At 59.7% G+C, this 42,219-nt stretch carries 39 protein-coding genes and 1 pseudogene; 20 read left to right on the plus strand and 20 right to left on the minus strand.

What is annotated here, in order from left to right; all coding sequences use genetic code 11:
- Positions 1-386 precede the first annotated feature (386 nt).
- Positions 387-728, plus strand: coding sequence for a hypothetical protein (locus ACPF7Z_RS17490; protein WP_425194524.1), 342 nt, complete (start codon positions 387-389; stop codon positions 726-728).
- Positions 729-759: 31 nt separating this feature from the next.
- Here ACPF7Z_RS17490 and ACPF7Z_RS17495 read toward each other — a convergent pair whose 3' ends face one another.
- On the minus strand, positions 760-1,053 hold the full coding sequence (locus tag ACPF7Z_RS17495; RefSeq protein ID WP_425194525.1) for a cupin domain-containing protein: 294 nt from the start codon (positions 1,051-1,053) through the stop codon (positions 760-762).
- A 154-nt stretch (positions 1,054-1,207) separates the two neighbouring features.
- Between ACPF7Z_RS17495 and ACPF7Z_RS17500 the strand changes: the two genes are divergently transcribed.
- From ACPF7Z_RS17500 to ACPF7Z_RS17510, 3 genes are all read left to right on the plus strand, one after another.
- Positions 1,208-2,602: a bifunctional enoyl-CoA hydratase/phosphate acetyltransferase gene (locus ACPF7Z_RS17500; RefSeq protein ID WP_425194526.1), complete on the plus strand. Its 1,395-nt coding sequence runs from the start codon at positions 1,208-1,210 to the stop codon at positions 2,600-2,602.
- A gap of 168 nt (positions 2,603-2,770) precedes the next feature.
- The gene (locus ACPF7Z_RS17505) at positions 2,771-3,859 is read left to right on the plus strand and encodes an efflux RND transporter periplasmic adaptor subunit (RefSeq protein WP_425194527.1); all 1,089 of its coding nucleotides are present in this window, start codon (positions 2,771-2,773) and stop codon (positions 3,857-3,859) included.
- The gene (locus tag ACPF7Z_RS17510; RefSeq protein ID WP_425194528.1) at positions 3,859-7,056 is read left to right on the plus strand and encodes an efflux RND transporter permease subunit; all 3,198 of its coding nucleotides are present in this window, start codon (positions 3,859-3,861) and stop codon (positions 7,054-7,056) included. The genes ACPF7Z_RS17505 and ACPF7Z_RS17510 overlap by 1 nt, the downstream gene beginning before the upstream one ends.
- Positions 7,057-7,078: 22 nt before the next feature.
- Here the strand turns inward: ACPF7Z_RS17510 and ACPF7Z_RS17515 are convergent, their stop codons facing one another.
- Positions 7,079-8,731 carry a phosphoethanolamine transferase gene (locus ACPF7Z_RS17515; RefSeq protein WP_425194529.1) on the minus strand — a complete coding sequence of 551 codons (1,653 nt, stop codon included), beginning with the start codon at positions 8,729-8,731 and terminating at the stop codon, positions 7,079-7,081.
- Positions 8,728-9,411: a phosphatase PAP2 family protein gene (locus ACPF7Z_RS17520; RefSeq protein ID WP_425194530.1), complete on the minus strand. Its 684-nt coding sequence runs from the start codon at positions 9,409-9,411 to the stop codon at positions 8,728-8,730. The genes ACPF7Z_RS17515 and ACPF7Z_RS17520 overlap by 4 nt, the downstream gene beginning before the upstream one ends.
- A gap of 303 nt (positions 9,412-9,714) precedes the next feature.
- Here ACPF7Z_RS17520 and ACPF7Z_RS17525 point away from each other — a divergent pair, with 303 nt between their 5' ends.
- The 4 genes from ACPF7Z_RS17525 (at position 9,715) to ACPF7Z_RS17540 (ending at position 12,406) form a co-directional block, all read left to right on the plus strand.
- Positions 9,715-10,794, plus strand: a complete 1,080-nt coding sequence (locus ACPF7Z_RS17525) for a metallophosphoesterase family protein (RefSeq protein ID WP_425194531.1) — start codon at positions 9,715-9,717, stop codon at positions 10,792-10,794.
- Between the two features lie 9 nt (positions 10,795-10,803).
- On the plus strand, positions 10,804-11,499 hold the full coding sequence (locus tag ACPF7Z_RS17530; protein WP_425194562.1) for a VIT1/CCC1 transporter family protein: 696 nt from the start codon (positions 10,804-10,806) through the stop codon (positions 11,497-11,499).
- Between the two features lie 242 nt (positions 11,500-11,741).
- Entirely contained in the window at positions 11,742-11,912 is a 171-nt protein-coding gene (locus tag ACPF7Z_RS17535; RefSeq protein ID WP_425194532.1) for a DUF1428 family protein, read from the plus strand.
- A gap of 77 nt (positions 11,913-11,989) precedes the next feature.
- Positions 11,990-12,406, plus strand: coding sequence for a DoxX family membrane protein (locus ACPF7Z_RS17540; RefSeq protein WP_425194533.1), 417 nt, complete (start codon positions 11,990-11,992; stop codon positions 12,404-12,406).
- A gap of 52 nt (positions 12,407-12,458) precedes the next feature.
- Here the strand turns inward: ACPF7Z_RS17540 and ACPF7Z_RS17545 are convergent, their stop codons facing one another.
- Both ACPF7Z_RS17545 and ACPF7Z_RS17550 read right to left on the minus strand, forming a co-directional pair.
- Positions 12,459-12,845: a winged helix-turn-helix transcriptional regulator gene (locus ACPF7Z_RS17545; RefSeq protein ID WP_425194534.1), complete on the minus strand. Its 387-nt coding sequence runs from the start codon at positions 12,843-12,845 to the stop codon at positions 12,459-12,461.
- A 183-nt stretch (positions 12,846-13,028) separates the two neighbouring features.
- Entirely contained in the window at positions 13,029-13,610 is a 582-nt protein-coding gene (locus ACPF7Z_RS17550) for a TetR/AcrR family transcriptional regulator (RefSeq protein WP_425194535.1), read from the minus strand.
- 137 nt (positions 13,611-13,747) lie between these two features.
- Here ACPF7Z_RS17550 and ACPF7Z_RS17555 point away from each other — a divergent pair, with 137 nt between their 5' ends.
- The 7 genes and pseudogenes from ACPF7Z_RS17555 to ACPF7Z_RS17585 all read left to right on the plus strand — a co-directional run bounded on the left by ACPF7Z_RS17555 (position 13,748) and on the right by ACPF7Z_RS17585 (position 21,147).
- Positions 13,748-14,191: an antibiotic biosynthesis monooxygenase gene (locus ACPF7Z_RS17555; protein WP_425194536.1), complete on the plus strand. Its 444-nt coding sequence runs from the start codon at positions 13,748-13,750 to the stop codon at positions 14,189-14,191.
- The gene (locus ACPF7Z_RS17560; protein WP_425194537.1) at positions 14,188-16,053 is read left to right on the plus strand and encodes an amidohydrolase; all 1,866 of its coding nucleotides are present in this window, start codon (positions 14,188-14,190) and stop codon (positions 16,051-16,053) included. Before ACPF7Z_RS17555 ends, ACPF7Z_RS17560 begins: the two co-directional genes overlap by 4 nt.
- A 26-nt stretch (positions 16,054-16,079) precedes the next feature.
- Positions 16,080-16,325: pseudogene (locus ACPF7Z_RS17565) on the plus strand (pirin family protein); the annotation flags it as partial.
- 92 nt (positions 16,326-16,417) lie between these two features.
- Positions 16,418-17,377 carry a DUF5996 family protein gene (locus ACPF7Z_RS17570; protein ID WP_425194538.1) on the plus strand — a complete coding sequence of 320 codons (960 nt, stop codon included), beginning with the start codon at positions 16,418-16,420 and terminating at the stop codon, positions 17,375-17,377.
- A 92-nt stretch (positions 17,378-17,469) separates the two neighbouring features.
- A complete protein-coding gene (locus tag ACPF7Z_RS17575; protein ID WP_425194539.1) occupies positions 17,470-18,432 on the plus strand; it encodes a pirin family protein in 963 nt (320 codons plus the stop codon).
- A 54-nt stretch (positions 18,433-18,486) separates the two neighbouring features.
- The gene (locus tag ACPF7Z_RS17580; RefSeq protein ID WP_425194540.1) at positions 18,487-20,268 is read left to right on the plus strand and encodes a monovalent cation:proton antiporter-2 (CPA2) family protein; all 1,782 of its coding nucleotides are present in this window, start codon (positions 18,487-18,489) and stop codon (positions 20,266-20,268) included.
- Positions 20,269-20,394: 126 nt separating this feature from the next.
- The gene (locus ACPF7Z_RS17585; protein ID WP_425194541.1) at positions 20,395-21,147 is read left to right on the plus strand and encodes an MBL fold metallo-hydrolase; all 753 of its coding nucleotides are present in this window, start codon (positions 20,395-20,397) and stop codon (positions 21,145-21,147) included.
- A 186-nt stretch (positions 21,148-21,333) separates the two neighbouring features.
- Here ACPF7Z_RS17585 and ACPF7Z_RS17590 read toward each other — a convergent pair whose 3' ends face one another.
- On the minus strand, positions 21,334-22,950 hold the full coding sequence (locus ACPF7Z_RS17590) for a BCCT family transporter (protein ID WP_425194542.1): 1,617 nt from the start codon (positions 22,948-22,950) through the stop codon (positions 21,334-21,336).
- Between the two features lie 172 nt (positions 22,951-23,122).
- On the opposite strand from ACPF7Z_RS17590, the gene ACPF7Z_RS17595 reads away from it, so the two are divergent.
- Positions 23,123-23,488 (plus strand): hypothetical protein, encoded by a 366-nt coding sequence (locus ACPF7Z_RS17595; protein WP_425194543.1) that lies wholly within the window; start codon positions 23,123-23,125, stop codon positions 23,486-23,488.
- A gap of 68 nt (positions 23,489-23,556) precedes the next feature.
- Here ACPF7Z_RS17595 and ACPF7Z_RS17600 read toward each other — a convergent pair whose 3' ends face one another.
- From ACPF7Z_RS17600 to ACPF7Z_RS17655, 12 genes are all read right to left on the minus strand, one after another.
- The gene (locus tag ACPF7Z_RS17600) at positions 23,557-24,405 is read right to left on the minus strand and encodes an EamA family transporter (protein WP_425194544.1); all 849 of its coding nucleotides are present in this window, start codon (positions 24,403-24,405) and stop codon (positions 23,557-23,559) included.
- A gap of 64 nt (positions 24,406-24,469) precedes the next feature.
- Positions 24,470-24,946, minus strand: coding sequence for a peroxiredoxin (locus ACPF7Z_RS17605; protein ID WP_425194545.1), 477 nt, complete (start codon positions 24,944-24,946; stop codon positions 24,470-24,472).
- A 110-nt stretch (positions 24,947-25,056) separates the two neighbouring features.
- A complete protein-coding gene (locus ACPF7Z_RS17610; RefSeq protein ID WP_425194546.1) occupies positions 25,057-25,485 on the minus strand; it encodes a GFA family protein in 429 nt (142 codons plus the stop codon).
- Positions 25,486-25,584: 99 nt separating this feature from the next.
- Entirely contained in the window at positions 25,585-27,447 is a 1,863-nt protein-coding gene (locus ACPF7Z_RS17615; RefSeq protein WP_425194547.1) for an ABC transporter ATP-binding protein, read from the minus strand.
- A 73-nt stretch (positions 27,448-27,520) separates the two neighbouring features.
- Positions 27,521-30,748 carry a complex I subunit 5 family protein gene (locus ACPF7Z_RS17620; RefSeq protein ID WP_425194548.1) on the minus strand — a complete coding sequence of 1,076 codons (3,228 nt, stop codon included), beginning with the start codon at positions 30,746-30,748 and terminating at the stop codon, positions 27,521-27,523.
- Between the two features lie 15 nt (positions 30,749-30,763).
- Positions 30,764-32,236, minus strand: coding sequence for a complex I subunit 5 family protein (locus ACPF7Z_RS17625; RefSeq protein ID WP_425194549.1), 1,473 nt, complete (start codon positions 32,234-32,236; stop codon positions 30,764-30,766).
- The gene (locus tag ACPF7Z_RS17630; RefSeq protein WP_425194550.1) at positions 32,233-32,541 is read right to left on the minus strand and encodes a sodium:proton antiporter; all 309 of its coding nucleotides are present in this window, start codon (positions 32,539-32,541) and stop codon (positions 32,233-32,235) included. The genes ACPF7Z_RS17625 and ACPF7Z_RS17630 overlap by 4 nt, the downstream gene beginning before the upstream one ends.
- Positions 32,538-33,251 (minus strand): hydrogen gas-evolving membrane-bound hydrogenase subunit E, encoded by a 714-nt coding sequence (gene mbhE / locus ACPF7Z_RS17635; protein ID WP_425194551.1) that lies wholly within the window; start codon positions 33,249-33,251, stop codon positions 32,538-32,540. Before mbhE ends, ACPF7Z_RS17630 begins: the two co-directional genes overlap by 4 nt.
- Complete coding sequence (locus ACPF7Z_RS17640; protein WP_425194552.1) at positions 33,251-33,544, minus strand: Na(+)/H(+) antiporter subunit B; 294 nt, start codon at positions 33,542-33,544, stop codon at positions 33,251-33,253. The genes mbhE and ACPF7Z_RS17640 overlap by 1 nt, the downstream gene beginning before the upstream one ends.
- Positions 33,528-33,851: a cation:proton antiporter gene (locus tag ACPF7Z_RS17645; RefSeq protein WP_425194553.1), complete on the minus strand. Its 324-nt coding sequence runs from the start codon at positions 33,849-33,851 to the stop codon at positions 33,528-33,530. The genes ACPF7Z_RS17640 and ACPF7Z_RS17645 overlap by 17 nt, the downstream gene beginning before the upstream one ends.
- Positions 33,848-34,108 carry a monovalent cation/H+ antiporter complex subunit F gene (locus tag ACPF7Z_RS17650; protein WP_425194554.1) on the minus strand — a complete coding sequence of 87 codons (261 nt, stop codon included), beginning with the start codon at positions 34,106-34,108 and terminating at the stop codon, positions 33,848-33,850. The genes ACPF7Z_RS17645 and ACPF7Z_RS17650 overlap by 4 nt, the downstream gene beginning before the upstream one ends.
- Positions 34,105-34,632, minus strand: a complete 528-nt coding sequence (locus tag ACPF7Z_RS17655; protein ID WP_425194555.1) for a Na+/H+ antiporter subunit E — start codon at positions 34,630-34,632, stop codon at positions 34,105-34,107. The genes ACPF7Z_RS17650 and ACPF7Z_RS17655 overlap by 4 nt, the downstream gene beginning before the upstream one ends.
- Before the next feature lie 212 nt (positions 34,633-34,844).
- On the opposite strand from ACPF7Z_RS17655, the gene ACPF7Z_RS17660 reads away from it, so the two are divergent.
- Positions 34,845-35,129 (plus strand): helix-turn-helix transcriptional regulator, encoded by a 285-nt coding sequence (locus tag ACPF7Z_RS17660; RefSeq protein ID WP_425194556.1) that lies wholly within the window; start codon positions 34,845-34,847, stop codon positions 35,127-35,129.
- Positions 35,130-35,201: 72 nt separating this feature from the next.
- Here the strand turns inward: ACPF7Z_RS17660 and ACPF7Z_RS17665 are convergent, their stop codons facing one another.
- Positions 35,202-36,644, minus strand: coding sequence for a peptidoglycan DD-metalloendopeptidase family protein (locus ACPF7Z_RS17665; protein WP_425194557.1), 1,443 nt, complete (start codon positions 36,642-36,644; stop codon positions 35,202-35,204).
- A gap of 1,020 nt (positions 36,645-37,664) precedes the next feature.
- On the opposite strand from ACPF7Z_RS17665, the gene ACPF7Z_RS17670 reads away from it, so the two are divergent.
- A complete protein-coding gene (locus ACPF7Z_RS17670) occupies positions 37,665-39,371 on the plus strand; it encodes a DEAD/DEAH box helicase (protein ID WP_425194558.1) in 1,707 nt (568 codons plus the stop codon).
- A gap of 107 nt (positions 39,372-39,478) precedes the next feature.
- Positions 39,479-40,519, plus strand: a complete 1,041-nt coding sequence (locus ACPF7Z_RS17675) for a DMT family transporter (protein ID WP_425194559.1) — start codon at positions 39,479-39,481, stop codon at positions 40,517-40,519.
- Here ACPF7Z_RS17675 and argE read toward each other — a convergent pair.
- Complete coding sequence (gene argE / locus ACPF7Z_RS17680; protein WP_425194560.1) at positions 40,482-41,639, minus strand: acetylornithine deacetylase; 1,158 nt, start codon at positions 41,637-41,639, stop codon at positions 40,482-40,484. The two genes, ACPF7Z_RS17675 and argE, sit on opposite strands and share 38 nt — an antisense overlap.
- A gap of 60 nt (positions 41,640-41,699) precedes the next feature.
- Here argE and ACPF7Z_RS17685 point away from each other — a divergent pair, with 60 nt between their 5' ends.
- Positions 41,700-42,176: a virulence RhuM family protein gene (locus tag ACPF7Z_RS17685; RefSeq protein WP_425194561.1), complete on the plus strand. Its 477-nt coding sequence runs from the start codon at positions 41,700-41,702 to the stop codon at positions 42,174-42,176.
- The last annotated feature ends 43 nt before the right edge of the window (positions 42,177-42,219 follow it).

Consider the following 42,219-nt stretch of genomic DNA (forward strand, 5'->3'; position numbering starts at 1 on the left):
GGCGGTGGGCATGGTACATTTTGTCATGGCGGCTGATGCGGTTGATTCTGGTGTAGGAGCTTGAATTATAACCGATTTTCAGCCGCTTTTTTCATGCCCGATGCAATATCCGGGCTAGGCTTCTGGACCATGCGTGTCATTTTTTTGGTAGGTGCCGCAGTACAAATACCATTAGCCGCTAGCGCAATTTTCCTATCTAACTCCCTTTTGACAATCATTGAGAGGTAGGAAGCTAACAATGATGTCGGGGTATTCGTTACAGTAGTTCTTGTCCATTTGGCTATATCGTTTCGCTCCGCTGTCTTGAGACGTTGCTGCAGACAGAACGGTATCGTCGGCTGGATTGCGAAATGGTTTGCGGAATCTGGGAAGCAGCGACAGTGATCGTGAGTAAAATTGAGTATACTCAGACATTTGAAAACCAGCTTCATGATCATTTCAATTATCTGACCCGCCACATTGGGCAGGAAGCCGCCAAAGACATGCTCGAGGCCTTTCTCGATGATTTCGAGTCTCGGGTGTCCAGTCATCTCGAAAGAGTTCCTCTGTGTGAGGAAGCCGCTGATCTTGGTTTGACCCGTTATCATGACTATGTGAATGCCCAACTTCAGCTACGAGCGATATATCGGCTGGAAGAAGCAGATCGCCGTATTCTGGGCATGCTGTTCTTGGGTACCCGTCAAAGCCTGCGTCAGGCACTCATCCAATACTGCCTGCGCAGGGAGTAATTCTTTCGCTTCAAGCTTCGAGTCGTCAGAGTTACGCTTTCAGCTCGATCTCCACAAAGGCAAATGCCTCTTCTCCCCCATTGATGACGTTGTGTTCGGTGCCCGCCGAACGGGTGTAAGACACGCCCGCGGACAGGATCGCTTCCTTGGGACCTTCCGAGGTTTCGAGGTTCAGGACGCCATCCGCCAGGGGCACCACGACATAGTCGTATTCATGCCTATGCCAGCCGGTTTCTCCGCCGGGTGGGAAGTCCCAGCGCGTCACGATCACGTGGTCGTTGTCCAGTTGTACCGTGGGGGTGGCGCTGGGTCGTTGGGTTGTCATGTCGTGCTCCTTGTATTCCTGAATTACGAAACGCTTCAGTGTCGCACAAGACGTTATCGCTTTTTGTTAGGCTGGTCTAAAGGGGTAGCCTCGAGGACATGACCGTTCATCGGGCTTGCCGATAGGATTTCGGCGGAAACGACAGGGAGCCAGCATGCACCATATCGAGAACACCACCTTCGACGAGATCGAGATCGGTCAGTCGGCACAGCTCGTACGCACGCTCAGGCGCGAGGATATCGAGCTCTTCGCGATCATGTCCGGGGACGTCAATCCCGCTCACCTGGACGAGGAATTCGCGCAATCCGGTCGTTTTCAACGGGTGATCGGGCAAGGCATGTGGGGCGGCGCGCTGATCTCTGCAGTACTCGGCACGGAGTTACCTGGTCCCGGCACCCTCTATCTCAATCAGTCCTTGAGCTTTCGTCGTCCGGTCGGGATTGGAGATACCTTGACGGTGCGCGTTACCGTGCGCGAGAAACATCCCGAGAAAAAGCGGGTGATCCTGGATTGCGAATGTGTCAATCAGGCCGGCGAAACAGTGATCCTGGGCGAGGCGGAGGTGATTGCGCCGACCAAGAAGGTACGCAGGCCTAAAGTGTCATTACCACGAGTGTATTTACACGAGCCAGGGGCCCGCTACAAGGCGCTCATTGATGCAACAAAGGATCTCGAGCCGGTGCGGACGGCTATCGTGCATCCTTGTGATGCATTATCACTGTCCGGTGCACTCGAGGCGTCAAGCCAGGGATTGATCATCCCGATACTCGTTGGACCCCGTGCCAAGATCGAAGCGGCTGCTGTAGAGGCCGAGTGTGATCTTGACGGGATCGAGATCGTTGACACGCCGCACAGCCACGCCGCCGCAGAAATGGCGGTCAGCCTGGTTCGGCAGGCCAAAGTCGAGGCCTTGATGAAGGGCAAGCTGCATACCGATGAGTTGTTGGCAGCGGTCGTCAACAGCGCTCATGGTATCAGGACCGAGCGGCGCCTGAGTCATGTCTATGCACTTGATGTGCCTCATTATCCCAAACCGCTATTCATCACCGATGCGGCGATCAACATCTATCCGACCCTCGACGACAAGCGCGATATCGTGCAGAACGCTATCAATCTTGCCCATGCGCTGGGTATTGACCTGCCCAAGGTGGCGCTGTTATCGGCAGTAGAGACGGTGACGCCCAAGATCAATTCGACGGTCGAGGCGGCGGCACTGTGCAAGATGGCGGATCGCGGTCAGATCAGTGGCGGTATTATCGATGGTCCGCTTGCCTTCGACAATGCGGTCTCTCCAGAGGCGGTCAAGACCAAGGGCCTCAGTTCGCCGGTGGCAGGGGATGCGGACATCCTCGTTGCGCCGGATCTCGAGGCAGGCAATATGATCGCCAAACAGCTCATCTATCTTGCGGGTGCGGATGCGGCGGGGGTTGTGCTGGGCGCCCGGGTGCCCATCATGTTGACCAGCCGCGCCGACAATACCCTTAGCCGGCTTGCCTCTGCGGCCATCGTTCAGCTTTTCGTGCGGCGTTCCTCGCATGCGATGGGCTAGAACCGCCTTTCGTTGAGTTTGATGCTCTGGGTCCGGATGACCAACCGGCTCCAACTCGTGGGCGAAACCGATCCTGATAACTCGGGTCTCAGGTTCACCGGCTATTATAACGACAGCTGCACAGCGCCGCTGTGACAACCCCTATGAGCCGGTTTTCAGGGAGACGACGTGAACCATCCCAATCAATGGCGTTGTTGGGTATTGGCCGTCGCGCTGAGCGCATCCGCGACATCTGGTGCTGTGCAGGAAGGTCCGGGTGTGCAGCTGGCGGAGGTCGAGCGGTCGGAGGTGTTCGAAGAAGTCACCCTGAATGGCACCGTCACCGCCTTGCGGAGCTCGCAGCTGTCAGCCTCGGTCGAAGGCCTGGTCGATGTGGTCAACGCTCAGCCCGGTGATCGGGTGGCCCGAGGCGATGTGCTGGTAGAACTGGACGATGAACTCGCCGGTTTTACGCTGGATTCTGCCCGGGCCGAGCGGCAGGAAGCCGCAGCCCGGCTTGCGGAGGCCCGGCGCCGGTTGAATGAAGCGCGTTCAGTCGGGCCTGGCAGGAACATCGCCGCCACCGAAGTGAGTGCGCGGGAGAGTGAGGTGGCGGCCGCAGATGCCGCGTTGCTTCGCTTGCAGGCAGAGCAGCAGCGCCAGGCGGGCGTAGTGCGTCGCCACCGCATCACGGCGCCCTACGAGGGCGTCATCCAGGCGCGCCATATCGACCTGGGCGAATGGGTGACACCGGGTGATCCGCTGATGGAACTGGTGGACCTCAGCAATCTGCGTCTTGATTTCCCGGTGCCGCAGAGCCTTTACAGCCTGATCGCCGAGTCGGGCAAGGTCCAGGTCAGTGTCGAGGAGGTCGGCAGCAGCGATAGCGTATCGGTCGATATCGATGTGCTGGTGCCGATCAGTGACTCGCAAGCGCGCACCTTCCTGTTGCGCGCCATCAAGCCGGATCGGCTCGAGGTATTGCCGGGCATGGCGCTGACGGCGCTTCTGCGAGTCCCTAGCGGCCGCGAGGGCCTCTCCGTACCGAGAGATGCCATCAACCGTTATCCGGATGGCCGGGTGACGGTCTGGATCGCCGAGCCCATTGATGACGAGCAATACCGGGTCGAGGAAAAACGCATCAGGCTGGGTAGTGCCTACCGGGACCGAGTGGTGGTGACGGAAGGTCTGGAAGCCGGCCTCTGGGTGGTCTCCAAGGGCAATGAGGCGTTGAACCAGGGCATGACGGTTCACGTTGCCAGTCAGGGAGAGCGTTGATGCTCGCCGCCATCATTCGACACGGCACCTTGGTCGCCGTGGTGACCCTGATCATTGCCATCCTGGGCGCGGCAGCGGCGCTGCGCATTCCCGTGCAGATGATCCCCGATCTCGAAGTACGCACCATCACGGTGGAAACCCAGTGGCCCGGCGCGACCCCCCAGGATATCGAAAAGGAAATCCTGGTGGAGCAGGAGCGCTATCTGCGCAATGTGCCCAATCTGAATCGAATGTCCGCCACTGCCATCAGCGGCTCCTCGGAAATCGAGCTGGAATTTCCCTTCGGCGTCGACATTACCGAGACCCTGATTCAGGTGAACAATGCCCTCAGCCAGGTCTCGGATTACCCGCGCAACGTCGATGAACCCCGCATCGTCGCGGCCTCTTTTTCATCCAATGCTTTCATGTACTTTCGGGTGTCGACACTGGAGGGCAACCCCCGGGAGCTCGACATCGACCGGATGAAGGATTTTGTCGAGGATCAGGTACGCCCCAGAATGGAGAGCGTCCCCGGAGTGTCGGAAGTCTCCGTCGGTGGCGGCGCCGATCGTCAGCTACAGATCATCGTGGACGAGCGCCGACTGGCTCAGCGTGGCGTGAGTCTTATAGACCTGCGGGACGCCATCTTGCAGCGCAACCAGGACATTTCCGGCGGCGAAGTGGATTCCGGCAAGCGCCGCTATCTGCTGCGCACCGTCGGCCGCTTCGACGACATCGAGGCGTTGCAGCAACTGGTGGTGACCCGTCGCGGCGACAGTGTCACGCGTCTTGGCGAAGTGGCCAGGATCGAGCAGGACCACGCCCGTATCCGCGAGGTATCCATCGTCGACGGCCAGCGAGTGCTGGGTCTCCAGGTGCGTCGTGAAAGCGGCTCCAACGTCATCGATATCAAGCGGGCGATGATGGAGGAAGTGGCGCTGATCAACGAAGAACTGCTCGAGCCCGCGGGGTTGGTGCTGGCGCTGAATTCGGATGACGCCCGCTATGTGGAAGCGTCCATTGCCAATGTCTGGACCAACCTGGGCATCGGGGCGGTGTTCGCGACCCTGGTGATGTACCTGTTCCTGCGCTCCTCCCGGGCCACCTTGGTGGGCGTGATAGGCATCCCCCTGTGTACCATCGCGGCCTTCCTGGGCCTGCTGATGACCGGCCGTACCATCAACGTCATCTCCCTGGCGGGCATCGCCTTCGCCATCGGCATGACGGTGGACAACAGCATCGTGGTGCTGGAGAACATCGAACGTCAGCGACGACGCGGCCTGGATCGCTTCGAGTCGGCACTGAAAGGGGTGCAGGAAGTCTGGCCTGCGGTGCTCGCCTCGACGATGACCACGGTGCTGGTGTTCTTGCCGATCCTGTTCATCGAGGAAGAAGCCGGGCAGCTCTACTCCGATGTGGCCATCGCCATTTCCGCGGCGATCATGGCGTCCATGCTGGTGGCGGTGACCCTGATTCCAACCCTCAGCGCCAGACTCGATTTTGGTTCCGACGAGACCTGCAGCGGCGGGCAGGAAGCATCCAGTGGTTGGGTGAAGGCCTTGTCGAACAAGATTCGCTGGCTGATCGAACGGCCTCTGCGTCGAAGTGCAACCCTGCTGATCACCCTGGTGCTCAGCACCCTGATCATCCTGCTGTTGACGCCACCCGCGGAATATCTTCCGGAGGGTGAAGAGCCCAAGACCTTCGCCAGCATGAACGCGCCGCCGGGATACAATCTCGATGAAATGGTGCGGATTTCCCGATTGGTGGAGGCCCATTTTCTCCCCCATGTGCAAGCCGATGGCTCCGCCTATGAAGCTGGTGAAACCGACATCCCGCCAATGGCCTACTTCAACATGCAGGTAGAGCCCAGCGGCATCCGGGTGATCTCCGAAACGCTGGATCCGACCCACATCGAAGCCCTGATGGATGCGCTCACCGCTTACTACGAGCGTTTCCCCGGCATGCGGGCGTTTGCCGCCAAGGGTTCTATCATTTCCAGCAATGACGGGGGTACGCGCAGCATCAACCTGGACATCTCCGGTGCGGATCTGGCCACTATCTATCAGGCGGCGGAGGCCGCTTATCGCCGGGCCGAGGAAATTTTCGACGATCCGCGCATCCAGACCGAGCCAAGCTCCCTGACCTTGGCGCAACCCCTGATACAGGTGCGGCCCGACTGGGACCGGATCGCGGAGCTGGGGCTGGATACCGAAGCGGTCGGCTTTACGGTGTCGTCCTTGACGGAGGGTGCCTACGTGGACGACTTCTTCCGTGACGACGACAAGATCGACATCTATCTCTACGGCAGCGCAGGCGGAGAGCCTGATCTGGCAAGGCTCTCGGGCATGCTGCTGCACACGCCCCAGGGTGCCACCCTGCCGCTTTCAAGCATCGCGGCCATCGAGGAAACGGTGGACACCAGCACGGTCAGGCGAATCGATGGCCGCCGGACGGTGACACTGAATATCATTCCGCCAGCAGACGTGGCGCTGGAAGCTGGGGTCGAGCGGGTCAGGAGCGAATTGGTGATGGCGCTCAGGGACAGCGGCGCGCTGCCATCGGTGATCAATGTCACGATTTCCGGTGCCAGCGACCAGCTCAATGCCACTCGCGACGCCTTGACCGGCAACTTCCTGATTGCGTTGTCGATCGTGTACCTGCTGCTGGTCGCGATCTTTGCCCACTGGGGGTACCCGCTGTTGATCATGACCGCGATTCCATTGGGCATCGCCGGGGGCATTGTCGGGCTTGCGGCCATGAATCTGGTAGGCGGTCTGCTGCCGCTCATCGGATTGCAGCCACTGCGGCAGCCGTTCGACATGATCACCATGCTCGGGTTTCTGATCCTGCTGGGAACGGTGGTCAACAACCCGATTCTGGTCGTTGATCAGGCCCGCCGAAACCTGAGGGAGAAGGGGGTTGGTGCCATCGACGCAGTCAGTCGCGCTGTTGAAACTCGCCTGCGACCGATTGCGATGACCACCCTGACGACCCTTTGCGGCCTCTCGCCGCTGGTGTTTCTGCCCGGTGAAGGCACCGAACTGTATCGCGGCGTGGGCGCGATCGTCTTGTTCGGCCTGGTCGGCGCTGCCGTCGTGACACTGACGTTCCTGCCGGCCCTGACGGTGTTCGTGCTGTCGATAGGCGAGGGTATGGGCGAGAGGAAAGCAGCGATCAAGGCGGAGGAGGGCTCGAGTGGAAACCGAACCGGGTAGATGCCTTCCTTCGCGGATTGCGTTATCGGCATGATCGGCTGATATCCAGCGCCGGGTTATAAACCGTCGTCGCAACATCCAGCATCCCCAGCGCGGTGTGGAACAGATTGGCCTGACTGTGGGGGCGGTCGGCATCCGCCTTCAGGCACGCGGGGTCGATCCCTGTGCGGCGTTGGATCTCGTCGGATAGCCACCAGATCATGGGCACCTGGGTCTGCTCGTCCGGGGCGATGATGTAGGGCAGGCCATGCAGATACACCCCGTTTTCACCCAGCGACTCGCCGTGATCGGAAAGATAGATCAGCGAGGCGGCGAAGCGTTGCTGCTGGCCGAGGAAGTCGATCATGTCGCTGAGCACCTGGTCGTTGTAAAGGATGGCATTGTCGTAGCTGTTGACGATCGCCTGCTGGTCGCATTGGCTCAAGTCGGCGCTGTCGCAGGTCGGCGTGAACTGACGAAACGCGTCGGGATAGCGCTGATAGTAACTAGGGCCGTGGTTGCCCAGCTCATGCAGCACGATCACCGTATCCCCCGTGCTCTGCTCGACGCGTTGTTTCAATTCTTCCGCCAAGGCCCCATCGAAGCAGCGCCCGCTGTCGCACAAGGCGGGATAATCCTTGGCGGCGATCGAAGTGGAGGCGACGCCGTCGCAGACCCCCTTGCACCCGGATTGGTTGTCCACCCAGGTCACGTCGATGCCGGCGTGCTTCAAGACATCGAGCAGGGATTCGTGACGCTTGATGTAGGACGCGTCGTAATCTTCATGTCCCAGCGGCGAGAACATGCAGGGTACCGAGACGGCAGTGCTGGTACCGCAGGAGGCAACGTCCGAGTAGTTGATCACATCGCGCCGGGCCAGCTCGGGGGTCGTCTGGCGTGAATACCCGTTCAGGCCCCAGTTGGCTGCACGCACGGTTTCGCCGACCACGATGACCAGCAAGGCGGGCTGCTGGCCTGGATGCTCGTTGATCGAGGCGTCGTTTTCGAGCGGCAGCCGCTCTTGTGACGCTACCTGATCGCTGGCGGCCAGTACGCGCTCCATCGATACGATGTAATTTCCTGGCGTCACCAGATAGCGCAGCTCGGGTTGGTTACGCATCAATGGCGACAGATGCTGGTAGGTCAGGAATACCGAGGCGACCAGCACGGTGGTGCTGAGCGAAAGGTAGCTCGTGCGACGCAGTAGGGCGCGCCGCCAGGAAACCGCCGGAATATGGACTCGGTAGAGCAACAGAATCGGCAGCACCGCGAAGGCTGCCATATGCAGGAGGAATCCACCGGTCAGCAGCTCGCCGGCTTCCTGGGCATCCGTCTGCAATACGTTGGTCAGCATGGTGGTGTCGAAATAGGTGCCATAGTGACTGGTGAAGTAACTCACCGCGGCGGCCACCAGGATCAGCAGCGCCAGTAACGGCTTGACCGTCCAACGGCTCACGAACAGCAGGAAGACCACATACTGCAGGCTGGTCAGCACCACCGCGTAACCCGTGGCCAGCACCCAGGTACCAGGTGCCATCAGATCATGTCCGCTGAGCGCGCCTTTCCAGAAGGGAAAGTTGTAGAGCAGGGTGAAGGCCAGCACCGTCACCAGAGTGAGGCGCTCCGGCTCCATCCGGGGCCGATAATGCCATACGCCAGACAGGATGCCCTTGAGTCGGGAAAACCGGAATGTCATGGGGAGTTGCTCGCAGTGGGACTTGGTACAGCTGGGGAGTCAGATCGAGTGTCGGCACGAGTTGGCGACCGTAGTAGGAGGTGGGCCAGCAGCAGGCTGATCGTCCAGCAGATCATCAGCGTCCAGATATCATGGGAAAGGAAGTGGGCACCGCGTAGTTGCTGGCCGACACCGAATGCCACGCCCATCGCCAGTCCGATGGCCAGCCCCAACCAACGCCACCGGGGCAGCATAGCGCCGAAGAAGAAATACAAGGCGAGCCAGGCGTACCCGGCACTGGCATGACCGGCGGGGAAGCAGGCGGTATCCGGTAAATTTGCAGGGCGGCTCTCGAACAAACCGATGAAGGGTAAGTCGCCGCCGTAACGGGCGAGATCCCACGGGCAGTCCATGCTCACCAGCTGCTTGAGTGTCGAAATACTCAACGTCGAGAGCAGTACGCTGAGTACCAGATAAGCCAATGGGCGACGCCATGTGCGCAGCGAGGGCCATGCCGTGCTGATGATGAGTCCTGCGATTGCAATGGCTCCCATCGTCTGACTCTCGACACGACCACCGTCATGCAGTATCGCCTCGGTGATGAGATGATGCTTCAGCGTCCAGGCGCTGCCTTCCCATCGATAAAGCCAATCGGCGACGGCGAAATCCACGTTGTGCAAATGAAAGATAAACAGCAGCATAAAGAAGCTGATCCAGGCCAGAATTAGCAGCTGGCAGAGCCGTTTAATGCTCAAATTAAGGCCGCTCCATTTCCATTAATTTCGATTAATTAAGGCTAAAATAAAAAGCAATTTAATTTCAGTTAATGAGGCATTATGACGATCAATACTTAACGAATACTTAAGCTGTGAGGGGTGTCGAAAGAAAAATAGAGAGGCGTTTTAAAGCTGGTTTTCCGATATTTTCTTAAGGGCAGTTTAAGAAACGAAGGAGATAGTGAAGCACCGGTCGCTTCTTATTCATGTCCATAGGGAGGGTAGAGCGTGACCAAGTGCTCGAGTAGGCGTTTCAAGATCGTCGGCGGGGTGACGGCTATCCTGGTCTTGGCGGGGCTTATCACGATCCAGGCCACCCATGGCCAGATATTTTCCATGGTGGCGTCGTGGCTCGCCGTCGAATCACGCCAGATCGGAGCAGCCTCTGCCGATTCCGGCGATCAGGTCGTTACGGCGAGAAACGACGCAGGGGATAAGGATTCCGTGCTGCTGGCTGCCGGAGATATCGCGCGGTGTCAGCCTCAAGAGGGCTTTGATAAAACCATAAGGAATCTCGAGTATACGTTTGGCAATGCCGCCGCCGAACCCTTGAAGGACGCTGGTGCTAACCAGACCGCAGAACTAGTCGATGACTATCCCGGCGTACCGGTCCTGGCCCTCGGCGATCTTGCCTATCCTGACGGTGCACCCGCTGATTTCAGGCTCTGTTACGACACCTATTGGGGGCACTTCAAGGATCGCACCTATCCCACGCCCGGCAATCATGAATATCATTCTCTCAACGCCTACGCCTACTACGATTATTGGGGCGTCCAGGCAGGGCCTGAGCGACGCGGCTACTATGCAAAGCGCATGAACGACTGGCTCCTGCTGTCCCTCAACAGCGAAGTATCGGCCGATGAGGACTCCGATCAGGCACGCTGGCTTGAGGCGCAATTGACCAATTCTGACGCTTCCTGTGTGCTTGCTTTCTTTCATAAACCAGCCTTCTCTACAAAAGAACGCGACGACAGTGAAGATGCCCGTCGGCTGTTCGATCTTCTCTATCGTCAGCGGGCAACGCTGGTGTTGAACGGCCACAACCATTTTTATGAACGAACCCGACCACTCGATGCGCAGGGTCAGGTCGATCCAGACGATGGCATCGTGACCTTTGTAGTCGGCACCGGGGGTACGCCTACTGATGATTCAAGAGAACCGGCGGCGTTTTCTGAGCGCCTGATCGGTGATACCTACGGTATGCTGAAGCTCACACTGTCCGAGAATGAATACAACTGGCAGTTTCTGTCTGCGCAAACGGGCAATGCGCTCGATAGCGGTAAAGGGGCTTGTAATCCGCGTCTGTGAGGAGTCGATATATTGAGAACTCACCACGAAGGACACTTTTCACAAAGAAGCGGCTGGCTACGTGCAGCGGTTTTGGGGGCTAATGATGGCATCGTCTCCACGGCGAGCTTGGTCATGGGGGTTGCCGCCTCGGGTGCCACGCAGGGAAACGTGCTGATAGCGGGTGTTGCGGGACTGGTGGCGGGTGCCATGTCGATGGCAGCAGGCGAGTATGTCTCGGTCAGCTCGCAAGCCGATACGGAGAAGGCCGATCTGCATCGTGAGCGGCTCGAGCTCAAAGCCCATCCCGAGTTCGAGCGCCGCGAGCTGGCGGGCATCTACGTCAAACGAGGGTTGGACGCCTCCCTTGCCGACCAGGTGGCCGAACAACTCATGGAAAACGATCCGCTGGCGGCGCACGCCCGGGACGAACTGGGTCTTTCAGAGGTGTATGCCGCGCGGCCCCTTCAAGCGGCATTAGCGTCGGCCGCCGCCTTTGCGGTGGGGGCCGCCCTGCCTCTATTGACGGCGCTGATCATGGCACCGCGATTCCTCATGGTCGCCACCGCGGGAAGCTCGCTGGTGTTTCTGGCCCTCTTGGGGAGCCTGGCGGCACGCGCAGGGGGTGCCAGCATCCTGGTCGGCGCCACTCGCGTGACCTTCTGGGGAGCACTCGCCATGGCGCTCACCGCTGGGGTGGGAAAGCTGTTCGGGGCCGTGGTATGAACAGCCTTGGCTGGAAGACTGGCATGCGTTGAGAGATAGACCGCCTTGACGGCGCTATCCATCATCGCGTCAGCATCATCGACATGAAGATGGGTGAAGTCGGTACTGGGGCCGGCGGGGTCGAGCACGCAGCGAACAGCTGCTCGGCCTCCGCCAAACGCCCACTCTACGTCAGCGATCGAACGCGCGGTTTGAAACGCACAGTCGCGACGATGTCGGTCAATACTGGAAGGAGACCCAACATGGGCAAGTACGTTGGTGGCTTCGTGGTCCCCGTTCCGAAGGACAATCTTGACGCCTATCGGCAGATGGTGGAGGAGGCGCGAGGCGCCTACCAGCGTGCCCTGAGCCTGACTCAGCAACAATGGGAGCAGCAGTTCCTCGAACGGCGGCTAGCCGAGCTGGGCAAATAACTCCAGGAATAGTGAAAGGGTGTGGCGCTGTGGGCGACCAATAATCACTGGTGTCCAACTGCTCCGTGGAGGCGCTCATGAAAGATGAACTGACGATCCAGACCGTGTCACGCGCATTACTGGTACTGCGCATCACCCTCGGGGTGTTCCTGTTGCAATGGGGCGTCGAGAAATTCGTCGTGCCTCAGAACACGACGGCCATCTGGGGGTACTTCTATGGCCTGAATGTATCGGAGCCGCTCGGCTATCTGTTCGGTGCGGTCGAGATAGCCATCGCGATCTGCCTGTTTATCGGGCGCTTCAAGACGATTGCCTACGGCGCGGCGCTCGGGCTGCATGCCGTCAGCGTGATCGTCTCTTGGCGACTGTTGCTCGACCCCTGGGGCAACTCGACGAACCATCTGTTCATCGCCGGGGTACCGGTATTGGGTGCCTTCATCGCCCTGTTCCTGTTGCGGCATTGGGATCATGGGTTGGCAGGCAAGGGAGTGTGAAAGACCTGGGCATGTGTCTTGAGGGCGCCGAACTCAACCCTTGATTCAGGCATCAATAGCGCCTGGGCCTGTCCGCTGCGCCATACCATTGCTCGGCCAGGGGCTCGAAGTGCATGAGTTCCTTGTGCAGTTCCATGCCATCCTCGGTCAGGCCATAGGTGACCTTCGGCGGCACGCTCTTCTTCTGGTCGCGCCAGATCAGGCCGTCGCCTTCCATACGCCGTAGCCGCTCGGTCAATACCTTCGCCGAGACGCCATCGAGAAGGTCTCGCAGCCCGACGAAACGCTGCGGCCCCGTTTCCCCCAGGACCCAAAGAATATGCACGGTCCACTCGCCCCAGAGCAGGCGCAGTAACTTGTCGGCCGGGCAGTTCGCGGGTAGCCCCTGTTTCGCCTGAGCCCCAGGCGCTTGGCGGCCACTGTGGGGGTCGTCTCGCATGTCTCTTCACTCTCTTGTGAATGCGGCGTCAGTCACCATTAGGTAACTACGTTTCGCTCAGGCTATGTTCGTCCTACGACGCTTGGTTTGCGAATCAGGCGGTGAATAGCGCCCTCGCCGATGGGTTGTATTACCGACAATGCCTTGGCCACTAGGGAGGGCCTGGTCTTGCGCAGAAGTCTGTCAGGTTGCCAAATGCGCCATCCGATCGGCAGCGTCCAGCAAGCTTTCCCGCGACGATCCCGTGCGTGCGCTTGCCGAGATACCTCGCATCAGCAGGATGGCGATATCTGCTTTACGCTCTGCGTCGGTCACTCCGAGCGCTCGCAATCGATCGGCGATCGCCGACCTGACCCGGACAACATTCTCCCGGATCAGGTTAGAAGCCCGAGTGTCGCTGGTCATCAACTCACCGTCGAGCACCATGCAGCCAGATCGGCCGGGGTATTCGGTATAGGCGGTTGCCGCACCGCGCAGCAGCTTACGCAACAATTCCTCGGCAGAGCCGGCGCGAGACAGGGCCTCGCCGACGAAGGTGCCACTACATTCGACGTAGTTCGCCAAAGCACGTTCAAAAAGGCCCAGCTTGCTACCGTAGGCCGCATAGAGGCTGGTCGCGGTGATACCGATCGTGCTGCTCAGCTCCGCGACGCCGACATCGTCATAGCCACGCGCATGGAAAAGAGCCATCGCCTTGGCAATGCCCTCGTTCACCGAAAATTTGCGTGGACGGCCAGCAGTTTTAACTTTATTTGTATCGCTCACTACAAAATCCATTGACTCAGATTGAGGATATATGTATCAATCACTACATAACCTGTTTGGCCGCTGATTGCAATCGTGCTGGGCGCCATTGGCGAACCATCAGGCGATACCATCAAATTCATATTGAGGTCATTGCCATGCTTAATTTCGCTGCTGTTCGTCGTACGACTCTTGTCGGTTTGATCGCCGCCACGATGACCATTCCGGTTTTCTCGCAGGAGGTGAATAGTACGGCTGCCCCCGTCCTGCGAGCTGATCCGGATTATCTCACCATGATCAATGTCTTTACCCCCACCTCGGGAACGCAAGACGAGGTCGCCACCGCCATTCAAAAAGGGCTCGAAGACTCGGTGAGTCATTTGCCTGGCTTTATCAATGCCACCGTTCACAAGAGTCACGACAACGAGTATGTCGTGGTTTACGCCCAATGGAAGGATCAAGCCTCGGTCGATGCCGCCGTAGAAGCCATACAGGGCGGCGGCGCGCCCGCGATGATGCAGGCTTTTACCATCGCGAATCCGGACTTCCATCCCTATGACGTGCTCTCTGTACACGTCGCAAAAGAGGAGAGGAGGCCATGAGCTACACGCTGCCCCCTAGGGTCTACTCGCGCCCGCATGCTCGAACGAGCCGATGTGTTGCGATATTTGTCACGGCCATCGCCTCGCTTGCCGTGAGTGGGCCAAGTCTCGCCCAGTCCGGCGAGATAGAGGCTGAGGTCGACCTCATCCTGCACAACGGCGATCTGGTTACCCTCGATCCGCTGCGGCCCCGCGCCGAAGCGGTCGCGATCGATGAGGGCATCATCGTCGCCACCGGGAATAGCGATACCATTCTCGCGCAGCGGGGTGAAGACACTCGGGTCATCGACCTTGCTGGGCGGATGGTGATCCCCGGCCTCAACGACAGTCATTCCCACGTGGTACGGGGTGGCCGCTTCTATAATACGGAGCTGCGCTGGGACGGTGTGTCCAATCTCGCACGAGCGGTCGAGATGGTCGCGGAACAGGCCGCGCACACCCCGGATGGCCAATGGGTGCGCGTCATCGGCGGTTGGTCGCCTTTCCAGTTCGAGGAGCGGCGCATGCCGACCCCGGCGGAGCTGACCCAAGCGGCACCCAACACGCCGGTCTTCGTGCTCTTCCTCTATAGTCGGGGGTTTCTCAATCGGGCGGGTGTCGAGGCGCTGGGTATTACCGCGGAGAGCGAGGCTCCGGCGGGTGGGCGCTACGAGATCACCGCCGATGGGGGCGCCATCCTGCACGCCGAGCCTAACCCGACCATACTCTATCAGACCATCGGCGCCTTGCCCGGCCTGTCGGAAGCCGATCAGGTCAACTCCACCCGGCAATTCTATCGCGAGCTCAATCGCTTTGGTGTCACCAGTGCCGTCGACGCCGGCGGTGGCGGGCATCTGTTCCCGACGGACTATGTCGGCTCGCAGCGCCTGGCCGATGAGGGCGCCATGCCGCTGCGCGTCTCGAACTATCTGTTCCCGCAACGCCCGGGTGAGGAACTCGAGGACTTCAAGACCTGGACCGAGAACTGGGCGGTCAATGTCAATCTGGCCGAGACGCTGGCGCACGGCTTCGTCGTCGAGGGTGGCGGCGAATTCCTCGTCTGGGCGGCCGGCGACTTCGAGAACTTCACGGCGGAGATGCCGGATATCACCACCCGCGAGGGCTGGCGCCAGGAGCTGATGGCGGTCACTCGGCACCTGTTGCGGGCGCGCTGGCCGATCCGCATTCATGCCACCTACGATGAATCCGTCGGCCACATCCTGGACGTGTTCGAGGCGGCCCATGCGGCCGAGCGCGAGGCCGGTCGACCGGGATTCGCCGGCGTGCGCTGGGCCATCGAGCACGCCGAAACGGTGAGCGTCGAGAACCTACGCCGGATTGCGGCCCTCGGTGGCGGAGTCGCCATCCAGGCGCGTATGGCCTATGCCGGGGAGTATTTCATCGAGCGCTATGGCCAGGACCTCGCCGCTCGGGCGCCACCGATCCGCGACATGATCGAGCTTGGCATTCCAGTTGGCGCGGGCACCGATGCGACGCGTGTGGCCAGCTATAATCCTTGGATAGCGCTGCACTGGCTGGTGACCGGCAAGACCGTAGGTGGCACCGAAACCCGTGCTGAACGCCACCGGTTGAGTCGTGAGGAAGCGCTGTCGCTCTACACGGTCGGCAGCGCCTGGTTTTCCGGCGAAGAGGCGCTCAAGGGACGGCTTGCACCGGGTCAGTTCGCGGATCTGGCGGTGCTGAGCGCGGATTACCTCGCCGTGCCGGAAGAGGAGATCACCGAGATCGAGAGCGTGCTCACCGTTACTGGCGGCAATATCGTGCACGGTGCGGGGCCCTTCGCCGACCTGGCGCCGGAGCTACCTAAGGTGAGCCCCGAGTGGTCACCGGTTTCTCGTTTCGGCGGCTACGCCAATGAATGACCACCGACAAAGGCGGGGGCACTACCATGATCATCGTCCGAGACCGCTACACCCGGGGCAAGACGCAAATCGGCTGGCTGGATAGCCAACATACCTTCTCCTTCGGTGACTACCACGACCCGAATCACATGGGCTTTGGCGCCTTGCGCGTCATCAATGACGACCGTGTCACGCCTGGCGCGGGGTTCCCTGGCCACAGTCATGCGGACATGGAGATCATCACCTATGTGCTCGAGGGGGCTCTCGAGCATCGCGACAGCATGGGCGACGGCGCGGCGATCATGAAGGAACCCAGGATCGAACTCGACACGGACCTGCACGGCGAGGTGCTGCTCTTCGATCTGGCCTGACGGAGAACATGGTGATGATACAAGCGAACGCGTCCACCGCCTGGCCGGACATTCCCTACACCGCCTGGCGCGAGAGCTGTACTGCGCTGCATCTGTGGTCGCAGATCGTCGGCAAGTACCGGCTGGCGCATACGCCGTGGGTCAATCACTCCTGGCACGCCACGCTCTACGTGACGCCGCGTGGCCTGACGACCGGGCCGGTGCCGGATGGCGCGCGCACCATCACGCTGACCTTCGACTTTTGCGACCATTGCCTGCTTGCCGAGGCGGAGGGCGGGGAGCACCGCCGTTTTGCCTTGGAGGCGATGAGCACCGCGCAATTCCTGGAGCGTACCGCCCAAGTGGTCACGGCATTGGGTGGCCATTTCGACATCGATGGCCGCCCCAACGAGGTGGTCGACCCCGTACCCTTTGCCAAGGATACCGACGTTCGGCCCTATGACGCCGAAGCGGTGCAGGGCTTTCATCAGGCGCTGACCGGTATCGAGCGCGTCTTTGCGCATTTTCGTACCGCTTTCCTCGGCAAGGTCAGCCCGGTGCATCTGTTCTGGGGCTCCTTCGATCTGGCCGTCACGCGCTTTTCCGGTCGCCGGGCATCCCTGCATCCGGGCGGCTTTCCCAATCTGCCGGATGCGGTGACCCGCGAAGCCTATAGCCATGAAGTCTCCTCGGCCGGCTTCTGGCCCGGCGGTGGCGGTATCGACGAGGCGATGTTCTATGCTTACGCCTATCCTGTGCCAGAGGACTTCAAGAATCAGTCGGTCCTGCCGGCGGCTGCGCGTTTCGATGACACCCTGGGTGAATTCCTGCTGCCGTATGCGGCGGTGCGCAGCGCGGCCGATCCACAAGCCGATCTGATGCAGTTCCTGCAATCGACCTATGCGGCGGCGGCCGACACGGGCGGCTGGGATCGAGGGGCGCTCGAATGTGATCTCGGCGTGCCCCGTGTACCGCGGGCGGTTCGGCCGAACTAGCCAGAGACGTTGTGAAAGATGTCATGATAGCCGAGCGGCCTCGCACTCCGATGCCGCATCAATGATGTGTCGCCTGTCAGGGGGAAATAGCCATGAGCTGGACGCCGTGTCCCGATCCCATTCCCGGCGATCGCGCCTCGACCGAGGCCATCGAGATGCTCATCGTGCCGCGGGCGGTGGATCTCGGCGAGATGGAGGTGCGGCGCGCGCTGCCGTCGCTGAAGCGACAGATGGTCGGCCCGTTCATCTTCTTCGATCAGATGGGCCCCGCCCAATTCGGGGCCGATCAGGGCATCGAGGTCCGCCCGCACCCGCATATCAACCTCGCCACCGTCACCTATCTTCTCGAGGGCGAGATCCTGCACCGCGACTCGCTGGGCACCGAGCAGACCATCGCCCCCGGCGCGGTGAACTGGATGCGTGCCGGGCGCGGTATCGTGCATTCCGAACGCACCTCAACAGATCGGCGTCGGACCGGGCAACACCTCTTCGGCCTGCAGACCTGGATGGCGTTGCCGGTGGATCAGGAGGAGGGTGAGCCCGACTTCATTCACCATGGCGCTGACGCGCTGCCCGTGGTCGAGGCGGACGGCATGCGGACCCGGCTGATCGCGGGGAGTGCCTTCGGTGTGCAATCGCCGCTGATCACTGCCTCCGAGACGCTGTATGCCGAACTGCAGCTCGATGCCGGCGCTCGGGTGCAGATCGAGCCGACCCACGAGGAGCGCGCCCTCTACACGATACGCGGCGAAATCGAGGTGGCGGGCACTGCCTTCAAGCCGGCACAACTGGTCATATTGCGGCCCGGCGATGCCATCACGGTCATTGCCAAGACGGATGCATTGTTCATGCTCTTCGGCGGTGAACCCATGGGTGGACCGCGTTACATCTGGTGGAACTTCGTCTCCTCGCGGCCCGAGCGAATCGAACAGGCGAAGGAGGAGTGGGCGAAAGGGCGCTTCGACACGGTGCCGGGTGATGAGGAGGAGTTCATCCCGCTGCCCGAGAACAAGGGCCGGCCCAAACGCGCCGAGGGTGGGGTTCACTATCCATGATCACGTAATAGTTAATGGATAGCTAAACAATAGTCGAGTCCCGAGGAGCCGCACTTGCCGAGTTTCGATCCCACCGCCCTGGAGCTGCGTTTCTGGGAAGCCCTCGGGCTGATTGTGCTGGCTTGTATCTTCGTGCCGCTGTTCCGCCGGTTTGGACTGGGATCGATCATCGGTTATCTGGTAGCCGGTATCGCGGCGTCTCTTGTGTTGCCGCTTAGTGTCTCCGAGCATCCCGAGGAGCTACTGCATTTCGCTGAATTCGGCATTGTGCTGTTTTTGTTCGTGATCGGTCTCGAGTTCAGGCCGGCGCGACTGTGGGAAATGCGTGGCACGATCTTCGGTCGAGGACTCGCCAAGGTTCTCGCCTGCGGTGTGGTGTTGGCCATCGCACCGCTTTTGTTTGGGCTGAGCTGGCAGGCCAGTCTGATCATCGGCCTTGGCCTGGCGCTCTCGTCGACGGCCTTGGTGGTTCAAGTGCTTGATGAGAAGGGTGAGCGGGGGAGCCAGTATGGCCAGGCCTCGTTCTCGGTTCTGCTGTTTGAGGATCTGGCGATTGTTCCTCTATTGCTGCTGGTGCAGCTGCTTTCCCCTACTGGCGAAGAGATGAGTCTTGGCCATAACCTTCTGGCTGTCGGTATCGGAATTCTGGCCATCGGGTTACTGATCGCGGTTGGTCGTTTTGCACTCGAGCCCATGTTCCGCATACTGGCCCGCACCCGAATGCCTGAGATCATGACGGCTAGCGCATTGGGAGTGGTCATCGCCGCGGCGCTGCTCATGGATCTAGCCGGCATGTCCTACGCCATGGGGGCGTTCATCGCCGGCGTCATGCTGGCGGAGTCGCCCTATCGACATGAGGTCGAGGCCGATATCGAGCCGTTTCGCGGCCTGTTCCTGGGGCTGTTCTTTATCGCGGTCGGCCTGTCTCTTGATCTAACTAGTGTGATCGATAATTGGTTGCTGATTCTTGTCGCGGTGGCACTGTTCATGACCCTGAAGGGGGTTACGATCTATGGCGTCTCGCGGTTATTTCGATCAAGCCAGGAGACCTCGGCACGCACGGCGCTGGCGCTCGCCCAACACGGCGAATTCGGCTTCGTGCTGTTCTCGGCGGCGGCATCCGCCGCGCTGTTCGATGCCGAAACGGCCTCGATCCTGGTCGCCATCGTTACCCTGTCGATGGCGGTTTCGTCACTGCTTGACCGTGTCGATAGATGGCTCTTCAAAGCGCCCAAGTCCCAGTCCATTGATGAGGATTTCAGCGATGCGGGCGGCAGTGTGCTGATCGTTGGGTTTGGCCGCTTCGGTCAGATCGTTGCTCAACCGCTATTGGCGGAGCGCCTCTCCGTCACCATCATCGACAACGATGCCGAACGTGTACACGAGGCGAGTCGCTTCGGCTCTCGCGTGCACTTCGGCGACGGCACGCGACGCGATGTGCTCCAGGCGGCCGGTGCGATGGAGGCTCGGCTGGTCATCGTGTGCGTCGACGAACCGGATACGTGCGACCAAATCGTTGAGCTGGTGCAGCGGGATTTCAATCACCTGAACATACTGGCTCGCGCCTACGATCGCATTCACGCGATCAAGCTCATCAATATGGACGTGAAGAGTGCGGTGCGGGAAACGATTGATGCCGCCTTTTGCGTCGGTACCCACGCACTCACCGCGCTCGGCTATTGTGAAACCGACGCCATGGAAATCGTCGAACGCGTGCGTTCTCGTGATCAGGCGTTGCTGGAAAGTCAGACGATCACAGCGCGCGGTGCTCCCGATCGCCAGGCCGCACTCGAACGTATCTTGCCCGAACCTTTGACAAAGGCGCGGCGGCGATAGTGGTGCTTGCCATAAAATAGCATGCGACTTCCGGATTTCTCCAACGATTGCTGTCTACACTGCAGAGATGAGCAAGGCTTCTTGTCGTATGCAAGCCATGACAATACCCAGCCATCGGTGAGTGCAATGAAGATGATCCTTCCTGTTCTTTCGGCAGTGCTTTTGAGTCTCTCCAGCGCCACGTTGCAGGCGCAAACTAATGACAGCGCAGCCATTCAGACCGCTCAGGGCCCCGTGTCACTGTTTCCCATCGAGCATGGCAGCCTGGTACTGCAGTGGAACGACCAGACGATCTATGTCGACCCAACCGGGACTGCAGAACCCTATCAGCGTATCGGCACTGCGGACCTGATCCTGATTACGCACCCGCACGGCGATCACTTGAGTACCGAGACGCTGGACGCGATCGACACCTCGGGTGCCACCGTGATCATGCCCCAGTCGGTGGCCGACGAGATCGGTAATTCCTACGGCGAGGCCCAGCGCGTCCTGGCCAACGGCGACGCTGTCGAGCTCGAGGGCATGCGAATTCATGCCATGCCCATGTACAACCTGCCCGAAGATGACGATCCTCGTCACCCCAGGGGGTTCGGCAATGGCTACCTGCTCACCCTGGGCGACAAGCGGGTGTATATTTCCGGTGATACCGAGAGCATCGACGAGATGCGCGCACTCGAGAATATCGACATGGCGTTCGTGTGTATGAATCTGCCCTACACGATGGATGTCGAGCAGGCCGCGGATGCAGTGCTGGATTTCGCCCCGGCAGTGGTCTACCCGTACCATTACCGTGGCCAGGATGTGCAGCATTTCAAGACACTGGTGAACGAGCAGAATCCCGACATCGATGTGCGCCTGAGGGAATGGTATCCAGAGTGATTTGATGATCAGAGTGCAGGGCAGGCGCCACACGAATCCGGGCAAGAGGATCAGGGCTATTGCCGATATGTGCTGCAACGAACACTCCTGCGGCACCGTGCATGAGTCAACACCGACCCTGTTGGCTGTTTGCTGATGCCGGCCGTGAAAATACCCAGCGTTCATTCACGCAGCGCTTGTACTTTCCTAGGAATGCGAATTCCTTTCCAAGGATTCCCGTGGTGGTTGGGAAGGGTAAGGATACTTGTGCTTCCTTCTTCCCGATTCCGTCAATGCGCTCTCTTGGGAAAGTCCTCGTGCTAGCCCCCAGCACATGAAAAGAAGCACGAAGGAGAAAGGCAGGCCCGAGGCCACCGCTGCGGTCTGCAATGGGGTCAGTGCGCTCGCCGCGTCGCCGGCGGCGGTCCAGCCCGCCGCCAGCAACACGGCGGCTACCACACCTTCCAGCACGGCCCAGAACAGACGCTGTTGCCAAACCGGATGTGGGTCGCCGCCATTGGTGAGCATGTCCACCACCAACGAGCCGGAATCCGAGGAGGTGGCGAAGAATAGCGTGACCACCAGGATGGCCAGCAGCGATCCCAGGGTTCCCAGGATCGGCAGCACCGGCAGTTGCTCCATCAGGATGAACATGGCGTCGGTAGTGCCGGCGTTGGCCAAGGGGTTGTTGGGATCGTCGAGGATCGCTTTGATGGCGCTGCCGCCGAAGATCGCGAACCAGGCGATGGAAGCGCCCACCGGCGCCAGCAGCGTGCCACCGACGAACTGGCGAATGGTGCGGCCGCGAGAGACCCGGGCGATGAACATGCCCACGAACGGGGACCAGGAAATCCACCAGCCCCAGTAGAACAGGGTCCAACTGGCCAGCCAGTCGGAGCCGGCTTCGGAAAAGGAGTACATTTGGAAGCTGCGTTCCGGCAGGTGCTGCAGATAGTAGCCGGTGCTGCTGACCATGAACTCTAGAATGAAGATGGTGGGGCCGACGACGAAGACGAAGGCCGCCAGCGTTATCGCCAGGAAGAGGTTGATGACCGACAGGCGGCGAATGCCGGCATCGATACCCAGCATCACCGAGGTGACTGCCACGGCGGTGATCAATCCAATGATGATGACCTGCGGGATGGCGCCGACGCTCACGCCGAACAGCTCGTTGAGGCCAGTGTTGATCTGGGTGGCACCGAAGCCCAGAGAGGTCGCAAGGCCGAATAGGGTACCGAATGCCGCAAGAATATCGATAGTGTTGCCGATAGGGCCATAAATATGCTTGCCGATCAGCGGATAGAGCGCCGATGCGGGCCGCATGGGCAGGTCCTTGCGAAAGCAGAAATATCCCAGGGACATGCCCATTACGATATACACGGCCCAGGGATGCAGGCCCCAGTGGAACAGGGTGATGCCCATGGCGCGCAGCGCCGCCTGACTGTCGCCGCCTTCGCCTACCGGTGGGGAATTGAAGTGAAAGATCGGTTCGGCGACACCGAAGAACACTAGTCCGATGCCCATCCCGGCGGTGAACAGCATCGCGAACCAGGACAGGGTACTCCAGTCCGGACGGCTATCGTCGGGCCCCAGGCGAATTTTGCCCCAGCTGCTGAACATTACCACCACGACGAAGATCAGGAACAGCGTCGTGACCAGCATGTACCACCAGCCGAAATCCTGAGTGATCCAGCCATTGACCATCTTCGCGATGGCGTCGAGCTGAGAGGGCAATGTCACGCCCCAGATTACGAATGCCAGAATGATCAGTGCCGAAATGATGAAAACAGGGGGATTGGTATGTTGTTTTAAATAGTCTCGCATGGACTGTCTCCCTACCGAACGAGGATCCCTGCTTCGTACCCACTCGATAGGTGATCTCGTGATGGGTGCCGCGAATGAGCGCGCTGGATGACGTATCTTCAGGCATAGTGCAAGCTGTCAAGATTGTCTAGTCCGCACGGCATGACCAGCCGAGTATAAGGAAGATGTTCGCATGACGAGACGTTTACGCCGCGGGGTGGTGTTGCCCGTGCTGACCCTGGCTTTTGTCAGCATGGCGTTCGCGCAGGACGAGTGTACCCCGGTCGATTTCGAGCCAGAAGCGAACTCCACCGTCATCGCTGATATGCTCCTGCCGGAGCAAACACTTTGTTATCAGCTGATTACCGACGCTGACCAGCAGGTCTCGTTGCAGGTGCTTGAAGATGACAATATCAGCGCCTTGCTCCAGGATCCGATGGATCCGCAGACGTTTCCGCGTGTTCCCTCGGATCAACACGCTTACCAGATACTGGTGAAACAAATAAAACCTACGGTAACGCCTCAGTATTTCCGGGTTGCGATCAATGTGGAGCCCTGAAATGGTGTGAAGGAGGCTGAATCAATATCAGTGAAAGTCAGAGAAACGAAGAAATCTGCTCACGAACTCTAATACTTATAAAAGCGCAGCAATACCACGCCCAGGAGCGTTGTCATGGTCGAAAAGACCTTGCCCAGATCAAGGCGCTCCTTCAGAAAGAACACGCCGATCAGCAGCGCGAAGACGATGCTCGTCTCGCGCAGCGCGGTGACCAGTGCAATCGGGGCCTGGGTAAATGCCCAGGTCACAAGTGCGTAGGCTATAAATGCTGCGCTGCCACCGATCACGAACGTTTTTCGACCCTTCCCGGCAATATCACGCAAAGCGGTGGGCGACGTGAACATCAGGTAGAGCGTCATCACGACGCCGTTTCCAATTGCCAACCAGCAATAATAACCCAGCGATGTGCCCGCGTGTCGCGCACCCATTCCATCCACCAGTGAATAGGATGCGATGAACCCTCCCGTGACCAGAGCCAGCAGGGCCGCATGGCCATTGCGCAGACCGTCTGCACGACGAACCAGCGAGAGGCTTAAAATTCCCGCACCGATCACGACGATCGCCATGAGTTCAACCGGGGTCAGATAAACCCCTAGAACGATCACGGAAAACAGCGCAACGATCAGGGGTGCGGAGCCCCGCGCGATAGGGTAGACCTGCGTGAGGTCGCCCAATCGATAGGATTGCAGCAGGAACAGCTGATAGCCCATATGCAGGACGAGCCCTGCGACCAAGAAAGGAATACTCTCCGGCGCGGGTAGCGGCACGAACGGCATGATCACCAAAGCAAGAGGCACATTGCCAAGTATGACGGCGCCCATGCTCACCCGCACGTCAGCGCCCCCTTTTACCAGTGCATTCCATGTCGCGTGCAGCAGTGCTGCACCAATAACGATGAAAAAGACGGCAGTCGTCATGACGATTCACTTGATTCAGGAACCCAGCCAATCAGGCCGGCTGGGTTCTCCTTCATGGCGCTTTTCAGAGTTGTTCCAGCACGGTCTCGGCGCTGCTTTCCTGCACGCCCTTGGCATCCACCCCGAGGTATTCCACCACGCCGTCATTGGCAATCAGCGCGAAGCGCTTGCTGCGAATGCCCATGCCGCCACCGGTGGCGTCCAGTTCCAGGCCCAGCGCTTGGGTGAATTCGGCATTGCCATCGGCGAGCATCTTGATCTGCTGCGCGTTCTGGTCCTTCTGCCAGGCGTCCATTACAAAGGCGTCGTTGACCGCCATGCAGGCGATGGTATCGATGCCCTTGGCGAGGATGTCGTCCGCCTTGATCACGAAGCCGGGCATGTGGGTGTTCGAGCAGCCCGGAGTGAAGGCGCCGGGAACCGCGAACAGCACTACTCGCTTGCCGGCAAACAGCTCACCGGTGGAAATATCTTCGGGGCCGTTGGCACCGTTGGTCTTGAGGGTGACGTCGGGAATCTTGTCGCCTACGGAAATAGTCATGTGTGCGTCCTTTCTGAAATGAGCAAAAGTGCCCGTCGATGATGGGCGTGCAGATCGCTCTGGGCAAGTGGCGAGCGGAAGAACCTGAGGGATGAAATATTCGCCGGGCGTTATTCCGGCGGTGCCCCGAAGGCTTCGAAGACTTCCTGCCCGGTCATGTTCCGGGTCGAATTGGCGAAGTCATAGAAATCGGGTTTTTCATCGATGAAAATCTGCTGCTCGAAGATCCAGGGTGGATCGTCATCGATCAGCCCTGCTGGGATGGCATAGTGACCGCCTTGCTTGAGCCGGTAGAAGAGGTGGGTGCCGCACTGGCGGCAGAAGCCGCGTTCCGCCCAGTCCGAAGAGGAGTAAATCGCAACGTCTTCCTCGCCATGGATGTGTACCCCGTGGTCTGCTTCAACCGCAAAAAAAGGACCACCGCCCCATTTGCGGCACATGTTGCAGTGACAGGCATCGACCTGATGGTTATTGACCGTAACGCTCAAGCGCACCGCACCACATAGACACTTGCCCTGACACTCATGACTCGTTGACATTTCGGCTTCCTGGGAGCGAGTTTCGAGAGGACTTCAGTGTAGTGGCTTTTGAGCAACCTGGTATGCGCGGACTAGCCGTACCAGTCAACGGAAGCGCCGTCACTGATACCCCGCCGCCTGCATCCGAAATAGCTGCGCATAGCGTCCCTCCTGGACGAGCAGCTCCTGGTGGGAGCCGTGCTCGATGATGCGGCCGTCGTCGATGACCACGATCTGGTCCGCGGCGCGCACCGTGGAGAAGCGGTGCGAGATCAGCAACGTCATGCGTTCCCGGGCATGGCGGCGGAACTGCTCGAATACCTGGGCCTCGGCGGCGGCGTCCATGGCGGCGGTGGGTTCGTCGAGCACCAGGATGTCGGCTTCTTCACGCATGTAGGCCCGGGCCAGGGCGATCTTCTGCCACTGTCCGCCGGAAAGCTCCTGACCGTCCTTGAACCAGCGCCCCAGTTGGGTGTGGTAGCCGCGGTCCATGCGTTCGATGAAATCGTTCGCCATACCCTGACGAGCGGCGCGCTCCCAGCGCTGGGTGTCGGTGAAGGCGGCAACATCACCGACGCCGAGGTTTTCGCCCACCTGCAATTGATAACGTTCGAAATCCTGGAAGATCACCCCGATCCGACGGCGCAGAGTCCTGTCATCCCATTCTTTCAAGTCGTTGCCATCGAGCAGAATTCGCCCCTCGCTGGGGTCGTAGAGCCGGGTCAGCAGTTTGATCAGCGTGGTCTTGCCGGAGCCGTTCTGACCCACCAGCGCCAGGCTCTCGCCGGGGCGCAGGTGAAGGTCGATATCTTGCAGCACGGGCGTTTGGGTACCGGGATAGGTAAAGCCGACGCTCTCGAAACGAATGCCGTCGCCGGGTAGGGCGCCTTGGGTAAGCGTGCCCGTGGCGGGGGCCACCGGCTGTTCCAGGTATTCATACAGATTGGAAAGGTACAGATTGTCCTCGTACATGCCGCTGATGGCGGTAAGGCTTGCAGAAAGCGCCGACTGGCCTTGCTTGAAGACCATCAGATACATGGTCATATCGCCCAGGGTCAGGCGTCCGCCGATGGTTTCGATCACCACCCAGCCATAGGCGCCGTAGAAGGCCAGCGTGCCTAATAAGCCGAGCAGAAAACCCCAGGTGTCGCGGCGAATCGTCAGACGCCGGTCCTCGGCATAGAGGCCGTCGAAGATGTCGCGATAGCGCTTCAAGAACAATGGCTCCAGACCGAACAGCTTGACCTCCTTGATGCTGTCTTCCCGGGCGAGCACGGTCTCCAGATACATCTGCATGCGCGTCTGAGGTGAGCGCCAGCGAAACAGACGAAAGGCATCCCCGGAGAACTTGGCCTCGGAGACGAACACCGGCAGGGCGCCGATCAGCAAAATCAGTAGCGCCCAGGGCGAGAACTGCACAAGCAGCACCGCGAAGCTGGCAAGCGAAATGGCATTCTGCAACAGGCCGAAGGTCTTGGTGACCAGTGCCAGCGGCCGGGTCGAGGCCTCGCGGCGGGCGCGGGTCAGCTTATCGTAGAACTCCGAATCCTCGAACTGAGAAAGCGACAGGGTGCCGGCCTTTTCGAGGATCATCACGTTGACCTTCTGACCGAGCAGCGCCCGTAGCAGGGATTGCTGAGCCGAGAGACCGCGCTGGGCCAGGGCGATCAGCGCAATGACCAAGGCTTCCAGAGCCACGTAGCGCAGCACCGGCCAGAGCGTGGCAAGTTCAAGTGGCCCGTCCGCCTGGCTGTGGATCGCCATGGCCGCGACCACCGCATCGACGATCAGCTTGCCAACCCAAGCGGCCACCGCGGGCATTACCCCGGCCACCAACGTGCAGATCACCAGGCCAATGGTGAGACCGCGAGAAGTGTCCCACACCAAACCCAGGGCGCGGCGACTATAACGAAAGACACTGAAGAAACCGGTCAGAGAGCCATTGCCGGTGGCGGCGTAGGATTGGGCATGCGGCGATGACAAGATGGGTGTCCCTGACTAAGCAAAAGAAGACAGTATACGCCATCCTTCTGTCGGCAAACCGAGCTATGCCTAGCTACCAAAGAATGGTCAACAGCACTCCGCTCAGCACGATGCCAAAGACGATACCGCCCAGGCGTTGCCCATGCCGATCGGCAATGCCCAGCGCCTCTTGGGCAAGATGCGTAAAAGAGGTGCAAGCTAAGGCCAAGTTGGAATGAAACCCCTGGGTTAAGTGGTCAGACATACGTTGCTTCTGCGCTATGAGGCGCTCGCTTGCCGTACTCATCAAGCGTCCCAAGGGTGCCAGAATATCTCCCTCAGGAATCCTCCAGCGGTGAGCCGTGGTGTGCGTCATATAGCCCAGGGACGCGAGCGCCAATCCCAGAAGGATCGGCCAGGACTGAGGCCACAGTGCGCCAACGGCCAAGGCCTTATAGGTGGCCTCGTCGAACCCGGGTAACCACCAGGGAACTACGATCACCAACACCACGCTGATCGACCAGCTCAGCCACATCAATGCGCAGGGGGCGTGTCGGGTATCGCGCCCCGGCCAGACCAGATAGAGAAAGCGCACCATAAGTAAGGTGCTGGCGGTCGCGCCCAGCGCCACCAGCGGTAGCAGAAGACTAATTGCACTATCCGTGATAGGCAGTTTGAAAGCGGCCTTGGCCAGGGCGCCGCTGGTTAAAGGGGCGCCAACGATGGCCAGTGCCGGAATCGACAGCATCACCAGGGCTATCCATTTTATCGGACCGGAAGCCGGTGCTGTCGGCGTGATAGCGCTGGCCAGGAACAAGGCGGCCTTGGCCAGCCCATGGTGCAAGGCATAGAGGGTAAGCGCGGCTATCAGCAAGGGCGCCAGATCCGGTTGCCATAAGGCCATGCCGATGCCGCTAGTCATCAGGCCCATCTGACTGATGGTCGAATAGGCCAGTAGTACCTTGGCTTCTTGTTGCAGGACGCCGATCAGGACGCCGTAGAAGACACCCACCAGGCCAACCAGGGTCAGCAGAATGCCCCAGACCTCCCAACCAGGCAGCCCCAGTGGTAGAAAACGCAGCCAGCCCAGTAACCCCGCGGCCACCATGGCGCCGCTGAGCACCGCACTGGCAGGCGCGGGCGCTACCGGGTGCGCCAAGGGCAACCACACATGCAACGGCAAGAGACCTGCCTTGATGCCGAAGCCGATCACGAATAGCGCCATCAGCCAATGGCTGTCCAGATTTTTAGCCAGATCCGCGATACGCAGGCTGCTCGTTTCGTTGGCCATCATCACTACCGCGGCGAACAGGCACATCTCACCCATGATCACCAGGCGGATATAGACCCGTCCTGCTCGGTGCGAACGCTCATCGCCGCGATGCACGACGAGTCCATAGCTTGCGAAGCTCATCAAGGTGAAGAAGACGATAAAGCTCGACACATCCACGGCGAGAATCAGTCCAAAGTTGCCCGTCATTGCCAATAGAAAGAAACCTGCGAAGCGCCCGCGATGGGGGTCGTCGCGTAGATAGCCTCGGGCATAGAGACCACAGGTCAGCCACAACAACGCAGTGAACAGTAGAAATGGTTGAGCGATTTCATCTACTTGCAGAATGCTGCCTAGAAACAGCCAAGAAACGATATTAGCGTCGTCGGTCGGGAACAGCGCCAGGGTCAGCGCCGGGAGTGCCGCCCAGGGAAGTAGGCGCAGCGCGCTCTGCTTGAGCCCGGTGGTTAGCGTCAAGACGGCATACAGCGAGGGTACCGCAAGAGTGGCGATGATCAGCCACTGCGGCTGGGTGAAGGGCAACTCGGCGATCGCCGTCATATCGTATTCCCGCGCGGCGATTAGCTTGCCCCATTCCAGGGGACTGAAAGAGGACTTCGCCAGCAGCCCCGCGGCCAGCGATAGTGCCGCGGTGATTAAAGGCGGGAATAACAGCATCCAGTGGGTCTCGAAACGACCGGTTCGGGGGGGGAACATCCGATCCTGATCCGGCGGACGAAACCAGGCAGCATAAAGAATTGGTAGAAAGTAAGCCGCATTCAGCAGGCTGCTTCCTATCAGCACGGCGATGACCCAATAGGCGCCGTTTTCGATGGCGCCGTAGCCGATATACCACTTCGACACGAAGCCTGCCAGCGGCGGCACGCCAATCATCCCCAGGGAGGCGATGGTGAATGCCGCCATGGTCCAGGGCATGCGTCGGCCGACGCCGTTCATCTGGCTCACCTTATGGATACCCAGGGTTTCGTCCAGATTACCGGCGCAGAAGAACAGGGTGATCTTCATCAGCCCTTGATGCACCAGATGCACGATGCCACCAATAGTGGCGATGGGGCCGGCGATGGCAGTGCCGAGGGCAATATAGGAGACCTGACTGACGGTGGAGAAGGCCAGGCGACGCTTGAGTCCGTCCTGGAACAGCGCTTGGGTAGAGCCATACAGAATGGTAATCGCCGCGGCGATGGCCAAGGGCGTGGTTACCCCCAGGACGGCGGCGAATTCTACGCCATACACATCATAGACAATACGCGAGATGCCGAAGGCACCGGCCTTGACCACGGCGACCGCGTGCAACAGTGCGCTGACCGGGGCCGGTGCAACCATCGACGCCGGCAGCCAACCATGCAGGGGTACCAGTGCCGCCTTGACGCCGAGACCGGCGATCAGCAGCAGGAAGATGCCTTGGAGCAACGCAGGCGACAGATCGCTGCGTCCAGCGAGCACTCCGGTGGCGCTGAACTCGATGGGGCCGGCGATGGCGGTGAGCCATACCACTCCGGCCAGGAACAAGGTACCGCCGAACAGGGTATAGGCCAGGTATTTTCTGCCCGCGCTGATCGATTCCGGGGTGCCCTTATGCACCACCAGCGGGTAAGTCGCCAGGGTCAGCAGCTCATAGAAAATGAGGAAGGTGATGAGGTTGCCCGACAGGGCGATACCCGCCGTGGCAAACACGCAGAGGCTAAAGAAGCCGAAGAAGCGGCTACGGTGTTGATAATGGGCCAGATAACCGATGGCATAAAGGGTCGTGACCAGCCAGAGCAGACTCGACAGGCTGATGAACATCAACGACCAGGCATCGGCATGCAGCAGAAACTCGACCCCCGGTAGCAAGGAAATGCGCACTTCATATAGCTCGCCCCGCAGCACGCCGACCAGTAGCGCAACCACCAGAGCGGTCTTTACGATGGCCGCCCCCAGATTGAGGGTGTTACGCAATCGAGCGCGTTGTTCCGGCACGAAGAAAGTGGCGATGCCTGGAATCAGCGAGCTGAGCAGAATCAGCGGCAACAGGATGGATGTCGGCTCCACAGGCAATCCTCCGTATCAGCCGGTGATCATGGTGGCATCGAAAAGGCTCAACACCGGCGAGGCCAGAAATCCCAATGCCAATGCCGCCAATGCCAGCGCCAGGGCGCTCCATTGCCGCCCGAGATGAATCGTCACGGCTTTGCCAGGGGGAGCGATTGGGCTCGATGAGGGCGATACGTCGAAACAGATCGCCAGCACCCGAAATACATAGGCCGCTGCCAATAACCCCCCGACCAGCACGACGCCGGCGAGCCACCAGGCACCGACCTGAAAAGCGCTTTGCAACAGCAGCCACTTCGCAATGAAGCCTCCGGTGGGAGGTAATCCGATCAGGCTCACGCCGGCAATGGCCAAGGCAAAAAGCGTGATGGCAGAAGGCAGATCAACGGCACGAAGATCCGCTAGCCGGTCATGGCCGGCGGCGGTCAGGATATTGCCTGCCGCCAGGAACATGGCGCCCTTGGCGCAGGCATGGGCAATGACGAAATAAATCGCCGAATCGAAAGCCAGACTTGCCACCCGTTCGTCGTTCAGCAAGGGAAACAAGGCAAACAGATAGCCGATCTGAGCGACCGTGGAGTAAGCGACCAATTGTTTGAGTCGAGAGGCGCGAAGGGCCTGCAGCGAGCCCCAGATAATGGCGGCGCAGCCTAATAGTCCCAGAAGTAGTGCCCCCGTCTGAGTGGTGGCATCCGTCAGGGTATCGAACCATAAGCGCAGAATCAGATAGAAGGTGGCCTTGAGTACCAGCGCCGAGAGTAGAGCGCTGACCGGCGCGGGCGCCCCGGCATGGGCTGGGGGCAGCCAGAAATGGAGCGGAAACAAGGCGGTCTTGAGTAACAGTCCGGCGATCATCAGACCCAGGGATGCGCGTTCCAGTATGCCATCGCCTGCGAGATTGGCGAGCAAGGCCAAATCCAGTGTAGCGTAGGCGTGATAGAGCAGTGCCACTCCCAGTAGATAACACAGCGACCCCATCAAGCTGACAAGTAGATAGCGCAAGGCTGCCTGGGTCGCCTCACGTCCGGAGGAAAGTGTGACCAAGGCGACCGCCGACAGGCTCAGCACTTCCAGACCGACGTAGAGATTGAACGCATCTGCAGAGAGGAACAAGGTGTTCAGCGCCGTCAGCAGCAGACACCAGAGCGGCCAGAACGATCGCTCCGCGGCGGAGCCGACGACAAAATAGCCCAGGCTATACCAGCTGACGGCGGCGCCCACCAGGGCGGTAATACCGATCATCATGGCGCTGAGGGTATCGGCATAAAGCACGATGCCAAGCGGGGCTTCCCACCCCCCTAGAACATAACGCAGCGGGCCGTTCTGAGCGGCTGCAAGCAGCAGACCAGCGAGCACGAGATTGCCGATTACTGCCGTCAGGGCGAACCATCGGCCGCCGCGCTTGAATACGACGCTTGCCAGTGCGCCCAGCAGGGACAGGCTGATCAGCCAAACCAATAATGCTGGCCCTGCCAAGAGCGCAGTCATCGCTGATCCTGGTGTGACTGGATCGACAGCTCGTGCAGTCGACAGATCAACTTCAGTGCCAGGGCAGTGGCACTGACCGCCACGACGATACCCGTCAGTACCAGGGCGTGAGGTACCGGGTCCGTGATCAACACACCGCCTTCACCCCGACGATAGGCGATGGCGATGAATATCATGAATACGCCATTGCCCATGATGTTGATGGCGAGTACACGCCTTAGCATCGCGCTCGTCGTCAAGACGACGTACAAGCCGAGCAAGAAGAGCACGATGCCACACAGGCTGAAAAGCAGTGACGTGCTCATAGGCGACCTTGAGCAGGCATGACGGCGCTGAAGGTGACATACAATACGGTGGCGATGGAGAGGGTGGCGCCGGTCTCGATGGCGAGTATCCATGCCCCCGCCCATTCCCGAGGATAGCCAAAATAGATGCCGGTCACGGCCATCATGACCAATGCGGAGATCAGAAAGGCGCCGGTACCCAGGGCGAGAAGCGCCCGGATTCTTCCATCCTCCTGATCCGCGAGCCAGGGGCGCTTTGATGTATGAGCGAGCACGCCGACTGCAGCCAGTACCGCTCCTGCCTGAAAGGCGCCTCCGGGCTCCTTGGCACCCACCCAGAGCAGATACGCGCTGACCAGTATCATGATCGGTGTGAGATCTCGCGTCAGGCTGCGCAGTAAAGGCGAGAAATTACGCGGCGCTGCTTGTTGATTCACGACGGGGGGAGTTTCGTCCTGGACACGTAGCATGCCTACCGCGATGGCGACCACCAGTAGTACGGTCAGTTCGAGCATGGTATCGAAGGCACGAAAGTTGAGCAGCACGGCAGTTACCGGGTTGCTGACACCGCTTTGCGGGAGCTTCCGCATGACAGTGTCGGTCAGAGATGTCGGGTCATTCGATGTTTTCCATAGCGCCCAGGCCAGCACCAGACCAAGCACGAACAAGACGACGGCCAACGAGATGTGGATGGGGCGTGGCAGCGCTGAGTCTCGACCAAGAGTGCTCATTATCCATCCCCGGCGGATTGAGTCGATTCAGTAGTATCGTGTTCAAACTGATTACCATGATTCGATTGCAGGCGTCGCCAGGCCGCCAAAAACAGAGCGCCGGTCAGCCCCGCGCCAATGGCCGCCTCGGCGATGGCGATATCCGGGGCGCCGAGGCGAGCCCAGGTCAGGGCGATGATCAAGCCCGTGCTTATAAACAACACGATGCTGGTGAAGACGTCGTGAACGTTCAGCGTCAGCGTGGCGAAAGTCAGGAGTCCAGCGACCAGTAGTAGATCAACGATGAGCATCATGAGGCGCACTCCTTTTGGCGAGGCGAGCATCGACCCGGCGGGCACGACGCGCCACGAGGTGGCAGGTAACGGCGCCAGAAATCATCACCAGTAGCCAGATCAGACCGAGTTTCAGCCATTGAGCGGGAGACGATAGCTGCAGCATGGCGGCAATGATGATCAGTCCTAGCCCCAGGTTGTCGGCCTTGGTCAGAGCGTGCAGGCGACAGAACACGTCCGGAAAGCGCAGCAGACCCAAGGCACCAGCAAAGAAGAAGGCCACTCCGGCGCTAGCCAGCAAGAGGCTGGCAAGGTCGAACGGGTTCATCGCTGCTCGTCTCCGGCCAGGTGCACAAAGGCGACACCTGTGATGGGGGCGAGCACCGCCATTACCAGGGCCACGTCGACCAGGCCCGTCATCTCGGTGACAAGGCCAAGAATCAGTATGATCGCCACCCCGGTGGTGCCGAATAACTGTGCAGCGAGCATTCGATCCGCGCGGCTAGGTCCTTGGAATACGCGCACTAGTCCGAGTAGCAGTGTAAGCAACAGCATGACGGCCAGGCCGGTCAAATAGTGGTTCATGAGCAAGGCGCCTCCGGTACAGACGGAGCACGATCGTTATCGCTCAACGATAGGCCGTAAAGACGCGCCACTCGCTGTTCGCAGTCATTCAGGTCGCTATTGTCGTTCGGGGCCCCACGCAGGCGATGTACTATCAGCTGATCACCTTGCAGATCGGCACTCAAGGTGCCCGGCAGGAGGCTCACGGTATTGATGAATACCCGGCGTGCCGGTCCCTCGGGCAGGCGCAGAGCGAATCGGGTGAAATGTGGGCTGATGCGCATGGTTGTAGCAATGGCAAGCCTGGCGACATCGATTCCACCGCGCAAGGATTCCCATAGAAAGTAAGGGATGAATCCAGCCAGTCCAAGTAGGCGAGGCAATGACTTGGAAGCGGCTTGTTGACTCAAATGCCATAGAGTCACGGCAGTGATGGTCGGTACTCCAATGATCCAGGATGATGGCGCACCGTCGCTAAGAGCCCACCAGACAAGCCCCAGCAACAGGACAGTACCCAGAAAGGACCTTGCGCTGAGACGCCTCATAGACGAACCTTTATTAGCGACATTTATATCGTATAAACTACGGTCACTACGCTTCCAAGTCAATTATTCCCTGAGGAATTCTGTCGGCAATCAACTGGTGCTTGAAAGTGGATGGTAGGTCACCGGTCGATGATTCAAGTATGTTGCTCAAGCAAGACGCTGTTTTCTGGTAATATTCTTCTGTTTTGATTGTTGTGCTGGGGGGCATGCACATGAATGGGGCTAACGGTTGGACCATGTTCAGCAACCACGCGCACGTATTGATCTGTCTGGTGGAAGATCCTACTCGCACGCTTCGGGAGGTCGCTACCAAGGTGGGCATTACCGAGCGTGCGGTGCAGCGTATCGTGAGCGATCTTGAGGAAGCTGAGATCATCGCGCGAGAACGAGTAGGCCGGCGCAATGCCTATCAATTGTTCCTGGACAAGCCGCTTCGTCATCCACTTGAATGCCACAAGACGATGGCCGAGGTGGTGGCGTTGATTACCGGTCGCTGAAACGATTTACCGCTAAAAACGAAAGCGCCCCGCTGGAGCGGGGCGCTTGGGAGCATGCTGCGATAAAAGCGATCAACTACCGTCGTCGGGACGAGAGCGCTGACCGGAGCGACTAGCGACCACCGTTGCGTTGCTATCGCTTTCAAGCTTGGCCAAGAGTTCCTGGGACTCTTGTTTGAAGGATGCCAAGGCCTTTCCCGAGAGATTCTTGCTTTCCGGCAGCTTGACGCGCATGGCATCGACCTGGCGATTGTTGACCATGACTTCGTAGTGAAGGTGCGGGCCGGTACTGCGTCCGGTATTACCGGATAGAGCAATCTTCTGGCCCATCTTTACACGCTGACCCTCACGCACTAGCCGTTTTGATAGATGCATGTAGCGCGTCTTATAGCCATTGTCATGCTGGATGACCACATAATTACCAGCTAAGGACTGATGGGTCGACTTGACGACGCGACCATCTGCCGGTGATTTCACGGTCGTACCGCTGCGCATGGCGAAATCCGTGCCGCGGTGCGGGCTGATGCGACCGGTGATCGGATGCTTGCGACGCAGGTTGAACGGTGAACTGATTCGATAATCACCGCTGAAAGGGTGGCGATCGAAGGCTGGATCGAGGCTGTTGCCTTCCGGGGTATAGAAACGATCGTCCGAGGTATTGCGCACCACGGTCAGATTCATTTTCTTGCCTTCGTATTGGGCCGCCAGGATACGTGACCCCGCAGACTGGCCTTCAATCATGTCGGTTTCGACGAGTACCTGGAACTTGTCTCCACGCCGTGCCTTGCGGCGGAAATCCAGCTTCTTGGATAGCAATGTCGACAGCTCGGCGATCTCGGCATTCGAGAGACCAGTGGCACTGGCGGACTTGGCAAAGCTACCGCTCAAGGTGCCGGCAAACAGTCGTTGAGTTGCCTCGGATGCCTTGTCAAAGGAGGCCACTTCAAAACTTCCAGCCTCGGACTCGGGATCGCGTTCGATCAGGTAGCCGCTGCGAGCATTCTTCATGATGCGCAGTGCCAACAAGTCACCGGATTCGTCAAGTTTGAAGTCGAAGCTATTGCCTACACGCCAGCGGGTAAGAACGTTCTTGTCGGGCATTTTATCGAGCAGTGCCATGACCTCGCTGAATCCCATGCCCAGAGTGCGCTCCGCCATCACGGCAAAGGTGTCACCTTTCTGTATGGTATAGGTCTCCCAAGAAGGGACGAAGTTTTCTTTAGCAGCGAGTTCGTTCTCGAGTGCGACGCCATCGCCATTGAGAAACATGGGGTCGGCGGAAATATCTTCATAGGAAGTACCGCCCAGCCCGTACTCCGGATCAGAGAACTGCATTGCAACCTGGAGTGCTGCTGCATCCAGTTTGAATTTGAGGGGCAGGCCTTGAGTGCTTGCCTCGAGCACTGGTTGTCTTGCATCGGCTTCCTTGACGCCGAGTAGACCGTCGATGTCGATGATTTCCTGAGCGGTCAGGCTAGCCAAGGGAATCGCACCTCGGGTAGCATCCTGAGCCATTACTCGTCCCGAATGTGCACTCTTTACGGTGTCAGATGCCTCACTGCTAGCGTTTGCTTTGAAATCCGCAGGCAATGAGATTTGCACGAACGATTTACCACTCTCGTTGGCATTATCGAACGTAGCCATGATCTTGTGTGTGCCCAGCACGGTAACCATGGTGGCGACAGGAAGAATAATCAATTTGTGCGTGCGAGGCAGTGAGTGAAGAATTCGCAGCATATAGGCCCAGTAACGTGTTAGGTGAATAGAAAAAGGCGATGAAACCTTAACTCAAGCTACTTATCGTTCCTACCCTGTACATAAGTACAGCCATTAAACTTATAATCAACATAACCTTTTGTTACGCAGGCCAGTTCACTCAAGCCGTTATCACGACAAGCAGCGGCAATTCGGTGGCAAGGTCGTAAGCCATTAAGTCTGGGCAAGTATTTGCACGGCGGCAGAGAATAATTTTCGTGATCTCTTTATCTACGTCGAGCTTACTAAGTCATCAGACTGCTATTATCTTCTCATTTACGAAGTTGTTTCTTAACGAAGAATAGGCGCTTTTTTACTACACAATTCATTCCTGTTACGTTCCAACCACAGTTGGAAGAGCATCACCGTGATGAAAGGGTGACGGAAAGGAGGGGGTAGGCAAAGCCTTTCGACGATGGTAGTATGCCGCCTCCTCGCATGTGTTGACCCCACCATCCTTGTTGATTCGACCCTTCTGATGTTGCCTGATGGCATAAGGGACGATTCTCTCGCAAGGCGTACAGCCAAGCTCACGAGGAGCCGCTGACCAACGCCGGGTGCGTAGATGGAACGCCACAATCGCCTAGTAGGCGCGGCGTAGACGGTCGCCACACTGCTCGCCTTCCATTGCATTGTGCGATGGCAGTCATGAAACGAGCAGGACGCAGGTGCGACCCGGTGCCATGTCATGTTGCCAATGCTCAAGCGTTGCGCGATCGAAAGCGACAAGGCGCCACGACAATTTTCCGCCGGTGATTACCGGCTATTCAAGGTGTGATAATGACCTCGACTTCTGTCGCCTCGCCGAGCTTCGGCGACCTGGCACTGCTACCTGCCGTGCTTTCCGCTCTCGAAACCCTGGGTTATGAAGCCCCGTCGCCGATCCAGGCGCAGACCATTCCGGCACTGCTGGAAGGTCGTGACATGCTGGGCCAGGCCCAGACCGGCACCGGCAAGACGGCGGCCTTCGCGTTGCCGATTCTGTCAAAACTGGAATTGAATCGTCGCGAGCCCCAGGTGCTGGTGCTGGCACCGACCCGTGAGCTGGCCCAGCAGGTGGCGGTCTCGTTCACCAAGTATGGCCAGAACCTCAAGGGACTGGAAGTGGCCAGCCTGTGCGGCGGTCAGGAATACCGTGAGCAGCTTGGCGCTCTGCGCCGTGGTGCCCAGGTCATCGTGGGCACCCCCGGCCGGGTGATCGATCATCTCGACCGTGGCAGCCTGAAGCTCGACGGTCTTTCATCATTGGTGCTCGACGAAGCCGACGAAATGCTGCGCATGGGCTTCATCGACGACGTCAAGCGCGTCGTGGCCGATACACCGACCGATGCCCAGCGTGTGTTCTTCTCCGCGACACTACCGGCGGAGATCGAGCGCATCGTCAATCGCTACCTGGTCGATCCGGTCAAGGTGGCCATCGAATCCAAGGCCGATACCGCCGCCAGCATCGACCAGCGCCTGGTGCGCGTCGATGGTGGGGCTAAAATTGAAGCCCTGTCGCGTATCCTCGAGGTCGAGCCGGTGGACGCCGCCATCGTTTTCGTGCGTACTCGTGCTGCCTGCACCACTCTGGTCGAGCAACTGACGGCGCGGGGGCTCAACGCCGCCGCTCTGTCCGGCGATCTGGACCAGAGTCTGCGTGAACGCACCGTGGCGCGCCTCAAGCGAGGCAAGATCGATATCCTGGTCGCCACCGACGTGGCCGCGCGCGGCCTCGACGTACCGCGTATCACCCACATCATCAACTACGATTTGCCTCAGGACAGTGAAGCCTATACGCACCGTATCGGTCGTACCGGTCGCGCGGGTCGCTCCGGCATCGCCATCACCTTTGCCGGTGTGCGCGAGACCCGCAAGGTGCGCTGGCTGGAGCAGGCTACCGGTCAGACCCTGACCGATACCGAGCTGCCCGACGAGGCCTCGATTCGTGCCCATCGCGACGAGCGCTTCCATGAGCGTGTCGTGGGAACGCTGACCGCGGGTGCCGAAGAGCAGCGTGCCTTGATCGAGCGCCTGGTCGCCGAAGGGCATGACCCCATCGAGCTGGCCTGTGCCTTCGCCGCCATGGCGCGTGCCGACGAAACGCCGATCGGTCGTCTACCCAAGCCGGGTGCACGCAACGATCGTGAGCGTGCGCCCCGGGATGGCAAGCCGCCGCGTCGTCGCGACAGCGGTCCGTCGGAGGGCATGACGCGTTATCGTGTGGCTGTTGGTCACAAGGACGGCATCAAGCCGGGTCAACTGGTGGGTGCCTTGGCTAACGAAGGCGGTATCGAAGGCTCGCGTATCGGACGCATCGACATTCGCAACGCCTTCTCGGTAGTCGAGCTGCCCAACAGTCTGCCGACCAGCATCATCGCCAAGATGGCGCGGGCTCGCGTGGCCGGTCGTCCCCTGGAAATCGCCGAGGATCGCGGTGCACCGGAGCGTGCACCGCGGCGCCGTAGTGATGGTGAGGCACCGATTCGTCGCCGCTCACAGGCCTAAGCCCACCGCGATACATCAGCTGTAAAAGCCACAGGCCGGGGCATTTCGCTCCGGCCTTTGGCGTTTCATACCATTCGATAAATCGATCAGCAGGAGAAAAGAAGGTTATGTGGCGGTCTTTGCCGTGGCGATTGCGCGGTTATCTGATTACCGGGGCAGGGGTGTTGCTACTCTCACCGGATGCACTGTTCGTAAAGGCTACCGATGTGAACGTGGAAACCTTCATGTTCTGGCGAGCGCTGCTGCTCGGTCTAGTGTTGTCGCTGGTGGCCTTTCTGCGCTATGGCCGTCGTTTGCCGAGTGTCGTGCGTGGCTGCGGGCAGGCTGCCTTGTGGTGTCCGCTGGCGTTTGCCACCAGTGCCTGGGCCTTCGTCGTTGCCGCACGCTTGACCGCTGCTGGCAACGTGCTGGTCATGCAGAATCTGGCCCCTTTGGTGGCTGGGCTCATCGGAATGATCTTCTTCAGCCAGCGTCTGCGGGTTCAGACCTGGGTGGTCATCTGTCTTTGTGTCGGCGGTGCCAGCCTGATGGCTGCCGGTGAAGTCGGAAAGGGAAGTGTGCTTGGGCTGGTCGTGGCCCTGGCGATTCCTGCGGCAATTGCCGTCAATACCACCGTGGCCAGCGCCCAGCGAGGGCAGACCCGGCGCGGTGCGGATACCACGGTCATTCTGCCGTTAGGCTGCATCGTGATGATCGTTCCTGCCATCTTGATGGGCGGTATGCAGCTGCCTCCGGCGGATGATCTTCAGCGTCTGTTGTTGATGGGCGTGGTGTTCCTGCCAGGGGCGTATTTTCTTATTCAGACCGGTGCGCGCTATTTGCCTGGCGCCGAAGTCAGCCTGGTCATGCTGCTCGAAACATTGGTTGGTACGCTACTGGTGTGGTGGTGGGTCGGTGAAGTGCCGGCGACGCTTGCCTTCGTGGGCGGCGGCATCATTCTTGCCGCCATGCTCGGCAGTACCGCTCGGGATCTGCATCGTCAGCGGCGCAAGGTGGCCGCCGGAGCACCGGACCCTCGAGCCGCAATCGATAAGACGCTGGAAAAGGAACAAGCATGGGCTGATACACGGGCGAGAAGAACCCGAAACCGGGATATTACTCGGGTAAGATTCATTCGTCCGTCAAGTAATCGCCCAGGCGGCGCATGAAGTCCGTGCCGGCCTCGAGCTGACTGACCTCGATGTATTCGTCCGGTTGGTGCGCCTGACTGATGCTGCCGGGACCGCAGATCACCGTGGAAAGCCCGGCGCGCTGGAACTGGCCGCCTTCGGTGGCGTAGGCCACCGCCTCGCTGACGCGCTCGCCGAGTAGCGCATGGCACAGGCTCAGCGCCTCGCGGTTGTCGCGATCCGCCAGCGCCGGCACGGTCTCGATCAGCTTCTCGGTACAGATGCTGACCTGCGGCGCGCGCTGCTTGAGTTCGCGTTCCAGGCCCACTGTGAAATCATTGAAGCTTGCGATGACCTCATCGAAACCGTCCTGGGGCAGGTGGCGGATTTCCCAATCGAACTGGCACTCCCGAGCCATGATGTTGATCGCCGTGCCGCCCTGAATCTTGCCCACGTGCAGGCTGGAGTGGGCGACGTTGAAGGCGTCGTCGACCCGGCCCTCGGCGCGCAGCTCGCTCATGATGTCCTCGATCTTCGTCACCAGACGCGCGGCGACGTGGATCGCCGAGACCCCCTGGTTGACCTGGCTCGAATGCGCCTCCCGGCCGGTGACCGTGGTGCGCAGGGTGGTGATGCCCTTTTGCGCGACTACCGGCGCCATCAGCGTGGGTTCGCCGATGATCACCGCTCCCGGGCGAGGGTAGTCTGCCATCAAGCGTCCGATCAGACGCGGCGCCCCCAGGCAACCGACTTCCTCGTCATAAGAAAAAGCCAGGATGATCGGCCGTTCAAGATTCTGCTCGACCCAGACCGGCACCTGAGCAAGGGCGCAGGCGATGAAGCCCTTCATGTCGCAGGTGCCGCGTCCGTAGAGGCGGTCATCACCCTTGTCGGTCAACGTGAAGGGATCGCTCGTCCAGGGCTGGCCATCCACCGGCACCACGTCGGTGTGCCCGGACAGCACCACACCACCGGCGACATCGGGACCGATACGTGCCAGCAGATTGGCCTTGCTGCCATCGTCGTTCTCGATACGGGTATGGGGCACGCCGTACTCATCGAGATAGTTCTCGATGAACTCGATCAACTTGAGGTTAGAGTCCCGCGAGACGGTGGCATGGCTGACTAGCGTTTCGAGCAATTGCTGTGCGGAGGGCATGGAGGCTCCCTGTCGAGATGCGGTATGGCTCAAGCCTAGCATGTCGCCAGCTATGTCGTGATGCCCAAGGACACCGAGCGGGAGTCGGTCTGGCTAAACCTACAACAACTATCGGTGGTGTTCGGTCGCGACAAGTCCGTGATTTCTCGCCATCTGCGCAACATCTACAAGGAGGGAGAGTTAGAGCGGGAGGCAACAGTTGCAAAAAATGCAACAGTTCAATCTGAAGGTTCCCGGTTGATACGCCGTCAAATCGAACTCTACAACCTCGATGCCATCATCTCGGTAGGTTATCGCGTCAACTCACGACGCGCGGTGCAGTTCCGCCAGTGGGCCACCCGAGTGCTGCGCGAACATCTCACCCAGGGCTGGACACTGAATCGCCAGCGGTTCGAGGACGATGCCCGCGAGCTCGAAGTGGCTATGGCCCTGATCCGTCAGACGGCCCAGAGCCCGGCGCTCCCGAGTTCGACACTTCCAGCCCGATTTTGGCCTGAAATCGGCACCTGTGGTTTGAGAATTCAACTACTTAGTTAATTTCTGCCGAATTCCTTGTAGTGACACGTTTTTCTCGTGACGC

It is taken from the genome of Halomonas sp. GXIMD04776 (assembly GCF_049808615.1).
Classification (GTDB): domain Bacteria; phylum Pseudomonadota; class Gammaproteobacteria; order Pseudomonadales; family Halomonadaceae; genus Modicisalibacter.

What these genes read in the sequence shown, in the direction of transcription:
- ACPF7Z_RS17555 (WP_425194536.1), top strand. Translation starts at nt 13,748, where the DNA reads ATGCTTAATTTCGCTGCTGTTCGTCGTACGACTCTTGTCGGTTTGATC.
- mbhE (WP_425194551.1), bottom strand. Translation starts at nt 33,251, where the DNA reads ATGAGCACTCTTGGTCGAGACTCAGCGCTGCCACGCCCCATCCACATC.
- ACPF7Z_RS17570 (WP_425194538.1), top strand. Translation starts at nt 16,418, where the DNA reads ATGATACAAGCGAACGCGTCCACCGCCTGGCCGGACATTCCCTACACC.
- ACPF7Z_RS17545 (WP_425194534.1), bottom strand. Translation starts at nt 12,845, where the DNA reads ATGCGAGACGACCCCCACAGTGGCCGCCAAGCGCCTGGGGCTCAGGCG.
- ACPF7Z_RS17590 (WP_425194542.1), bottom strand. Translation starts at nt 22,950, where the DNA reads ATGCGAGACTATTTAAAACAACATACCAATCCCCCTGTTTTCATCATT.
- ACPF7Z_RS17495 (WP_425194525.1), bottom strand. Translation starts at nt 1,053, where the DNA reads ATGACAACCCAACGACCCAGCGCCACCCCCACGGTACAACTGGACAAC.
- ACPF7Z_RS17520 (WP_425194530.1), bottom strand. Translation starts at nt 9,411, where the DNA reads ATGCTGCTGTTTATCTTTCATTTGCACAACGTGGATTTCGCCGTCGCC.
- ACPF7Z_RS17665 (WP_425194557.1), bottom strand. Translation starts at nt 36,644, where the DNA reads ATGGCTCAGGATGCTACCCGAGGTGCGATTCCCTTGGCTAGCCTGACC.
- argE (WP_425194560.1), bottom strand. Translation starts at nt 41,639, where the DNA reads ATGCCCTCCGCACAGCAATTGCTCGAAACGCTAGTCAGCCATGCCACC.
- ACPF7Z_RS17625 (WP_425194549.1), bottom strand. Translation starts at nt 32,236, where the DNA reads ATGACTGCGCTCTTGGCAGGGCCAGCATTATTGGTTTGGCTGATCAGC.
- ACPF7Z_RS17605 (WP_425194545.1), bottom strand. Translation starts at nt 24,946, where the DNA reads ATGACTATTTCCGTAGGCGACAAGATTCCCGACGTCACCCTCAAGACC.
- ACPF7Z_RS17630 (WP_425194550.1), bottom strand. Translation starts at nt 32,541, where the DNA reads ATGAGCACGTCACTGCTTTTCAGCCTGTGTGGCATCGTGCTCTTCTTG.
- ACPF7Z_RS17655 (WP_425194555.1), bottom strand. Translation starts at nt 34,632, where the DNA reads ATGAGGCGTCTCAGCGCAAGGTCCTTTCTGGGTACTGTCCTGTTGCTG.
- ACPF7Z_RS17675 (WP_425194559.1), top strand. Translation starts at nt 39,479, where the DNA reads ATGTGGCGGTCTTTGCCGTGGCGATTGCGCGGTTATCTGATTACCGGG.
- ACPF7Z_RS17600 (WP_425194544.1), bottom strand. Translation starts at nt 24,405, where the DNA reads ATGACGACTGCCGTCTTTTTCATCGTTATTGGTGCAGCACTGCTGCAC.
- ACPF7Z_RS17610 (WP_425194546.1), bottom strand. Translation starts at nt 25,485, where the DNA reads ATGTCAACGAGTCATGAGTGTCAGGGCAAGTGTCTATGTGGTGCGGTG.
- ACPF7Z_RS17670 (WP_425194558.1), top strand. Translation starts at nt 37,665, where the DNA reads ATGACCTCGACTTCTGTCGCCTCGCCGAGCTTCGGCGACCTGGCACTG.
- ACPF7Z_RS17515 (WP_425194529.1), bottom strand. Translation starts at nt 8,731, where the DNA reads ATGACATTCCGGTTTTCCCGACTCAAGGGCATCCTGTCTGGCGTATGG.
- ACPF7Z_RS17640 (WP_425194552.1), bottom strand. Translation starts at nt 33,544, where the DNA reads ATGATGCTCATCGTTGATCTACTACTGGTCGCTGGACTCCTGACTTTC.
- ACPF7Z_RS17660 (WP_425194556.1), top strand. Translation starts at nt 34,845, where the DNA reads ATGAATGGGGCTAACGGTTGGACCATGTTCAGCAACCACGCGCACGTA.
- ACPF7Z_RS17535 (WP_425194532.1), top strand. Translation starts at nt 11,742, where the DNA reads ATGGGCAAGTACGTTGGTGGCTTCGTGGTCCCCGTTCCGAAGGACAAT.
- ACPF7Z_RS17510 (WP_425194528.1), top strand. Translation starts at nt 3,859, where the DNA reads ATGCTCGCCGCCATCATTCGACACGGCACCTTGGTCGCCGTGGTGACC.
- ACPF7Z_RS17575 (WP_425194539.1), top strand. Translation starts at nt 17,470, where the DNA reads ATGAGCTGGACGCCGTGTCCCGATCCCATTCCCGGCGATCGCGCCTCG.
- ACPF7Z_RS17685 (WP_425194561.1), top strand. Translation starts at nt 41,700, where the DNA reads ATGCCCAAGGACACCGAGCGGGAGTCGGTCTGGCTAAACCTACAACAA.
- ACPF7Z_RS17540 (WP_425194533.1), top strand. Translation starts at nt 11,990, where the DNA reads ATGAAAGATGAACTGACGATCCAGACCGTGTCACGCGCATTACTGGTA.
- ACPF7Z_RS17595 (WP_425194543.1), top strand. Translation starts at nt 23,123, where the DNA reads ATGACGAGACGTTTACGCCGCGGGGTGGTGTTGCCCGTGCTGACCCTG.
- ACPF7Z_RS17500 (WP_425194526.1), top strand. Translation starts at nt 1,208, where the DNA reads ATGCACCATATCGAGAACACCACCTTCGACGAGATCGAGATCGGTCAG.
- ACPF7Z_RS17650 (WP_425194554.1), bottom strand. Translation starts at nt 34,108, where the DNA reads ATGAACCACTATTTGACCGGCCTGGCCGTCATGCTGTTGCTTACACTG.
- ACPF7Z_RS17560 (WP_425194537.1), top strand. Translation starts at nt 14,188, where the DNA reads ATGAGCTACACGCTGCCCCCTAGGGTCTACTCGCGCCCGCATGCTCGA.
- ACPF7Z_RS17645 (WP_425194553.1), bottom strand. Translation starts at nt 33,851, where the DNA reads ATGAACCCGTTCGACCTTGCCAGCCTCTTGCTGGCTAGCGCCGGAGTG.
- ACPF7Z_RS17585 (WP_425194541.1), top strand. Translation starts at nt 20,395, where the DNA reads ATGAAGATGATCCTTCCTGTTCTTTCGGCAGTGCTTTTGAGTCTCTCC.